Source organism: Pseudomonas akapageensis, assembly GCF_011355085.1.
GTDB lineage: Bacteria > Pseudomonadota > Gammaproteobacteria > Pseudomonadales > Pseudomonadaceae > Aquipseudomonas > Aquipseudomonas akapageensis.
Window position 1 is genome coordinate 167,100 of sequence record NZ_VXCP01000016.1, and the last position, 54,558, is coordinate 221,657.

The following is a 54,558-nucleotide window of genomic DNA, read 5'->3' on the forward strand; positions in this document are numbered from 1 at the left end:
CATCAGGTGCAGCATGGTCGGCGCGACGTCGGCCAGCACACCGCCTTCACGCACTTTCAGGGCACGCTTGCCGACGTAGATGAAGGGAACCGGCTCGGTGGTGTGGGCGGTGTGCGCTTGGCCGGTGCACTCGTCTTCCATCTGTTCGACGTTGCCGTGGTCAGCGGTGATCAGGGCTTCGCCGCCAACTTTCTCAAGTGCGGTGACGATGCGGCCAACACAGGTGTCGAGGCATTCCACGGCCTTGACCGCGGCTTCGAAGACGCCGCTGTGGCCGACCATGTCGCCGTTGGCGTAGTTGACCACGATCACGTCGTAACGCTGGTGCTCGATGGCGTCGACTATCTTGTCGGTGACTTCAGGCGCACTCATCTCTGGCTGCAAGTCGTAGGTGGCGACTTGCGGTGACGGGATCAGGATGCGTTCTTCACCGGCAAAGGGTTCTTCACGTCCGCCGGAGAAGAAGAAGGTGACGTGGGCATACTTCTCGGTTTCGGCGATGCGCAGCTGGGTCTTGCCGTTTTTCGCCAGGTATTCGCCCAATACGTTGTCCAGGCTGCCCGGTGCGAAGGCGGCTGGGGCCGGGATCTTGGCCGAGTACTGGGTCAGGCCGATGAAACCGGCCAGCTTCGGCTGGCGTGCACGCTCGAACTCGCTGAAGTTGTCTTCGACGAAAACGCGGGTCAGCTCGCGTGCACGGTCGGCGCGGAAGTTCATGAAGATCACGGCATCGCCATCTTCGACCTTGACCGCTTCACCGATACGGGTGGCCTTGACGAACTCGTCGCTCTCGCCACGGGCATAGGCCGCTTCCAGGCCTTCGACGGCATTGGCGGCGCTGAACTCGGCGGCGCTGTCGACGATCAGGTTGTAGGCGGTGGAAACGCGGTCCCAGCGGTTGTCACGGTCCATCGCGAAATAGCGGCCGATGATGCTCGCGATGCGGCCCTTGCCCAGTTTGGCGAAGGTGGCATCAAGCAGCTCCAGCGGGGCCTGGGCGCTTTTCGGTGGTGTGTCGCGGCCGTCGAGGAAGGCATGCAGGTAGATCTTCTCGGCGCCACGCTGGACGGCGAGTTCGGCCATGGCCACCAGGTGATCCTGGTGGCTGTGCACGCCACCGTCGGACAGCAGGCCGAGGATATGCACCGCCTTGCCGCCAGCCACTGCTTTGTCCACGGCGCCGCACAGGGTCGGGTTCTCGAAGAACTCGCCGTCGCGGATGGCCTTGGTCACGCGGGTGAAGTCCTGGTAAACCACGCGCCCGGCGCCCAGGTTCATATGGCCGACTTCGGAGTTGCCCATCTGGCCGTCGGGCAGGCCCACGTCCATGCCGGAGCCTGAAATCAAGCCATTGGGCTGTTCGGCACGCAGGCGATCGTAGACCGGCGTGTTGGCCGAATAGATGGCGTTGTACTCAGGGCTGTCGCTATGGCCGAAACCATCCAGGATGATCAGGACCAAGGGTTTTGGCGTGGCAGTCATAGATCCCACTCGAGGTTGTTCAGATGGAAAAGGGAAAAGAGCGCATTTTAGGTCATCTTGACCGTCAATGACGAATACCCTTTATCAATTTCCCTCGAAACGGCCTCTCAGGCACCCACAACGTCCTTGAGCCGGTACCAGAGCATGCCCAGCGCCAGCAGCGGCGAGCGCAACCGTTGCCCACCCGGGAAGGTCATGTGGGGCACGCGGGCGAACAGGTCGAAGCCGTGGCTGTGCTCGCGGTTGATCGCTTCGGCCAGCAGCCGGGCCGCCAGGTGGGTGGTATTGAGCCCGTGTCCGGCATAGGCCTGGGCATAGTAGACATTCGGATGCTCGTGCAACCGCCCGATCTGCGGTAACCGGTTGGCGCCGATGCCGATCATTCCGCTCCACTGAAAATCAATGCGCTTGTCGGCGAGCTGTGGGAATACCTTGAGCATCTTCGGACGCATGTAGCGGGCGACGTCGCTGGGGTCGCGGCCCGAGTAGCGACATGCGCCGCCGAACAACAGGCGCCGGTCTGCCGACAAGCGATAGTAATCGAGCCCCACACGCTGGTCGCACAACGCCCGGTTGGCCGGAATCAGTGACTCGGCCAGGTCCGCATCCAGGGGCTCGGTGGCGATGACATAGCTGCCCGCGGGCAAGACCTTGCCACTGAGCGCAGGTTCCAGGTTGCCCAGGTGGGCATTGCCGGCGAGCACGAGGGTCTTGGCCAGCACCTGCCCCTTGGCGGTGTGCACGCGGACCCGGCTGCCGTATTCGATGCGGGTGACCATGCTGTTTTCACAGATGCGGACCCCCAGTTCCTGGGCGACCGCTGCTTCGCCCAACGCCAGGTTGAGTGGGTGCAAATGCCCAGAACCGTTGTCGATCAAGCCGCCGACATAGCGATCGGAGCCCACCACCCGGGCCATGTCGTGCGGTTCGACCAGGCTGACCTCATGGGCATAACCCTGCTGCTCGAGCGCGTCGCGCTCGCGTATCAGACCGGCGTAATGCGCCGGCGTATTGGCCAGTTCGCAATGCCCCCAGCGCAGGTCGCAGTCGATGGCATGTCGCTGCACGCGCCGGCGAACGATCTCGACGGCTTCAAGGCCGAGACGCTCGAGGGTCTGGCAGCCGTCGCTGCCGATGTACTTCTTGAATTTCCCAAGGTCGTGTCCGAGCCCGCGGATCAGTTGCCCGCCGTTGCGCCCGCTGGCCGCCCAGGCGATCTGGCGCGCTTCGAGCAGGATGACCGAGTAACCGCGCTCGGCCAGCTCGATGGCCGTGTTCACACCGGTAAAGCCCGCGCCGACCACGCAAACGTCAGCCTGGGCCTGGCCTTCGAGCGGTGGGCAGTCGAGGCTGCGGTTGCGTGTTGCGAAATAATAGGTAGCAGGTGGAGTAGGGCTGGAAAACATAGGAGGGTACCTGTCGACGTCGGGCTGGCGCACCAGCCCGACAGGGCGGATTATTTGCCGGACTTCAGCTTGTTCCAGGAGCGGGTCTCCCAGCGCATGACATCCGGTGATACCTCCGTGGAGACGTAGAGCTTCTTCTGCACCGATGCCGGTGGATAGACCGACGGATCATTGCGGATCTGTTCGGTCATCAACGCTGTCGCCTGGGTATTGGCATTGGCGTAGCCGACATAGTCGCTGACATCGGCAATGGCCTGGGGCTTGAGCAGGTAATTGATGAACGCATGGGCCTGGTCGACATTCCTGGCATCGGCCGGGATGGTCAGCATGTCGAACCACAAGTTGCCGCCTTCTTTGGGTACGACGTAGGCGATCTTGACCCCGTTATTGGCTTCCTCGGCCCGTTTCATGGCCTGGAAGACATCGCCGGAGTAACCGAAGGCGATGCAGATATCGCCATTGGCCAGGTCGGTCACGTACTTGGAGGAGTGGAAGTAGGTGATGTAGGGCCGCAGTTGCGTGAGCTTTTTCTCGGCCTTCTTGTAGTCATCGATTTTTTGCGTGTTGGGGTCTAGTCCCATGTAGTTGAGCATGGACGGGAAAAGCTCATCGGCAGAGTCCATGAACGAGACGCCGCAGGCCTGGAGCTTTTTCAGGTTTTCCGGTTCGAACAGCACGCTCCAGGAGTCGATCTGCTCGGTACCCAGGACTTCCTTGATCTTCGCAACGTTGTAGCCGATGCCATTGGTGCCCCAGAGATAGGGCACTGCATACTGGTTCCCCGGGTCGTTGGCCTGCAGTCGCTTGAGCAGTTCCGGATCGAGGTTGCTGTAGTTGGGCAGCTTGCTCATGTCCAGCTTCTGGAAGGCACCGGTCTTGATCTGCCGGCCCAGGAAGTGGTTGCTCGGCACCACCACGTCATAACCGGAACGCCCCGCCAGCAACTTACCTTCCAGGGTCTCGTTGGAGTCGAACACGTCGTAGATCGGTTTGATGCCCGTGGCCTTCTGGAAGTCCGCCAGGGTGTTGGTGGCGATGTAATCGGTCCAGTTGTAGATGTTCACGACATCCTCTGCCCACGCCAGGCCGGGCAGGGCCAGGGCGCAGAGCAGGGCGGTGATGCGTGATTTTTTTATTATTTGCATGATCTTGTCCTGGGGCGATGGAAGAGAGTCACGAAAAACCGGTGTTTACACGCTCAGCAACAGGAACTCCCGTTCCCAGGAGCTGATCACTTGCTTGAAGTTCTCGTGCTCGACCCGCTTGACCGCGACATAGCCCTTGGTGAAGCGCTCGCCCAGGTATTCCTTGAGCATGACCGACAACTCCATGCGCTCCAGCGCTGCTTCCAGAGTCAGCGGCAGGGCCAGGTTGCGCCGCTCGTAGCCACGCCCCTGCACCGGCTGACTCGGCTCGACGCCTTCCAGCATGCCGACCAGGCCACACAGCAGGCTCGCCGCCAGCGCCAGGTAAGGGTTGGCATCGGCGCCGGGCAGGCGATTCTCGACCCGGCGGTTTTGCGGATCGGAATCCGGTACTCGCAGGCCCACGGTGCGGTTTTCTTCGCCCCACTCCACGTTCACCGGCGCAGAGGTGTCGGGCAGGAAGCGGCGGAACGAGTTCACGTTGGGGGCGAACAGCGGCAGCGTTTCGGGAATGTATTTCTGCAAGCCACCGATGTGGTGCAGGAACAGCTCGCTCATGCTGCCGTCGGCGTTGGAGAACACATTCTTGCCGGTGTTCAGGTCCACCACGCTCTGGTGCAGGTGCATGGCGCTGCCTGGCTCGCCGGTCATCGGCTTGGCCATGAAGGTGGCGCTGACGTTGTGCTTGAGGGCTGCCTCGCGCAGGGTCCGCTTGAACACGAAGATTTGGTCGGCCAGGTGCAGCGGGTCGCCGTGACGGAAGTTGATTTCCATCTGCGCGGTGCCTTCCTCATGGATCAGCGTATCGAGATCCAGCCCCTGGGCCTCGCTCCAGTTGTACATGTCCTCGAACAGCGGATCGAACTCGTTGGTGGCCTCGATCGAGTACGACTGGCGCCCGGTTTCCTGGCGCCCGGAGCGGCCGACCGGTGGCTTGAGCGGGTAGTCGGGGTCATCGCTGCGCTGGGTCAGGTAGAACTCCATTTCTGGCGCGATGATTGGCTTCCAGCCTTGCTCGGTATAGAGCCTGAGTACTTTCTTGAGGATATTGCGCGGAGACAGCTCGATCGGGTTGGTGCGCTTGTCGTAGGTGTCGTGGATTACCAGGGCTGTTGGCTCCAGGGCCCACGGCACCAGAAACACGGCGTCTTCATCGGGGCGACAGTGCATGTCGATGTCGGCCGGGTCGAGCAGCTCGTAATAGACCTCGTCTTCGACATAGTCGCCGGTGACGGTCTGCAGCAGAACGCTTTCGGGCAGGCGCATGCCTTGCTCATTCAGGAACTTGTTGGTGGGCGAGATCTTGCCCCGGGCAATGCCGCTCAAGTCCGAAATAAGACACTCGACCTCAGTGATCTTGTTGTCCTTCAACCAGTGGCTCAATCGATCCAGATTGCCTTTCATAACGCCTCATGAAGGTAAGTTTGCCAAAGCGTTCAAATGCCGCCCGGCTTCATTCGTCGTAGAAAGTGTGCAACCGGGACGCGGCCGGCCTCTATCCGCTTTGCGAACGATTCCGTGCCTCTTTTTGGTGCGTGGTGGCCGTTCAGGAACGGCGCAGGAGTGTGCTGCTGGGCAGCTCGTTGAACAGGCTGCGATAAGCCTCGGAGAAACGCCCCAGGTGCCAGAAGGACCAGCGCATGGCGATCTCGGCCACAGTGGTTTCACCGGGGCGGGCGCGCAGCAGATCGCGGTGGGCCGCGTTCAACCGGCGCAGCCGCAGCCAGTGGTTGGGCGCCACCCCGATGAATGCCGTGAAGCTTTTTTGCAGCTGACGTACGGAAACGCCGGCTGCCTTGGCCAACTCCAGGGCAGTGAAATTTTCATCGGGGAAGGCCGTCACCAGCTCCAGCACCTTGCGCACGATTTTCCGGTCCTGGGCCAGGCGCCGCAGGCCTGAGCCATCCAGCGTCGGTGTCGAGCACTCGAGCACATACAGGCAGTCATCCACCAGTTGCCTGGCCAGGCTTTCCTCGGCGAGCTGATCACCGGCCGCGAGCAAGCTGGCCAGGGTGCTGCTGAGCCATCTGCCGAATACCCGGCTTTGCTGGGAACCCAATGGCGTGAGGAATAGCCCGTCCAGAGCGCTCAGGTCCAGACAACCGAGCCCGCTGAGGTATTTTTGATCCAGCACCACGGCGACTTCCTTGTAGTTCTCCGGGGTGATCCAGGTGTTCTGGCTTTCGCCATTGAGCAGATAGAGCGAGCCGTCGTTGGTGTCGAAGCTGAATACCAGGGAGCTGGCCGGGGCATGGAAATACTGCTCGACCCGGGTATTCATCTGCTCTTCGTACACCGCCACGCCGCCCACTTCCATGTGCACGATCTGGCCGCGAAAGGCGCCAGGCGACATCTGCTGGTAATGCTGCTCCCAGCCGTCGATGACGGTCTGTTGCTCGTTCACATCGTGGGCGTTGTGGGCTTGAATCTGCATGACGACTCGCTTGTCCCATCTTTTTATTCTGTTGAAGGCTCGGTTCAGGCCTGTTGGGTACGTTCCGGCGGCAGGGCGCGGGCTGTGTTTCTGGCCACCAGGTAATAGTGAATACCGGGTACCAGCAGGCCGACGATCCAGGAAACATCGACACCACCCAGTTGCGCAACCATGGGCCCAGTGTAGAAGTGGGTGTCGACGAAAGGCAGCTGGATCAATACGCCGATGACGTAGACGCTGATCCCCTGCACGTTCCAGCGACCGTAGCGGCCATCGGGGTCCGACAGCGCCTGCACGTCATAGCGTCCCTTGTTGACGAAGTAATAGTCAACCAGGTTGATCGCGCTCCAGGGGGTGAAAAAGGTCAGCAGGAACAGAATGAAGAACTTGAAGGCCGTCAGGAACGAGTTCTGGCCGAGCAGGGCAATAGTGGTGGAGACAGCGACGATCACCAACACGAACAGCATGCGCTGCATGGCCGAGAACTGCAGACGACGGCCAAAGCCACTGATGATGGTGGCCATGCACATGAAGCTGCCGTAGGCGTTGAGGGTGGAGACTGTCACCTTGCCCAGCACCACACTCAGATATAGCAGGGCCGCCATTACGCCGGTACTGCCAAGGCCGACGATGGTCGCCACTTCATGACCACGAAAGTTCGCACCCGCCAATGCCGCCGCGAACACCCCCAGCACCATCGAAGCCTGGGCACCCAGCACCGTGCCGAGACCGACGGCGGCGAAGGTTTTCCAGGAAGAGGTCTTGCTCGGCAGGTAGCGGGAATAGTCGGCCACATAAGGGCCGAAGGCGATCTGCCAGGAAGCCGAAAGGGACACGGCCAGCAAAAAGGTACTCCAGCTGAAGTGGCGGTTTTCCAGCAGCAGGCCGATGTCGTTGAGCGTCATCAAGCGGGTGAACAGGTAGGCAAAGGCAAGGATGCCGAGCACACTGGTGACCTTGCCGACCAGGTGGATGACCCGGTAGCCGAACATGGTCAGAACTGCGATGCAGGTAGCGAAAATCAGGATGCCGGTGCTGTCACTGACGCTGATCAGTTGGGCGATGGCCTGCCCCGACAATACCGCGCCGGTGGCGCTGAAGCCGAAGTACATCAGGCACACCAGCACGATCGGAATGGCTGCACCGTAGACTCCGAATTGCACGCGGCTGGAAATCATCTGCGGCAGCCCGAGCTTCGGCCCTTGTGCAGCGTGCAGTGCCACCACCGCACCGCCGAACAATTGGCCGAGCAGCAGGCCGATCAGCGACCAGAACACATCGCCGTCCAGCACTACGGCCAGTGCGCCGGTGACAATCGCGGTGATCTGCAGGTTGGCGCCGAGCCACAGGGTGAACTGGCTGTACAGGCTGCCATGGCGCTCGGCCTCGGGAATGAAATCGATCGAGCGGGTCTCGATCAGGGGTGTTCGTGGGTTCTCGTTGACCGTCGTCATTACCGTGTTCTCTAGGTTTTTGTTTTTGTCATGTGTCGTTTAGAACGTCTTGCTGGCGCTGGCAACCACGGTCGCCGTGCACAGATCGCCATAACCGTACCAACTTGCGCACTCGCTTTGCGACAGGTCGGTATCGATATAGCTCAGGCCCCAGGTGACGCCGACGAAATCGCGGGTCAATTTGGCTTCCCACTCGCGGTAGGACGAACGGCTGCCGCCGTCGCCGGACACAAACGCCTGATCCTGGAAGTCGTTGCGACCGTAGCGCAACTCCAGGCCAACCTCGGCCGGTAGCGTGGTCTTGTAGCCCACATAGGTGTAGAGGGTGTCCTGGTTTTTGCCGAAGACGTTTTCCATGTCGTTGGAGTATTTGGCAGCGAGCTCAACGCCATAGGCTTCGAGGGTGGCGTAGACCTCGCTCTGGTTGAACTGGCTTTCCTTCGGGTAGGTGAATTTCAAATAGCCCAGGTCGAGGCTGATCTGGTCGCTCATCTGCCAGAAGTAGCCGGCGTAGTAGTCGACTTCCTGGCGGGTCTTGAAGCTGAATTCATTGCCTTCTTCGTCGATGGATTTGCCGAAATCGACATTCGAGGTCCAGGCGCCGGCATAGAGGCCGCTGCTATGGGCCAGGGTGAGACCGAACTGGGCGGCGGGGTCGCCGAGGGTCTGGCTGATGCCACGGCTGCGATAGTCACTGACGGCGGCCAGGTCGATTATCAGGGTGAAATCATCGCTCAGTACCAGCGCTTGAGCAGCCAGGGGTGCCAGCGCCAGGCTGGCAAGAACGATTGCTTTCAGAGCGGGCATGCAGGTTTTCCTTTTTATTATTTTTTGGTAGGCCACGGCTTCGCCACCCGTGCCGCAAATTGGAGAGCAAAGCCGTTCAGTAACAGTGGAGGCGGCTGTCAGGACGCGGGCGCGTATACCTGCTTGCCGGCGAAGAACGTGCGCAATACCCGGGTCTCGAATAACTCTTCGTCGCTGACCTTGAACACATCGCGGTCGAGAACGATCAGGTCGGCCTGTTTGCCGGGTGCCAGGGAGCCGATCTGCCGGTCCAGGCGCAACGCCTTGGCCGCATTGAGGGTATAGGCGTAGAACATGCTTTCGCGGTCCATGCTTTCGGCGCTGTTGAGCACGCCGAGCGGGCCTTTGCGGGTACTGGCCTGGGCGATGGCGTTCCACGGGTTGGGGCTCGATACCGGCCAGTCGCTGGCGCCGGCGATGGTCGCTCCGGCCTTGAGCAGCGAGTGCGCCGGGTACTGTCGCTGGTAGGCAGAGGTGCTGATGTAGGGTTTGACCAGCTCCTCGGTATAGCTCTCGGCAGTGGCCCAAAGCAGCTGCATGGAGGCAATCACGCCGAGCTGCTTGAAGCGCGCAAAGTCCGAGGGCTCGACCAGTTGCAGGTGGGTGAGGCTGTGGGCCACCGGGGTTGGATTGAGTTTGCGGGCGTACGCGATGCCATTCAGTGATTCGTGGACCGCGCGGTCGCCATCGGCATGCACGTGCACTATCCAGTCATGCTGCTCGGCCGCCACCACCAGCTTGCCGAAGCTCGCCGGGTCGATCAGCAGTTCTCCGCGCTTGTGGCTGTTCTTGTAGGGTTCGATGACCGCTGCGGTCTGACCCGGAAACTCCATGACACCGTCGGCGAACACCTTGATGCCGGGGAAGGTCAGGTTCGGTACACCCTGGAATTGCTGCATGACCTTGCCCAGCACTTCCAGGTCGGCCGGCTTGCTTTTCGGGTAGGCGATCAACAGGGCGGCGACGTGAGCGCTGAGTTCGCCGTTGTGCGCAAGTGTGCGGTAGAGCGGCAGCACGCCGAGGTCCTTGTCGGTGGGGCGCAACTCGAACAGCGAATCGCCGTTGCCGGCGTTGGCGGCGGCGTCCATCCAGGCGGTAACGCCATACTGATTGTTGATCTGCACAGCCTTGCGGGCAGCGTCGAGCATCATCGCTTCAGTGGGTTCGGGAAGCTGGGTGCGCACACGGTCCCAGCCATTTTCGGCCAGATAGCCGGTGGGCGTGAAATCGGCCTCGTGGCCGATATAGTTGCGCTCTTTCTCCGGCAAGCTTTTGACCAGGGCAGCGTCGATCTTGAGGCGCTTGAGCATGGTGTTGTTGGCCCAGCCGGTATGGCCGTCTATACCGCTCAGTACCACAGGTAGTACGGCCCAGTGGCCCTGGTTGAAGATCTTGCCGAGTTCGCGGCTTTGTTCCCAATAGGCCGAACTGACCCCGGCAATGCTGATCACATCGCCCCTGCGCGCACGGCCGGCCTGATCCTCGGCCAGAATCCACTGTTCGAGTTCGGCTAGCGGCTTTACTTCATCGAGCAGGTTGGAGCCCATGCTGTCGAAGGCTGCAACCACCGGATGGCTGTGACTGTCGATCATGCCCGGCATCAATACCTTGCCGCCCAGGTCGATCTGTTGAGTGGTGGCATCGGCAAGAGCCTTGATCTCTGCATCGCTGCCGACCTTGAGGATCTTGCCGTTTTCCACCGCCACCGCCTGGGCGAGCGGCTGCCCGGGCTCTGCGGTGAATACTTTGCCGTTGAACAGCACAAGGTCGGCGGCGGCCATGGCTTGCATCGAAGCGAACGCCATGGCGGCGGTCAGCAGTCCTGGAATGAATCGTGGCATATGCCTCACCTCTGTTTTTGTAGTTTTGGAAGCGGTCCGAAAAACTGTGCACAGCTCCGTGGCGTGCAGGCACACCCTATAGAGTGCAGGGGTTTTATGGACCTCCACAGATGAGGAGGGGTAAGGCGATGGGTTGGAATGTCGACGGGGCTATTTCAATGGCGGCGTGTTGCATCCGCTGGGGTACTCGAAGTACGCAGGACGGAACCGAGCTCCACCTTGCTCTTGACGCCGAGTTGCAGGTAGCAGTTGCGCAGATAAGTGCGCACGGTCGCGGGGCTCAAGGCCAGGATCTTGGCAATTTCCTTGTAGGAATGGCCGTCGGCGAACAGCATGGCGGCGGTCATTTCCCGTGGTGCAAGCGCTGAATGCAGCGAGGTTGTCTTGAGCGAAAGGATGACGTGCTCCCCATTGGGGGTCAGTGTCAAGGCCGTGCGGCCCAGGCGTATTGCGCAGGGCGCTTTGAGCAGGTGTGCAGCCAGGTGTTCCGGAAGCATCGAGCCATTCCAGCCGGGCAAATGGCGCTGAATTGTTGCGCACAGCCGGGCACCGACATACAGCAGACTGCCATCGAGGCGTGCCACGCCGATGTCTTTCGCGCTGTCGCCGGTGTCGGAGCGGATCATGTCCTGCACCTGGAAGCGCCATAGTTGCAGCAAGTGATCGCAGAAGGCTGAAAACAGACTGGCCTCGTCATCATCGAATGCCCGGTCGTTCACGCCACGGTAAAGGCAGACGAAAAACATCAGGCCGCTTTCGGGCAGCTCGAACGTAATGCACATCAGGTAGAAAAGGTCGTGGCGGCGGGCGAACGCGTTGACTTCGTCGCAGGGATCGTCAAAACCATGGTCGCGCACGATCTCGCCGGGTTGAGCCAGGGTGCGGTGGCAGAAGCTGTCACTGCCGGCAATGGCATTCCATTGGGTGGCGAACGAGTCAGCCAGGTCGATTCGTCCATGCATCCAGTTCTGCGGCGGTGTACTGTCGTGCAAAGGAGACATCTCGCCCCACCATGCCGAAGCAAAGGGTACGAGCTCACGAAATGATTGCAGGCCCTGGGTCATGAACTGCGACGCGCCACGCTCTCGGGCAAGGCGGCCCAGTTGCAGCACGCAGCGATTGAACTCATCCAGCACACCCATCGGCTTATTGGTGCCGTACTGCATCAGCAACATCTCCATGTAGTTCCGCTGCCATGTACAGCCGTGGGACCGCTTCGATCATGACGACTGCCGGGCGGGCTTTGGCCGACCTTGGGGGCTGTGTATACTGACCGACATTTTAACGCCCTGGAACCTGCTGATGGTTGCTCACCTGATTGAATTTGCCACTCACCACTATCTGCTCGTCGGCATCTTTGCCGTGCTGCTGGTTCTGTTGATCCTGTCGGAATTGAGCCGCGGCGGCCGTAGCCTGAGCACTCGGGAACTGACGACGCTGGTCAACAGCGACCAAGCCCTGGTCATCGACATCCGTGCCAGCAAGGAATACGCAGCCGGTCATATCGTCGGTGCGTTGAACATTCCTCAAGACAAGCTGGCCGCCCGCATCGGCGAGCTGGAAAAGCACAAGGCAAAGACCCTGATCGTGGTCGACAACATGGGCCAGCACGCCGGCACCAGCTGTCGCGAACTGCTCAAGGCCGGCTTCAATGCGGCCAAACTGTCTGGTGGCGTGTCCAGCTGGCGTGCCGATAACCTGCCATTGGTGAAGTAACATGGCCAACGTCGTCGTGTATTCCAGCGATTGGTGCCCCTATTGCATCCGCGCCAAAGGCTTGCTTGAGAGCAAGGGTATTGCCTTCGAAGAGATCAAGGTCGACGGCAAACCTCAGGTTCGTGCCGAAATGGCCAACAAGGCGGGCCGTACCTCGGTACCGCAAATCTGGATCGGCTCGGTGCATGTCGGTGGTTGCGACGACCTGTATGCCCTTGAACGTGCCGGTAAACTGGATAAATTGCTCCAGGCTTGAACCCTTATTCCTACAAGACCCTAAAAGTAAGAAGGATCTGTCATGACCGACGAACAGAACAACGGCGCCGCAGCAAACGACGAAGCGAACGCCCCGCAATTCTCTCTGCAGCGCATCTACGTGCGTGACCTGTCGTTCGAAGCGCCGAAGAGCCCGGCGATCTTCCGTCAGCAGTGGGAGCCGAGCGTTGCGCTGGACCTGAACACCCGCCAGAAAGCCCTGGAAGGTGACTTCCACGAAGTCGTGCTGACCCTTTCGGTCACCGTCAAGAATGGTGAGGAAGTGGCGTTCATCGCTGAAGTGCAGCAGGCTGGCATCTTCCTGATCAAGAACCTCGATGCAGGTTCGATGAGCCACACCCTGGGCGCGTTCTGCCCGAACATCCTGTTCCCGTACGCTCGTGAAGCGCTGGACAGCCTGGTGACCCGTGGTTCGTTCCCGGCACTGATGCTGTCGCCGGTCAACTTCGACGCCCTGTACGCGCAAGAGATGGCGCGCATGCAGGAAGCAGGTGAAGCGGCTCCTTCGCTGCAGTAATCAGCCGCAGTGACCAGAAAGCGCCCGGATGGGCGCTTTTTTGTGCCTCAGGCAAAACCTTGCTGGCGCCAGGCTTCGTAGACGGCAACGGCTACCGTGTTGGACAGATTCAGGCTGCGGCAGCCTTCACGCATGGGCAGACGCAGGCGGTGGTCGGCGGGCAGCGCGTCCAGCACTTCGGCCGGCAGGCCGCGGCTTTCGGGGCCGAACAGGAAGGCATCGCCCGGCAGGAAGCTGGCGTCGTGAAAGGGACGCGAGCCCTTGGTGGTAAAGGCGAACAGGCGCGGCCGGCCCAGACTTTCCAGGCAGCTCGCCAGGTCGCTGTGGCGTTGCAGGGTCGCATACTCATGATAATCGAGCCCGGCCCGACGCAGGCGCTTGTCGTCCAGCTCAAAACCGATAGGCTCAATCAAATGCAGGTGGCAACCGCTGTTGGCGCACAGGCGGATGATGTTGCCGGTATTGGGCGGAATTTCTGGCTGAAAAAGGATGACGTGAAACATGCACGGCTCCGAACGAAAAGACGGGCTGCATTCTACTCCTGAAGATGACTCCAGGCCGAATCTCTGGCCGCGTGTCATGTTTTCGCTGGCATTGTTCGGACTGATGGTCGGAATGATGATTGGTCGGCTGACCGAACCTGAGCCCCGCGTGCTGGAGCAAGTCGACGTGGTGCCCGGCGGGCTGCAGGTCTGGTTCAACGAGCAGCCGCAGACCCATGGCGAAACGGTTGATGGTGCGCTGGCACTCCTGTTCGAAGCGGACGGAAATGCACAGCGCGGCCGCTTGAAGCTCGACGGCAAGGACGTCAGCTGGCGGGTTCAGAAAACGGACAAGGGCTTGTTGTTGAGTCTGGTGGCAGCCCGTCCGTTGCACGGCGACTGGGTCGGTGCCACGGTAGACGGGCGCTGGAGGCTGGAGATCAGCCTCCGGGAGGAATAAAAGAGGGGAATCCCCGGCCTGCCTGTACCAAGGCCCCCAAAACTGGTGTTGATAGAGTCTATGCAGGGCGTGTGCCAGTTTTGTTGCAGGGGGTTTAAGATTTTGTGGAGGCCTTTGTTTTCGGGGGGTGTAGCGGTTTTTTTGGCTTTTTGAGTGGCACTTGCGCTGTGCCACGAAGGGGATACAAGCCGGGGCGCGCGCATTGCTGCGGTGCACGGGATTGGTCCGGTGCACAAAAGCGGCGTTTTTTTGAGGGGCCTGTCGGCCCCTATCGCGGGCAAGTCGAGAGGCCCTAAAGCTCCAGCGCCAAAGCCTCAAGCTGCTCCTGCCGCTCTGCCTGGCTCAACCGCGCCTGCGGATTGAGCGAAGACCACTGCGGATGCGCCCGGGCCTTGTTCAAGGCTTCGGGCAATTTCCCCTCGCGCCAGCTTTTATCCTGCGGTGTGGCCACCTTGATGCTGTCCATGGCGGCATGGCCGCGCACGTTCAGCGCCGCGAGCAATTGCCGTTGGCGCAGGGCGAGCAGGCGGAGCACGTTATCGTCCACCGTCAATTCTCGCTGGCCCTTGAGCTTGCCCAGCAGGCGCGAGCCATAGCTGCGTGCCGTTTGCAGTGCACCGCCGGCCAGTGCGCCAGCCAGCGCAGCCACACCCAGCGTCACGCCGCCCACCAGCAAGTCGACACCGGCCCCGGCCGCCGCGCCCGCTGCAATGCCACCACCGACCCGCACACCCAATTGCTTGAGGGTTTCAGGGTTGAACAGGTCATCGCCCCAACGGCCATCGAGCAAAGGCAGGTCATTGGCGGCAGCATCCTGCTGGCGGAATGCATAAAGTTTGAGCAGGGCTTCGACGCAGCGCTGCTCACGCTGACGAATGGCCTGGCGCAGTTCGGTGATTGCGGCCAATTCCTGGTCAGGATCGGCGACCACGCTGCGACGGCAGGCAGCACAATCGAGCAACAGTTCGGCAATCAGGCGGCGCGCACTCTGCAGGCGAGCCACACGCTGGGCCTGCTGGTCGTCGATCAAGCGTTGCAGGGCCGGGCGGGCGTTTTCCAGGAGCAAGGCCAGGCTTTCGTAGAGACGCCGCTCGCCATCTTCGGGCGGCGCCACGCTGTCGAAACGCACCAGCGCGTGCAACCCGAGGCGGGCCAGTGCTTCGCGCCAGTCGCCCTCACGGTGATCGTCGCTGGCGACAAAATTGAGGACCGGCAACAGCGGCTTGCCACAGCCGGCCAGTACTTCCAGTTCGTCACGGTACTTGGCCAGCACCGGCTCGCGGGCATCGATCACATACAGGCCAGCATCGGAAGCGAGCATTTGCCGCAGGACCTTGGCCTCCTGCTCGAACCGTTGGCGCGCCTCGCTGCCCTGGAGAAACCGCTCCAGCCGCGCGGGGCCATCCAGGCGTTCGCCAGGGCGCTCCAACCGTTCGAGATAGTCGAGCAGGGCGATGGCGTCTTCAAGACCGGGTGTGTCATAGAGTTCCAGTAAAGCCTGACCATCGACCGACAAGCGTGCACCTTCGACATGCCGGGTAGTGCTCGGTCGATGCGAGACCTCACCGAATCCGACATCGCGGGTCAGGGTGCGTAGCAGCGAAGTCTTGCCGACATTGGTGTGGCCCACGACCGCCAGTTTCAGAGGCTTAGTCATGACCGCTCTCCAGCCAGGTCAGGGGCGCCGTGTCGGCGAACTTCAGTTCCAGTTTTTGCAGCGCGTTGTGCCAGTCGCCGAGTCGCTCGGCGTCCAGCGCCTGGCCTACGGGCGCCTGCAACAGCCAGATGCGTGTGGCCCCGGCGTAGCGCGCAAGTTCGGCGAGCAGCGCCAGGCTGCCGCGATCGGGGGAGCGGCGCGGATCACAGGCAATCACCAGCCGCGCCGGTGGGAAGCGGGTCATTTGTTCGAGCAGTTTGTGTCGGGACTCGCGGCTGTCGAGCACGCCCGCGTTCATCACGCTGTCAGGCAGCCGTGGCGGCCAGGGTCGTTGATCGTCCAGCTCCAGGCCGACCAATAAGGCCCCGGCACGCTCACCCTCGGCAATGCTTGTAGTCACCTGGTGCAACAGTTCGGGCGCTTCATCGTTGACGCCAAGGCGCTCACTGCTGGGCATCAACTGTTCGCGCAGTTGGCTGTAGCCCGGCAGTTTCAAATCAAGGCCGAGCCTGGCGCGGCCACGTTGCCAGCACCAGAAACAAAAAGCGGCGAGCAGCAGGCGGGGCAGGATGCCATACACCACCAGCACGCCAACCAGCCATCCAGCCCAGGCCTGCCGGGCGTTTTCGATCGCCAGGACGCTGTCGCCGCTGGCGCGGATCATGCTCTCATCGGGCATGCTGAAACCGAGCAGGCCGGGCAGGGCGCCCAAGGCCTGGGTCAAGTGAACGAAAGTGTCGGCGCCGAGAATAGTGGTTTCCCAGACGAAGCCATAACGCCGGGTCGCCAGCAGCATCAACAGCACCACCAGCGCACTGCTCAAGGCCATCAGCCAAAGCCCATGCACCAGCGCCCCCAACAGCCAGCGATTGAGCTTTTGACGTTGCAACAGCAGGACCATGGCCGGCGCCAGATGCGCGGCCTGGGCATCGCGCGCGAGTTTCTCGCTGAGCCACAGCCACAGGCGCCCGAGGCTGGCGCCGTGTTCTCCAGCCATCAGCAGGCCCAGCACCCAGCCGAGCAACAGCAGCAGATTAAGTCCGAGCAGGCTGCCCAGAGCCCAGAACACATTGACCGGTTGGTTGCCCAGGGCGGCGAAGGCGAGCCCGGCGCCGCTGATCACCGCCACGACCAATAACACCAAGAGTGCCAGGCGGGCGCCTTGTTTCCAGTGGGTGAGCCCGTCGAGCAATCCGTCGCGCTCGGCCAGCCAGAGCGCACGGTTTTCGATGCGGGTCGTCAGGTCGCCGCCCAGGTTGCGGGCGCGGCGGTTGGCCTCAAGGTCTTCGAGGGGGCCGGCGTGTTCTTCGCGCAGGCGCACCGCTTCGGTCAGCCAGAGTTTCTCCAGGGCAGTCATTGCAGTCGCGAGCATCCATTGATCGAGTCAGCCAAGAGCATAACCCAGGCGCGGGCTGATCGAGAGCCGATGCTCTGGTATCCTCGCCGTCATGAAGACATCCCTGCCCCTGAGCCTGATCGCGGCACTCGCTGAAAACCGCGTGATCGGCATCGACAATCGCATGCCCTGGCACCTGCCGGGGGATTTCAAATACTTCAAGGCCACAACCCTTGGCAAGCCGATCATCATGGGTCGCAAGACCTGGGAATCGCTCGGCCGGCCGCTGCCGGGCCGCCTCAACCTGGTGGTCAGCCGCCAGCCGGGGTTGCAGCTCGAAGGCGCTGAAGTCTTTTCCTCGCTGGACGCAGCCATCGCCCGGGCCGAAGCCTGGGCGCGTGAGCAAGGTGTCGATGAAGTGATGCTGATCGGCGGCGCGCAGTTGTATGCGCAGGCGCTGGAACAGGCCGATCGCTTGTACCTGACCCGCGTGGGCCTGAGCCCGGAAGGCGATGCCTGGTTCCCCGAGTTCGACGCCAGCCAATGGAAGCTGACGTCGAACGTGGAAAACCCGGCGACCACCGAGACCCCGGCCTACAACTTCGAGGTCTGGCAGCGCGCGTAAATTTGAAGGCCCTCCGGGCCTTGGCGCAGCCTGCGGCAGCGGCTACATGGTCCGGCGTTACACGGTCGGCGTAGCCGCTGCCGCAGGCTGCGCTCGACCGCAAAGCGGTCGCCTACTGTCTCAGGCGTGAGCCAACTCCCCATGCTCATCCGCTTCGAGCAACGCTTTATCCGTCTGTCCAAGCAACTGACTGGTAATACTCCCCGCCGTCATCGATCCGCTGACGTTCAACGCCGTACGCCCCATGTCGATCAGCGGTTCCACCGAAATCAGCAACGCCACCAGCGAAACCGGCAAGCCCATGGCCGGCAGCACGATCAGCGCGGCGAAGGTCGCACCGCCACCCACCCCGGCGACTCCGGCTGAACTCAAAGTCACGATCGCCACCAGGGTCGCGATCCACAGCGGATCGAGCGGGTTGATACCCACGGTTGGTGCGACCATCACCGCGAGCATGGCCGGGTACAGGCCGGCACAGCCATTCTGGCCGATCGTCGCCCCGAACGACGCCGCGAAGCTGGCGATCGATTGCGGAGTACCCAAACGCCGGGTTTGCGCTTCGATGCTCAGCGGAATGCTGGCGGCACTGGAGCGGCTGGTGAAGGCGAAAGTCAGCACCGGCCAGACCTTGCGTACGTAGCGCAGCGGATTGATCCCCGCCAGCGCCAGCAGCAGGCCGTGCACGCCGAACATCAGCGCCAGGCCCATGTACGAAACCGCGACAAAACTGCCGAGCTTGAGGATGTCATCCAGGTTGGAGCTGGCCACCACCTTGGTCATCAGTGCCAGTACGCCATAGGGCGTAAGTTTCATCACCAGACGCACCAGACGCATGACCCAGGCTTGCAGGGTATCGATGGCGTTAATCACGCGGGTGCCTTTTTCCACGTCGTCCTTGAGCAGTTGCAGTGCTGCGACACCCAGAAAGGCGGCGAAAATCACCACGCTGATGATCGAGGTCGGCTTGGCCCGGGCCAGGTCGGCGACCGGGTTCTGCGGGACGAACGACAGCAGCAACTGCGGGATATTCAGGTCGGCGACCTTGCCGGCATAGTCGCTCTGGATGGTCTGCATCCGCGCCAGTTCCTGGGTACCGGCCACCAGGCCCTCGGCAGTGAGGCCGAACAGGTTGGTCAGGCCGATGCCGATCAGCGCGGCGATCATCGTGGTAAACAGCAGCGTGCCAATGGTCAGGAAGCTGATCTTGCCCAGCGAGGACGCGTTATGCAGCCGGGTGACCGCACTGAGGATGGACGCGAAGATCAGCGGCATGACGATCATCTGCAACAGTTGCACATAACCATTGCCGACCAGATCGAGCCAGCCGAAGGTGGCTTTCAGCGTGGCATCACCTGTGCCGTAGATCGCATGCAGAGCGCTGCCGAACAGCACGCCCAGGACCAAAGCGAACAACACCTTTTTGGCCAGACTCCATGTGGTTCGGTCAGTTTGAGCGATGCCCAGCAGCAACGCTGCGAACACCAGCACGTTAAGGGACAGCGGCAAATTCATTGAAGCTCCAGAAAAACGGCGGGGGCATTTCGTGTTTGTGCGCGTTTGCGAACAGAAATGCTAACAGCTTGAAAACTAATGAATTTATATCGAGATGGAATGGTATCCGTCGTTTTTGGAATAAGGCGCTGACGTTTTCAGCTAAATCGCTGCCGTAATCAGAACGGGGACGGTCGGCGGGAGAGCAGGACGTTCATCTGCATCTGCTAGTTTTTCCTGATCATTCAGGGAGGTATGTAGATGAAACTTGCTCCGAAATTGTTTACCGCGGCGCTGAGCCTGGCATTGGCCGGTCAAACCCTGGCCACCGAGTTGAAGAGCTGGCCGGCGCCTGCCGCCAAGCAGCTCGAGGCGATGATCGCGGCCAATGCCAACAAGGGTAACTACGCGGTGTTCGACATGGACAACACCAGTTACCGTTTCGATCTGGAAGAGTCGTTGTTGCCGTTCATGGAGAACAAGGGCCTGCTGACGCGGGAAAAACTCGATCCTTCGCTCAAGTTGATGCCCTTCAAGGACACCGCCACGCACAAGGAGAGCCTGTTCAGTTACTACTACCGGCTCTGCGAAGTCGATGACATGGTCTGCTACCCCTGGGTCGCCCAGGTGTTCTCCGGCTTCACCCTCAAGGAGCTCAAGGGTCACGTCGACGAGATGATGGCTTCTGGCAAGCCGATACCAAGTACCTACTACGAAGGCGATACGGTCAAGACAATCGATGTCGAGCCGCCTCGGGTTTTCAAGGGCCAGACCGAGCTGTACAACAAGCTGATGGAAAACGGCATCGAAGTCTATGTCATGACCGCCGCTTCCGAAGAGCTGGTGCGCATGGTCGCTTCGGACCCGAAATACGGCTACAACGTCAAACCACAGAACGTCATCGGTGTGAGCCTGTTGCTCAAGGATCGCAACAACGGCGAGCTGACCACGGCGCGCAAGCAGATCACCGCTGGCAAGTATGACGAGAAGGCCAACCTCGGCCTGGAACTGACCCCGTACCTGTGGACCCCGGCGACCTGGATGGCTGGCAAGCAGGCGGCGATCCTGACCTACATCGATCAGTGGAAGAAGCCAGTGCTGGTCGGCGGCGATACGCCGAGCAGCGATGGTTACATGCTGTTTCACAGTGTGGACGTGGCCAAGGGCGGGGTGCACCTGTGGGTCAACCGCAAGGCCAAATACATGGACCAGATCAACGGGATGATGGCCAAGAATGCGGCGGCCCAGGCCCAGGAAGGGCTGGCGGTGACGGCGGACAAGAATTGGGTGATTGTGAAACCTGAAGAAATTCAGTAACCGATCACCGCGATGGGCCTCAAAGAGGCCCCAACCCCCGCCCTTCCAGAAACACGTCCTAGGAACTATCCTGCGCAAGCTGTCGCCTCCGGATGATTGTCCGATCCACGTCACAGGGCTACCTTCGCTCAGTCGCTGAACCCAGCGGCCGGGCGTGAGAACCCGGTGAGAGTGTCGTGCAATAGCTCCGTTATGGCAGCTCTGCGCGGGCAGGCTTGCGCCTGGCCGGTTTCCACACTCATCGGTTCTCACCCCGCGCATGGCTGCCACCCAACCCCGTGAGAAGGAGGGTGGCACTGCCCATAACCGGAGAGTGTGTACATGAACAAAATCGTCCCCGACCCACCTTTCACCCTCGGCAAAACCACCACCACCCCATTCGGCACCTGCGACGCCGGCCACGCCCCGTTGTTCGCGGTGCGCGATGGCATTGCCGCTGAAGATGCGTTGGTCCATGCCTCGTTGTTGTTACGAGGCGTCTGCGACACCACCAGCGCGTGTTGCCAGCAGAGCAGCAGTTTTGAGCAAAACGGCCTGCTCTGGTCCAGCTTGCACAGCGCCGAAATGGCCAAGGCCTTGGTCGATGCCGTACTCGACGGCATGCACCTGTAGCCGCTGCCGCAGGCTGCGCTCGCCTGTGCAACAGGCGCAGGATCTCAAGATCGCCGGGGGCCTTCCGGCCCCAGCGCAGCCTTCGGCAGCGGCTACAGGGTTTGTCTGAAAGTTTCGGGAAGCATAAAAAAACCGGCGCCTGAGCGCCGGTTTTTCATTGCCACAACGGCTTACAGCCCGTCGAGCATCGCCTTGTCACGCACCGCACCCTTGTCGGCACTGGTCGCCAGCAGGGCGTAGGCCTTCAGCGCAGTAGTCACCTTGCGTGGACGCACTTCAACCGGCTTCCAACCCTTCTTGTCCTGCTCAACGCGGCGGGCGGCGAGCTCTTCGTCGCTGACCAGCAGGTTGATCGAGCGGTTCGGAATGTCGATCAGTACCTTGTCGCCATCCTGCACCAGGCCGATCGCGCCACCGGCAGCGGCTTCAGGCGAAGCGTGGCCGATGGACAGGCCCGAAGTACCGCCGGAGAAACGGCCGTCGGTCAGCAGGGCGCAAGCTTTGCCCAGGCCCTTGGACTTCAGGTACGACGTCGGATAGAGCATTTCCTGCATGCCCGGGCCGCCTTTCGGGCCTTCGTAGCGGATGATGACGATGTCGCCTTCCTTCACTTCGTCGGCGAGGATGCCGCGCACGGCGCTGTCCTGGCTTTCGAAGATCTTCGCGTTGCCTTCGAACACATGGATCGACTCGTCGACGCCGGCAGTTTTCACCACGCAACCGTCCAGGGCGATGTTGCCGTACAGCACGGCCAGGCCGCCTTCTTTCGAATAGGCGTGCTCGAAGCTGCGGATGCAGCCATTTTCACGGTCGTCGTCGAGGGTTTCCCAACGGGTCGACTGGCTGAATGCGGTCTGGGTCGGGATACCTGCCGGGCCTGCCTTGAAGAAGTGGTGTACCGCTTCGTCGTCGGTCTGGGTGATGTCCCACTTGGCGATGGCCTCTTCCATGCTGCGGCTGTGCACGGTCGGCAGGTCGGTGTGCAGCAGGCCGCCACGGGCCAGCGAACCGAGGATGCTGAAGATGCCGCCGGCGCGGTGCACGTCTTCCATGTGGTACTTCTGGATGTTCGGCGCGACCTTGCACAGTTGCGGCACCTTGCGCGACAGGCGATCGATGTCGCGCAGGTCGAACGCAATTTCGGCTTCCTGGGCGGCGGCCAGCAGGTGCAGGATGGTGTTGGTCGAACCGCCCATGGCGATGTCGAGCATCATGGCGTTCTCGAACGCCTTGAAGTTGGCGATGTTGCGTGGCAGTACCGACTCGTCGTTTTCGCCGTAGTAGCGTTTGCACAGCTCGACGATGGTGCGGCCGGCCTGCAGGAACAGCTGTTCGCGGTCGCTGTGGGTGGCCAGGGTCGAACCGTTGCCCGGCAGGGCCAGGCCCAGGGCTTCGGTCAGGCAGTTCATCGAGTTGGCGGTGAACATGCCGGAGCACGAACCGCAGGTCGGGCAGGCGCTGCGCTCGTACTCGGCGACTTTCTCGTCGGAAGCGCTGGAGTCGGCGGCGATGACCATGGCGTCGACCAGGTCCAGGCCGTGGCTGGCCAGTTTGGTCTTGCCGGCTTCCATCGGGCCGCCGGAAACGAAGATCACCGGGATGTTCAGGCGCAGGGCGGCCATCAGCATGCCGGGGGTGATCTTGTCGCAGTTGGAAATGCAGACGATCGCGTCGGCACAGTGGGCGTTGACCATGTATTCGACGGAGTCGGCGATGATCTCGCGGCTCGGCAGCGAATAGAGCATGCCGTCATGGCCCATGGCGATACCGTCGTCGACCGCGATGGTGTTGAATTCCTTGGCCACGCCACCGGCGCGTTCGATTTCGCGGGCAACCAGCTGGCCCAGGTCCTTGAGGTGGACGTGGCCGGGTACGAACTGGGTGAACGAGTTGGCGATGGCGATGATCGGCTTTTTGAAGTCGTCGTCTTTCATCCCGGTGGCACGCCACAGGGCGCGCGCGCCGGCCATATTGCGGCCGTGGGTCGACGTTTTCGAGCGGTAATCAGGCATGTAGCACTCCGGGCGGCTAATCAGTATTGGTAAGGGAGTGAGCTTCTCTTGTCCTTTGCACCGGCGGCATGTGGTCGCGGTGCGGATGAAGCCGGTGACGCTGCGGGATCGCCGCGCGCTCGGCCAGAGCTCATAAACCCGCCGGGGGATGATTGGCGATGAATAGGCCGATTCTACACCGCTGCAGGCAAGAAGGAATGGTATGGCCGATCAGGAGTAGATTTCTCTGCTTCTCGTTCCCACGCTCTGCGTGGGAATGCAGTTTCAGACGCGCAGCAAAGAGACGCGGAGCGTCAGGGGAGGCATTCCCACGCGGAGCGTGGGAACGAGCAGGAGACTTAGCTGTTAGGCAGCAGCCGGCAGGTAATGCTCTTGATGTAGCGGGTTTCCGGAATCGCCGGGTGCACCGGATGGTCCGGGCCCTGGCCGCCGCGTTCGAGCAGCTGGATGTTACGGTCCAGATGACGGGCGCTGGTCAACAGGATGTTCTGCAAGTCGTCTTCGGGCAGGTGCATCGAGCAGGATGCGCTGACCAGGATGCCATCCTTGGTCAGCAGGCGCATGGCCTGTTCGTTCAGGCGACGGTAGGCCGCCTCGCCGTTTTTCAGGTCTTTCTTGCGTTTGATGAAGGCGGGCGGGTCGGCGACGATGACGTCGAAGCGCTCTTCGCTGGCCTTGAGTTCTTTCAACGCTTCGAACACGTCACCTTCGATGCAGGTGACTTTCTCGGCGAAACCGTTGAGGGCCGCGTTGCGCTCCACGCCATCGAGGGCGAAGGCCGAGGCGTCAACGCAAAAGACTTCGCTGGCGCCGAAAGCGCCGGCCTGCACGCCCCAGCCTCCGATGTAGCTGAACAGGTCGAGTACACGCTTGCCTTTGACGTAGGGCGCCAGGCGCGCACGGTTCATGCGATGGTCGTAGAACCAGCCGGTCTTCTGGCCTTCCATGACCGGTGCTTCGAACTTCACGCCGTTCTCTTCCAGTGCCACCCATTCCGGCACCAGGCCGAAGGCGGTCTCGACGTAGCGATTGAGGCCTTCGGCATCGCGCGCGGCAGAATCGTTCTTGAACAGGATGCCGCTGGGCTTGAGCACCTGGATCAGGGCAGCCAGCACGTCATCACGGTGTTGTTCCATGGTGGCCGAGGCCAACTGCACCACGAGAATGTCGCCAAAACGGTCGACAACCAGGCCCGGCAACAGGTCGGAATCGCCATAGACCAGGCGGTAGTACGGCTTGTCGAACAGCCGCTCGCGCAACGAAAGGGCGACATTGAGGCGGTGCACCAGCAGCGACTTGTCCAGCGGCAGCTTGGCATCGCGCGACAGCAGGCGAGCGCAGATCAGGTTGTTCGGGCTCATGGCAACGATGCCCAGCGGCTTGCCGCCAGCGGCTTCGAGCACCGCCTGATCGCCAGCCTTGAAGCCATGCAACGGGGTGGCGGCTACGTCGATCTCGTTACTGTAGACCCACAGGTGACCGGCGCGCAGGCGGCGGTCGGCATTGGCTTTGAGGCGAAGGCTGGGCAGGGACATGAAGTCGCTCCGGAAAAAAGAGCGAGATTATAGCGCGTCAGCCGGGTTGCCGGTCTGGCTGACGACAAATAGCCGGTTCAGCCGCCCATGGCTTCGATCAGCTGCCTGCTGAAGGCGGGGAGGTCATCGGGTTCTCGACTGCTGATCAGGTTGCCATCGGTGACGACTTCTTTGTCGACCCAGCGCCCGCCCGCGTTGGTAATGTCGTCCTTGAGGCTCCTGTAGCTGGTCATGGTCTTGCCCTTGACCAGGCCTGCGGACACCAGCAACCAGCCACCATGACAGATTACCGCGATGGGCTTGCCTTCGGAGTTGTGGGCCTTGATCAGTTTCTGCGCAGCCGGGATGCAGCGGATCGTGTCGGAGTTCTGCACTCCGCCGGGCAGTACGATGGCGTCGTATTCATCGATATTGGTGGCTTCGAACGTCTTGTCGACCTTGAAGTCATCGGCCGGCTTGTCGTGATGCCAGCCTTTGACCTGGCCGGCATGCTGGGAAAGGATGTCGACTTTTACACCGCTGCGTTCCAGGGCCGACTTGGGCCCGGTCAATTCCACCTGTTCGAAACCATCTGTAACCAGAATGGCAACACGTTTGCCGTTCAATGGCCGGGTCATGGAGTTCTCCACATTTACAGGGCATCTGCATACTGGGACCCGGTAGATTGCGAAAGTTCCTTGAAGGTGTGGTAGTGGTTGTCCGATCAGCCCCTTGCAGGGTTAAAATCGCCGCTCAGTCCCGAGTGTGTACTTATGTCCCAAGAGCTTTCCGCCGAGCAGATCCAGCAGGTCCTGCAAGGTATCAGCGTGCCGCCCCAACCGCAGATCATGGTGGATCTGCAGATGGAGCAATACATGCCTGATCCGGATCTGGAAGCGATTGCCCGGTTGATTTCCCAGGACCCGGGGCTTTCCGGGGCGCTGCTGAAGATTATCAATTCACCGTATTACGGTCTGAGCCACAAGATCGCGTCGATCCAGCGCGCGGTGATCCTGTTGGGCAGCCGCTCGACCATCAACATGGTCAACGCCCAGTCGATCAAAGGCGAGATGAGTGACGAAACCATCCTGACCCTGAACCGTTTCTGGGACACGGCCCAGGATGTCGCGATGACCTGCATGACCCTGGCCAAGCGCATTGGCTATCAGGCTGTGGACGAAGCCTATGCGCTGGGACTGTTCCACGATTGCGGCATCCCGCTGATGCTCAAGCGGTTTCCGGATTACATGGGCGTGCTGGAGCGGGCCTATGCCGATGCCGGACCGAGCAAACGCATCGTGGATACGGAAAACGAGGCGTTCAATACCAATCATGCGGTCGTCGGCTACTACACGGCCAAGTCGTGGCGCTTGCCTGAGCACTTGAGCGAGGCCATTGCCAATCACCACAACGCCTTGGCAATTTTCAGCGACGAGTCCACGCGCAACAGCCAGCTCAAGAATCTGCTGGCAATCCTGAAGATGGCCGAGCACATTTGTTCCTCGTACCGGATACTGGGTAACCAGACCGAAGACCATGAATGGAACAGCATTGGTCATTTGGTGCTCGATTTCGTCGGTCTGTCGGATTACGACTTCGAGAACCTCAAGGAAACCATTCGCGAATTGAGTAGCCACTGATTCTCCATGCCTGAATTACCAGAAGTCGAAACCACCCGACGCGGCATTGCCCCTTATCTCGAAGGCCAGCGCGTCAATCGCGTGATCGTCCGCGACCGCCGCCTGCGCTGGCCTATTCCGGAAGACCTCGATGTGCGCCTGTCCGGGCAACGCATCGTCAGCGTCGAACGCCGGGCCAAATACTTGCTGATCAATGCCGAGGTCGGCACCTTGATCAGCCACCTGGGCATGTCAGGCAACTTGCGGATGGTCGAAGTGGGGTTGCCGGCGCTCAAGCATGAGCACGTGGATATCGAGCTGGAATCGGGTCTTGCCCTGCGGTACACCGATCCTCGGCGTTTTGGCGCGATGCTCTGGAGCCTTGACCCCCTGCATCATGAACTGCTGGTGCGACTGGGCCCGGAGCCGCTGACCGATCTGTTCGACGGTGACAGGTTGTTCCAGCAGTCGCGGGGGCGGGTGATGGCGGTCAAGCCGTTCATCATGGACAACGCGGTGGTGGTCGGTGTCGGTAACATCTATGCGACCGAAGCCTTGTTCGCCGCCGGAATAGACCCGCGGCGCGAGGCCGGCAGCATTTCCCGTGCGCGCTACCTGAAGCTGGCGATCGAGATCAAGCGCATTCTGGCCCATGCCATCGAGCGTGGCGGCACCACCTTGCGCGATTTCATCGGCGGCGATGGCAAGCCGGGCTACTTCCAGCAGGAGCTGTTCGTCTACGGGCGCGGCGAAGAATTGTGCAAGGTCTGCGGCAGTACCTTGCGTGAAATCAAGCTGGGCCAGCGGGCCAGTGTGTACTGCCCGCGGTGCCAGCGTTAGCCTTCACAGCCTTGATCGTGGTGGCAGGGCTTACACCTTGCCGGTGATCTTCAGGTATTTGGCCATCAACTCTTCCTGAGTCTCCGGATGGGCTTCATCCAGCGGGATGCAGTCGACCGGGCAGACTTGCTGGCATTGCGGCTCGTCGTAGTGGCCGACGCACTGGGTGCACAGGTTCGGGTCGATCACATAGATCTCTTCGCCCTGGGAGATGGCAGCGTTCGGGCACTCAGGTTCGCAGACGTCGCAGTTGATGCAATCGTCGGTGATGATCAGGGACATGGGGACTCCGGCCAGGGATCAGGGCCCAGGCATATGAAAACTAATGCGTACAATTGTGCCGCATTAACGCCCGCAGTGCACGCGGGCGCCGCTTTCATGCGTCGGTTGTCAGCGCTTGAAGCGCTCGGTCAGGGCATCGGCCACGATCGGGTGGACGAATTTACTGATATCGCCGCCCAATGCCGCGATTTCGCGGACCAGGGTCGAGGAGATGAACGAGTAGCGCTCCGAAGGCGTCAGGAACAGGCTTTCGACGTCCGGTGCCAGCTGGCGGTTCATGTTGGCCAGTTGAAACTCGTATTCGAAGTCGGAGACCGCACGCAGGCCACGCAGGAACACGTTGGCATTCTGCTCTTTGGCAAAATGTGCAAGCAGCGTGGAAAAACCCACCACTTCCACGTTGGGCAGGTGCTTGGTGACCTCGCGAGCGAGTTCTACCCGCTGTTCCAGGGGAAATAGCGGGTTTTTCCTGGGGCTGGCGGCGACTGCAATGATCACGTGGTCGAACAGGCGCGAGGCACGTTCGACCAGATCGCCATGGCCCTTGGTAATAGGGTCGAAGGTACCTGGGTACAACACTCGGTTCATCGCGTCGTCCTGGCAGGAGTGCTTTGGGGATTCGGATGGTATCGCAGCATGATCGGTCGGCCAAGTCGTGCGACACGCCAGAACGGACTATAGACAAGGCGAATAAACCTTGTCATCAGGCTGTGCGCAGTCTTTGTGCCAGGGCCGTGGCCAGTTGCGCACTCAAGCCATAGATCGACAACTGCGGGTTGGCACCGATACTGGTTGGAAACAGCGAGCCGTCATGGATCGACAGGTTCTGCAGCTGGTGATGGCGACCGAGGCTGTCGGTGACCGCCCGTTTCGGGTCTTCGCCCATCGCGCAGCCACCCATGACATGGGCGCTGCCCAGGCGCGTGCGGTATAGCTCAAGGCTCAGGCCGTCGATCATCTGCCGGGCCTCGGCCAGGGTTTTCACGTAGCGGGCGTCACTGTGCAGCGGCATTACCGCCTCGGCACCGGCGGCGAACTGAATTTCGGCCATGCTGTGGAACGCCCGGCGCAAGCCATCCCAGGTGTAAGCCGAGACCTGATAGTCGAGCACCGGCGTGCCATCGCCACGCAAATGCACGGAGCCGCCCGGGCTTTCAGGGTGAAAGCCGTCGCGCATCAATGCCAGCATCACGTGGGTATGCGGCAGCTGTTCCATTTGCAGGGCATTGTCCTTGCCGAAACCGCCGAGCAGCGTGGTCGCCAGCGCGGGCTGCAAGGGCGGGACTTCCAGTTTGTAGGACATCCGTCCGGTAGTGCCGTCGAGCCATTGGAAATGGTCGGAGTAAATCGACTGTGGCGCGCCGTAGAAGGGGTTGACCACCTCCTTGAAGTGCCCGGCAGACAAGTTGACCACGTGCAGGAAGGTCCGTTTGCCGAGCAGCTCATGCGGGTCCGGTGCATTCGAGCGCATCAGCAGGGCGGGGCTGTTGATACCGCCGCCAGCCAGCACGTAGTGGCGGGCCTTGACCGTGATGGTGCGCCCGTTCGGCGCCACGCAGCGCGGATCCATGGCCAGGCATTGCAGGCTGGAGATCTTGTCGCCGTCGAAGATGAACCGTTCGGCGCGGGCCAGGTAGAGCAGTTCGCCGCCCTTCTCCAGAGTGGCGGGGATGGTGGTCACCATCATCGACTGCTTGGCATTGACCGGGCAGCCCATGCCGCAATAGCCCAGGTTCCAGCAACCGCGAACGTTGCGCGGTATGACTTTCCAGTGGTAGCCGAGCTTCTCGCAACCGGTGCGGATCACCTCGTTGTTGGCATTGGGCGGCATGATCCAGGGGGCGACGCCGAGGCGTTGTTCCATCTGCTCGAACCAGGGCGCCATCTCTTCGCTGCTGTGGCCCTTGACCCCGTGCTCACGGGCCCAGTATTCCAGGGTCGGCGCCGGGGTGCGAAAGCTCGACGTCCAATTGATCAGCGTGGTGCCGCCTACCGCCCGCCCCTGCAGGATAGTGATGGCGCCATCCTTGGTCATGCGCCCGATGCCTTCCTGGTAGAGGCTGCTGTAGGCTTCTGCTTCCAGCATCTTGAAGTCGCTGCTTGTCTTGAGCGGGCCTTCTTCGATCAGCAGAACGCGGTAACCCGCTGCGCTGAGGATCTCGGCACTGGTTGCGCCACCGGCACCACTGCCGATGATGGCGACGTCCGCTTCCAGTGTCAGGTCTTGCTCCAGTCGGGAGCTATCATGGGTTTTCCAGCCGCGGGCAATGCCTTCGCGAAACGGGTCAGGTACGGGCATGGGGACACTCTTGTTGTTATGGGTTCAGATTTTCGGTGGGCCGGGATAGCCACAATGGGCCCAGGATTCCGCGCGGCTGTACCAGGCCATCATCACCAATTGCACCAGTGAGCTGTGGCCCATGCGCAGCAGGTCAAGGGAACTGTTTTGCCAGCGTGCGAGGAAGTGGCGGATCTGTTCGGCGCTGGCGTTTTCCCATGCCCCCCAGATGCCGGTCAGCGGGCCACGGGTGACCGGCATGGCCAGGACATCGAACAGTTGCCGGGTCAGCTTGAGCATTTCCGGGGACAGGTGATCGAGGCTGTAGTCCAGGCTTTGCAGGGTGCCAGCGACGGCATCCTGCATCTTGTCGGCACTCTGGCTGCCCGCGAGCAGGACCGCAATCAACGCCCGCAGCATGGGCAGGTCGCTGTCGCGCAGGGCCTTGTAGCCGCTTGCCGGGTGGCTGCTCGAGCAGCCACTGAGGCTGGCGCCAACCCCGGCGGTAGCAAGGAAAACGCTGGCGCCCAGGCTGAACTTCAATAGGCCGCGTCGGCTCAACGTGGCGGTTTCTGGCAGGCTTGTCGTCATTTTTATAAGGCCTGAGGTTGATTTTTGATCAGCGGATGAACAGCTTGAACACCAGCTTTTGCAGGGACTTCCCATAAGGCGGGTAGATCAGGCGGGCGGCATTGAAACGCTGTTTGATCAGTACGCTCTTGGCCTTGCTGAAGGTCAGGAAGCCTTCATGGCCGTGATAATGGCCCATCCCCGAGGGGCCGATGCCGCCGAAGGGCAGGTCGTCCTGGGCCACGTGCAGCAACGTATCGTTCATGCAGGCACCGCCGGAGTGGGTCTGGTCGAGAACCCGCTGCTGTTCGGCCTTGTTGTAGCCGAAGTAATACAGCGCCAGCGGTCGAGGGCGCTGGTTGATGTAGGCGAATGCCTCTTCGATAGTGCCGTATGGCACGATCGGCAATAGTGGACCGAAGATTTCGTCCTGCATGACCCGCATGCCGTCGTTCACATCGAGCAACAGGTGCGGATTCATTCTGCGGCCCAGGCGTTGCTCTTGCGGGTACAGGTCGATGATTTTTGCGCCTTTGCGGCGGGCGTCTTCCAGGTAGCCGTCGAGCCGGGTCAGCTGCCGCTCGTTGATGATGGCGGTGTAGTCGGGATTGTTGGTCAGCCTCGGATAGAAATCGTTCACTACCTGGCGATAGGTCTCGACGAAATCATTGACACGCTCTTGTGGCACCAGCACGTAATCCGGGGCGACACAGGTCTGGCCGGCATTGACGTTCTTGCCGAATGCAATGCGTTCGGCCGCATCCTTGAGCGGAACATCCGCTGAAACAATGGCGGGTGACTTGCCGCCCAGCTCCAGGGTGACCGGTGTCAGGTTTTCTGCGGCGGCACGCATGACATGCCGGCCGACGCTGGTGGCGCCAGTGAACAGCAGATGGTCGAACGGTAGTTTCGAGAAGGCCACGCCGACGTCGGCTTCACCCAGCACCACCGCGACCAGATCCTGTGGAAATACTCGCTCGAGCAGGGCTTTCATCAGTTGGCTGGCGGCCGGCGTCGCTTCACTGAGCTTGAGCATGACCCGGTTGCCCGCCGCCAGGGCGCCAGTCAAGGGGCCCATGGCCAGGAACAGTGGGTAGTTCCACGGCACGATGACCCCGACCACGCCCAGTGGCTGATACACCACCTTGGCCGCTGCGGGCTGGAACGCCAGGCCGACCTTGCGCCGCGAAGCCTTCATCCAGCGCTTGAGGTGCTTGCTGGCGTAGTGGATGCCCTGGACGCTGGGCATCAGTTCGGCGAGCAGGGTTTCATCGGCACTGCGGTTGCTGAAATCCTGACTGATGGCTTCGATCAGGGCCGATTGTTCGTTGATCAACAACTCACGCAAAGTCTTGAGCCACTGCTGGCGCTGCGCTGCGGGTGGCATGGGGTTCGCTGCAAAAGCCTGGCGCTGAGCTGCAAAGAGTTGCTCCAGTTCGCTGAGTGAGGATCGCGTTTCTTCAAGGCAAGCAACATCGACAGTCATGACAGGCTCCATGGCGAATGAATTAATAGAGCTTATACTCTAATTATTTGCGAGCGCGAGTCTTTTTACAAAAAAGGTCGATGCATTGGTCGGCGCATAAACCGTAAGATGACAGCATTGAATTCAAGCTCATGCCTGGAAAAGATCATGGCCCCGCGACTCAAAACCCGCGAGCGCATCGTGCAAAACAGCCTCGAACTGTTTAACCAGCAAGGTGAGCGCAGCGTCAGTACCAACCATATCGCCGCGCATATGGAAATCTCGCCCGGCAACCTCTATTACCATTTCGCCAACAAGCAAGAGATCATCGCCGTCCTGTTCAGCGAGTACGAAAACCTGGTCGACAGCTTTTTGCGCCCGCCCCAGGGGCGGCCCTCGACCGTCGACGACAAGCGCTTCTATCTCAAGGAGTTGCTGGCGGCGATGTGGAATTACCGGTTCCTGCACAGGGACCTGGAACACCTGCTCGACAGTGATGCGGAGCTGGCCGAACGTTACCGGCGCTTCTCGCAGCGTTGCCTGATCCAGGGGCAGGGGATCTACCGTGGCTTTGTCGATGCGGGCATCCTGCACATGGACAAGGTTCAGATCGAATCGATCACCCTCAATGCCTGGATCATCCTGACGTCCTGGGTGCGCTTTCTCTGCACCACGCGGGAAAATTCCGCGCACTTGAGCGAGGAGGCGATCAAACGCGGTGTCTATCAGGTAGTGATGCTGGAAATGGGCTATGTCACCGCCCAGGCCCGCAGTGCGGTCGATGCCTTGTGCCAGGAATTTTTTGTACCGCTGAACCGCGCTCTGGAGCAGTAAGAAAGGCGCGAGTGTTCAGCGTTCACTGATTGTCGTTCAACTCGGGAGGCTGCCATGCCCATTGCGCAACTGATAGAACCCCAGCAGCTCTATGCTCGTCTCCAGGAACCGGGGCTGGTCATTCTGGATTGTCGTTTTGCCCTGGAAGATTCCGAATACGGCCTGCGCAGCTATGCCGAAGGCCATATCGAGGGCGCTCATTTCGCTGACCTCGAGCGCGACCTCAGTGGGCATGTGGTCAAGGGCGTGACCGGTCGTCACCCGCTGCCACAGCCGGGGCGGCTGATCGAGCGCCTGCAGAATTGGGGCATCAATGCCAACAGTGAAGTGGTGCTGTATGACGATGGCCCCGGGGCTTTTGCCGCGCGTGCCTGGTGGTTGCTGGCCTGGCTGGGCAAGCGCAATGGCGTCTATCTGCTCAATGGCGGGCTCAAGGCCTGGCATGCAGCGGGTCTGCCGTTGAGCCTGGACCCGGCGCCTACAGAGGTTGGGCATTTCTCCGGCAAGCCGGATCAAAGCCTGCTGATCAGCGCGCAACACCTGCATGAGCGCTTGGGGAACCCGGCCCTGACCTTGCTCGATGCCCGCGCCCAGCCACGCTTTCGGGGCGAGGTAGAACCGATCGATCCGGTCGCCGGCCATATTCCTGGCGCACAGTGTGCCGCCTTCACTGAAAACCTCGGCGCCGATGGGCGCTTCCTGCCCGCCGATCAACTCAAGCAGCGTTTTGCCGCCAAGCTGGGCGAGCGCTCGCCCAGCAATGTCGTGTCCTATTGCGGCTCCGGGGTGACGGCGTGCCACAACCTGTTTGCCATGTGCCTGGCCGGCTACCCCCTGGCGCCGCTGTATGCGGGTTCCTGGAGCGAGTGGATCACCAACCCGCAGCGCGAGGTTGCCACGGGCGACTGATACACGATTGGGTCAGAGCGGCAGCTGACCCAGCATCCAGCGCAGCAGAAAGAAAACCAGCAAGCCGCCGCCGATGGTCGCCAGCAAATGGCGGGTAACGGCGGCAATGGCAATGGTCACCAGACCCGCCATCAGGTAGGCATTGTCCAGGCTCAAGGCCCAGTGCTCGCCGTCAGGCAACAGCATGCCGGGTACGACAATCGCGCTCAGCACCGCGGTTGGTACATAGTGCAGGCCTTGACGCACAACCGGGGCGAAACGCAGGTGTGGAAAGGCGAACAAGCTGTAGCGCAGGGTAAAGGTGATTGCGGCCATCCCCAGAATCAGCCACCAGTAACTCATGAGTGCACCTCGCGTGGCGATTTGTCGAGCTGGCGCTCCAGTACGACACCGATAGCGATGCCACTGAAGGCGGCCGCCATCAGTCCCAGCTTGTAGGGCAGGGCATGGGTAGCCAGGGCCACGGCGCCGGCCACCAGCGCGGCGGCGATCTGCGGGAAATTGCGCAACAAGGGCACGACGATACCGATGAATGTCGCCAGCATGGCGAATTCCAGCCCCCAGCTGGCCAGATCGGGAACTGCCTGGCCAAACAACACACCCACCAGCGAACTGGACACCCAGCACAGGTACAGTGAAGTCGTCACGCCCAGCCAGTACCAATGGGCCAGAGGCTTGTCGCCGTGGAACAAATAGAACCGCTGGACCACGGCAAAGGTTTCATCGGTCAACCAGAATGCCAGCAAAACCCGCCAGCGTTGCGGCAATTGGCTGACATGCGGTTGCAAGGTGGCGCTGTAGAGCACGTGGCGCAAGTTGACGATAAAGGTTGTCAGCAGAATCACCAGGGTGCTGGCGCCTGCACCGAACAGGCTGATCACGATGAACTGGGCGGACCCGGCGTAGACGAACAGCGACATGCCGACGGCTTGCCACAGCGACAAGTGGGCGGCACCGGCCAGGGTGCCAAAAATAAGTCCGAATGGAATGATGCCGACGGCCATCGCCGTGCTGTCGCGCACGCCTCGGGAATACAGTTGTTGACGGGACATGAGACTCTCCTTGAGAGGCGCATGTTAGAGCGTCGGCAAGCGACTGTCTTTATCGATTTGACAGTCTATCGATCACCCGCACCCAGCCATTGCGGGATACGTCGCTCCAGGTAATAACCCGGTTTGTTCAACGATCCTTCGACGAAGCCCACATGTCCGCCGCGCGTGTGCAGTTCCAGCTGGGTATTGGCGGGCAGCTCGTTCATGCCGGGGACGCTATGGGGGAACACGAACGGGTCGTCGGTCGACTGGATGATCAGGGTCGGCGTCTTGTTCTCGCCCAGGTAATAGCGGCTTGAAGAGCGACGATAATAATCGTGGGCATCGGTAAAGCCATTGAGCGGAGCGGTGACTCGTCCGTCGAACTCCCAGAAAGTGCGCATGTTTTCCAGCGGCCCGAGACGGCTCAGGGCAGCCAACCCTTCGCTATGCCCTTCGTGCTGGAAGCGTCTTTGTTTGTCTTTGACGTAAGCCAGCATTTCGCGCATGAAATGCGCCTGGTAGACCCGGGAAAAGCCCATGCCGATACGGTCGGCACATTGGTCCAGGCGAAAGGGGACCGAAACCGCGACGGCTGCCTGCAATTGGCTGGCCGAACCGACCTCACCCAAGTGCTTGAGCAGTACATTTCCTCCGAGCGAGTAGCCCACGGCGTACAGCGGCGCTTGCGGGCGTGTGGCGCGCAGGTGGTTGATGGTTTCGGCAAGGTCTTCGCTGGCGCCGGAGTGGTAGCTGCGCGGCAGCAGATTCGGTTCGCCCGAGCAGCCGCGCCAGTTCAAGGCCACACTGGCCCAGCCCTGACGCGACAGTGCCGCTTGCAAGCCGCTGACATAGTGCGAAGCAGAAGAACCGGTCAGCCCATGCAGCACCAGCACCAGCGGTGCGTCGGCCTGGTGCGGGCCATTCCAGTCGAGGTCGAGAAAGTCGCCGTCGGATAACCACATCCGTTCACGCTGATGCTGCAGGACGACTTTTTTTCGACACAGCGGCCCCCATAGCGTCTGCAGGTGAGGGTTGGTCAGCCCCCAGCCGGGCGTGAACACGGCAGGTGGGCTGGTGCGCCGAGCGCTGTAGGTGTCGTCGATGGCCATGATTCCGAGAGCAGGAGCAGTCTCATGAGAGTTTGGCCCGTGAGCTGACACTTGTCACTTCGACGGGCGGTAGTCCTGATGAGCTGAGGGTCCGGATTCAGCCGCGCTGCCAAAGGGCGTAATACACCTGGCCAGCTTTCTTCTCTCGATGCAGGCGCCAGTTGGATGGCAGTTGCAGACTCGATGGCGGCGTTTCGCTCTCGGTGTAGATCCAGGCCCCTTCGGCCAGCCACTGGCGCTCTTCGAGCAGCGCGCAGGTTTCCACCAACAGGTTCTGATGGAAGGGCGGGTCGAGGAACACCATGTCGAAGGCTGTGGTAGCAGGGTTCTGCAGGTAGCGCAGGGCATCGCTCTGCAAGACCTGGCCATTGGCACAGCGAAGTGTTTCCAGATTCTGCTTCAGGCTGGCGATGGCAACCGGGTTGCTGTCGAGCGCCACGGCCGTGGTCGCGCCGCGAGACAGCGCCTCCAGGTACAAGGCGCCGCTGCCGGCAAAGGCATCGAGCACCTTGGCCCCGGCGACGTAGGGCGCCAACCAGTTGAACAGCGTCTCGCGGACCCTGTCCGGGGTGGGACGCAATCCGGGGCCATCCGGGAAACTCAGGCGACGGCTACGCCATTCGCCGCCGATGATGCGCAGTTGGCCCTGGCCGCCGTGGGCCTTGTTCGGTTTTGCAGATGGACTGGCCATTAATGCTCCGGGACGCCGAGTGGCTGCTCGGCAGGTTTGTCTGTCGGTGGCGGCAACGGCTTTTGCGGGACGGTTGGCCCGGTCGTGACGATCACCAGTTTATCGGCAGCCAGGTGCTTGTTCATGGCGCTCTTGATTTGCTCTTTGGTCAGACTCTGGGACTGTTCCATAAAGTCTTCCAGATAGCTCAACGGCAGATTATAGAAGCCGATTGCCCCCAATTGGCCGACGATGCTCGCATTGCTGGCATTGGACAGCGGGAAACTGCCGGCCAGCTCGCGCTTGGCGTCGTCCAGTTCCTGCTGGGTAGGGCCGCTCTTGAGGTAATCGCGCAACAGGTCCTGGACCAGTTGCAGGGTGCCTTCGCTCAGTTCGGCGCGGGTCTGCAGGTTGATCATGAATGGGCCGCGCGCCTGCATGGGGCTGAAGCCAGAATAGATGCCGTAGGTCAGGCCGCGCTTTTCCCGTACTTCACTCATCAGGCGCGTACCGAAGCTGCCGCCGCCAAGGATCTGGTTACCCAGCGACAGTGCTGCGTAGTCCGGGTCGTCACGGTCGATGCCCAGTTGCGCGAGCATCAGGTGGGTCTGCTTGGACGGGAACTCGATATGCGTCACTCCGGGCTTGGGGTCGCTCGGTTCTGCGACCTTGGCCAGGGCCGGGCCCTTGGGCAGCGCGGCGGAAACCTGCGCGGCGATGCTTTCGGCCTCGCTGCGGGACAGGTCGCCGACCAAGGCAATTACGACGTTGCCGGCGGCGTAGGCCTTGTTGTGGAAGGCGCGCATCTGATCGACGGTAATGCCCGGGATGCTCTGCGCGTTGCCATCACTGGAATGTGCGTACGGATGTGTACCGTACAGCTGTTTGAACAGCTCAAGACCGGCCAGTTTGCCCGGGTTTTGCTTCTGGTATTCAAAACCGGCCAGCAACTGGTTCTTGATGCGGGCCAGCGAGTCGGTCGGGAAAGTCGGTTTGCCGACCACCTCGGCGAACAGCGCCAGGGCAGGCTCGCGCTTGTCTGCTGCACTCAGGCTGCGCAGGGAGGCCACGGCCATGTCGCGGTAGGCGCCGTTGCCGAAGTCTGCGCCCAGGCCTTCGAAACCCTCGGCGATCGCGCTGACATCCTTGCCGGCCACGCCTTCGTTGAGCATGGCGTTGGTCAGCGTGGCCACTCCTGGCACGTCCTGATCCTGGCTGCTGCCGGCGGCAAAGGTCAGGCGCAGGTCGAACATTGGCAGCTCGCGCGCTTCGACGAACAATACCTTGGCGCCTTCGGCGGTGTTCCAGGTCTGGATGTCCAGGTGTCGACGGGTCGGCGGCTTGGTGTCCAGTTCAGCCAGGGACTGCAAGGTGTTGGCCGGCCTTGCTGCGGTACTGGCGTCTGCCTTGGCTGCGTCGCCGGACTGTACCGGACGGGCGATGAATACGCCGAGCAGTACCACCAGCAACAGAATACCCAGGCCAATCAGGGCATAGCGGGGCGTATTACGCTCACTCATGAGCTGTTTCCTCGGGCAAAACATGGGCAACGCTGAGGCGTTCGCGGGTGAAATAGGTGCTGGCCGCCTTCTGGATGTCGGCTGGGGTCACGCTTTTCAGCTCGTCGAGTTCGCTGTCGATGAGTTTCCACGACAAGCCGACGGTTTCCAGTTGGCCGATGGTGGTCGCCTGGCTGCTGATCGAGTCGCGATCGTAAACCAGCCCGGCGATGACCTGGGCGCGAACCCGCTCCAGCTCTTCGGCCGAAGGTGGCGTTTTTTTCAGATCGTCGAGCAATTGCCAGAAGCCCTTCTCGACTTCGTCCAGGGTCTTGTTCTTCTGGGTATTGGGCGTTGCCGAGAGCGTGAACTGGCTATCGCCACGGGTGAACGGGTTGTAGCTGGCCGAAGCGCCGGACACCAGTTCCTGGTCGCGTTCCAGCTGTGTCGACAGACGGGCGCTGTAGCCGCCATCGAGCAGGGCCTCGATCAGGCGCAGGGCATGCACCTGGCGCGGATCCTTGGCAGTGGCAAGACCTGGCACGTTGAAGCCGAAGATCACGCTCGGCAGCTGCGTGCGCACATGCAGGGTCAATTGGCGCAGGCCGGGCTCTGCCAGTTCCAGCGGCAACTTCGCCGCGGGTGTCGGGCGCTTGGGGATGTCGCCGAAATAGCGCTGGGCCAGTGCTTTGACTTCATCCGGGGTGACATCGCCGACCACCACCAGGGTGGCATTGTTGGGCACGTACCAGGATTGATACCAGTGGCGCAGCTCTTCGACTTTCATCCGCTCGAGGTCGGCCATCCAGCCGATGGTCGGGGTGTGATAGCCGCTGGCCGGGTACGCCATGGCCTTGAACAGCTCGAACGCCTTGGAGCTGGGGTTGTCGTCCGTGCGCAGGCGACGCTCTTCCTTGATGACCTCGATTTCACGGGTGAACTCGTCGGCCGGCAGGCGCAGGCTGGCCATGCGGTCGGCCTCCAGCTCCAGGGCGACGCCCAGGCGGTCCCGGGCCAGCACCTGGTAATAAGCGGTGTAGTCGTCGCTGGTGAAGGCGTTTTCTTCGGCGCCAAGATCGCGAAGTATCCGCGAAGCTTCGCCTGGGCCGATTTTTTCACTGCCCTTGAACATCATGTGTTCCAGAGCGTGGGACAAACCGGTCTGGCCAGGCGTCTCGTAACTGGAACCAACCTTGTACCAGACCTGTGAAACCACCACCGGCGCGCGGTGATCTTCACGCACGACCACTTTCAGGCCATTGTCGAGGATGAACTCATGGGTGGGTTGCGAATCGGCGGCAAAGGCTGCGAACGGCAGACAAACTGTGCTGAGCAACAGGCCAGCGGCGCGGCGGGCTAGAGCATTCATTCGTTTTTTAACCTGTAGGACTGCCCGCGTGGTCTTAGCGTCTGCGGGCGAGGAGGTGCTAGGATACTGATCCGGTGAACTGGCGACCATGCCTGGTTGAGGAGAGCCCATTGGGTATCTCTACCAAATGTTACGTATGAACGAGCCGGACAAAAAATAGTCTGTTCTGCGTTATTAGAATTTTCTGAGGCGCCGCATTGGCGCGTCGCTACCTTGAGATAGCCGTCTTCCATGTTTGGTTCCAACGACGACAAAAAGACCCCGGCCCCGGCTGGAGAAAAGAAAAGCCTGTTCGGATGGTTGCGCAAAAAGCCGCAACAACCCGTTGCCGAACAGCCACAGACACCTGCGCCCGCAGAACTTGCGCCGACCACCCCGGTGGAAACGGCTGCGCCAGAAGCGCTCATTCCTGCCCCGGCCGAGACTACGCCTGAGGTTGCAGCGGCACCAGTGGTGCCGCCTGTCGGTTTGATATTGCCGGTACCCGAAGAACCGGTCGCGCTGGTTGCGGATCTTGAGCCCCATCAACCGCCGCCGATCCCTGTGCGCCCCGAAATCGTTCCGGAGCCGGTAGTTTGGGTAGCGCCGCAGCCGCAGCCGCAGCCGACGCCAGTCGTTACTCAGCCTGCCCCGGCACCGGTTGTACCTGCACCTGCGCCTGTGTTCGTTGCACCAACCCCTGCGCCCGTCGTGGAAGCTGCGGCACCTGCGCCTGCGCCTGTGTTCGTTGCGCCAACCCCTGCGCCTGTCGCGGAAACTGCTGCACCTGCACCTGCACCTGCACCTGCACCTGCACCTGCACAGGCCGCCGTACCTGCTGCACCGGCCCCTGCGCCCGTCGAGGTAGTTGCCCCCGTGCAAAGCGAAGAGGCCAAGGTCGGTTTCTTCGCCCGCCTCAAGCAGGGGCTGTCGAAAACCAGCGCCAGTATTGGCGAAGGCATGGCCAGCCTGTTCCTGGGCAAGAAGGTTATCGATGACGACCTGCTCGATGAAATCGAAACGCGCCTGCTGACCGCCGACGTGGGCGTCGACGCGACTTCAGTCATCGTTCAGAGCCTGACCCAGAAAGTTGCCCGCAAGCAGCTGGCCGACGCCGATGCGTTGTACAAGTCCCTGCAAGGCGAGCTGGCTGACATGCTCAAGCCGGTCGAGCGGCCGCTGAAGATTCACTCGCAGAACAAACCCTTCGTGATTCTGGTGGTTGGCGTCAACGGTGCCGGGAAAACCACCACCATCGGCAAACTGGCCAAGAAACTGCAGCTCGAAGGCAAGAAAGTCATGCTCGCGGCCGGCGACACCTTCCGTGCGGCGGCGGTCGAGCAGTTGCAGGTCTGGGGCGAGCGTAACCAGATTCCAGTGATCGCCCAGCACACCGGTGCCGACTCGGCTTCGGTCATCTTTGATGCCGTGCAGGCGGCCAAGGCCCGTGGCATCGATGTGTTGATCGCCGATACCGCTGGTCGGTTGCACACCAAAGACAATTTGATGGAAGAGCTGAAAAAAGTACGCCGGGTGATCGGCAAGCTCGATGCCGATGCGCCGCATGAAGTGCTGTTGGTGCTGGATGCCGGAACCGGGCAGAACGCCATCAACCAGGCCAAACAGTTCAACCAGACCGTCGAATTGACAGGCCTGGCCCTGACCAAACTCGACGGCACGGCCAAGGGCGGGGTAATTTTCGCCCTGGCCAAGCAGTTCAATCTGCCGATCCGCTACATTGGTGTGGGTGAAGGTATCGATGACCTGCGCACCTTTGAAGCTGAAAACTTCGTTAAAGCGCTATTTGCCGAGCGGGAGCGCCCATGATTCGATTCGAACAGGTCGGTAAACGCTATCCGAACGGACACGTCGGCTTGCATGAGCTGAGCTTTCGAGTGCGTCGGGGGGAGTTTCTGTTCGTGACCGGCCACTCCGGTGCCGGCAAAAGTACCTTGCTGCGCCTGCTGCTGGCGATGGAACGTCCGACCACCGGCAAGCTGCTGCTGGCTGGCCAGGACCTGGGGCAGATCAGCAATGCGCAGATTCCGTTCCTGCGCCGCCAGATCGGCGTTGTGTTCCAGAATCACCAGTTGCTGTTCGACCGCACGGTGTTCAACAACGTGGCCTTGCCGCTGCAGATTCTCGGTCTGTCCAAGCCCGAGATCGCCAAGCGCGTGGATTCGGCGCTCGAGCGGGTTGCCCTGTCGGACAAGGCCGACCTGTACCCGGGGGACCTGTCGACCGGTCAGCAACAACGCGTTGGCATTGCCCGGGCCATCGTGCACCGGCCGGCATTGCTGTTGGCCGATGAACCGACCGGTAACCTCGACCCGCGCCTGGCTGCGGAAATCATGGGTGTTTTCGAAGATATCAACCGCCTGGGTACCAGCGTTCTGATCGCCAGTCACGACCTGGCGCTGATCGCGCGCATGCGCCATCGCATGCTGACCCTGCAGCGCGGCCGCTTGATCGGCGACGGGGAGGCCGCACAATGAGTGCAACACGTAGTCCAAAGGTTTCTGATCGCGTAGCCCCTAATGCGGCCGATCCTCAGCCGGAAAAGAAAAAGAAGATTCGCGAGGAAGACGACGGTCCGGACTTCGGCACCCTGTTCCATGCCTGGCTGGAAAGCCATCGCTCGAGTCTGCTCGACAGTCTGCGGCGCCTGGGCAAGCAGCCGATCGGCAGTTTCTTTACCTGCCTGGTGATGGCGATCGCATTAAGCCTGCCGATGGGCTTGTCCTTGCTGCTCGGTAACGTCGAGCGCCTGGGTGGTTCCTGGCAGCGCGCCGCACAGATTTCGCTGTACCTGCAACTGGACACCAGCAGCCGTGATGGCGAGGCCCTACGCGATCAGGTCAAGGCGCTGCCGGGTGTGGCGGAGGCCGAATACGTCAGCCGCGAGCAGGCGCTCGATGAGTTCCAGAAGCAATCCGGACTGGGCGAGGCCCTGCGCGAGCTGCCGGAAAACCCGCTGCCCGGTGTCGTGGTAGTCACGCCCAAGGAAGTCGACAAGGCGGGGCTGGATGCCTTGCGTCAGCAGTTGGCCGAGTTGCCCAAGGTCGAACAGGCCCAGCTCGACCTGGTATGGGTCGAGCGTCTGGCGGCAATCCTGAAACTGGGTGATCGTTTTGTCTTCGGCCTTACCGTCTTGCTGGTCCTGGCTTTGTTGCTCGTAATTGGTAACACAATTCGCCTGCACATCGAGAACCGTCGTACGGAGATCGAAGTCATCAAGCTGGTAGGCGGGACTGATAGCTATGTGCGTAGGCCTTTTCTCTACATGGGCGCGCTTTATGGCATGGGCGCCGGCGTATTTTCGTGGGGCGTTCTGGCCTACGGGCTGAACTGGCTGAATGGCGCGGTTGTCGGGCTTGCCGGTTTGTATGGCAGTGACTTCTCTTTGGCAGGGGTGCCGATGGCCGATGGTCTGTCGCTCTTGCTTGGAGCGGTCCTGTTAGGGTATATCGGTGCTTGGATTGCGGTCGCCCGTCATTTGAGCGAGTTGGCACCGCGATAATGTCTTTTTGCTTGTATTGACCTTTTCATTTTTTAGGGAACTTGTTTTCCGGTTTCCGGTCAATGTCGCAGTGCTGAAAATGCACGAGTCTAGTGAGTCGGAGGTTTTTTCGTATGACCACTTCTTTGCAACCTGCGTATGCTCTGGTCCCGGGTGCGAACCTGGAGGCTTATGTGCACACGGTGAACAGCATTCCATTGCTGACGCCGGAGCAGGAGCGTGAACTGGCCGAGAGTCTCTACTATGAGCAGGATCTTGGGGCGGCTCGGCAGATGGTGCTCGCCCACCTGCGTTTTGTCGTGCATATCGCACGCAGCTATTCCGGCTATGGCCTGGCCCAGGCCGACCTGATCCAGGAAGGTAACGTCGGCCTGATGAAGGCCGTGAAGCGCTTCAACCCTGAAATGGGCGTGCGCCTGGTGTCGTTCGCCGTGCACTGGATCAAGGCAGAAATCCACGAATTCATTCTGCGCAACTGGCGCATCGTCAAGGTCGCCACAACCAAGGCCCAGCGCAAGCTGTTCTTCAACCTGCGCAGCCAGAAGAAGCGTCTGGCCTGGCTGAACAACGAAGAAGTCCACCGCGTGGCCGAAAGCCTGGGCGTGGAGCCGCGTGAAGTCCGCGAGATGGAAAGCCGTCTGACCGGCCAGGACATGGCTTTCGACCCAGCGGCCGAAGCCGATGACGACAGCGCCTTCCAGTCGCCGGCCAACTACCTGGAAGACCACCGTTACGACCCGGCGCGTCAATTGGAGGATGCGGACTGGAGCGACAACTCCAACAGCAACCTGCATGAGGCGCTGGAAGTGCTGGACGAGCGTAGCCGTGACATCCTCTACCAGCGCTGGCTGGCAGAAGAGAAGGCCACGCTGCATGACCTGGCGCAGAAGTACAATGTGTCGGCAGAGCGTATTCGCCAGTTGGAGAAGAACGCGATGAACAAGCTCAAGGTTTCGATTGCGGCCTGAGATTGATGCGCAGATAGCAAAAAGCCCCGATTTGATCGGGGCTTTTTTGTTTCAGGTGGATTATTTGTTGTCTGGTCGGGCCTAATCGCTGGCAAGTCGAGTCGTCGCACCGCAGCTCCCACAGGGAATATACAACGCCGACCCTGTGGGAGTTGGCTTGCCAGCGATAGGGCCCTCAAGGTCTTCACTGCGCCCAAGGCGACTTCCGCACCGAATCCATCTGCACCAGATAACTACTACCCCCCAACTGCCGCATCTGCTGGCGAATCCACCCCGCCCGCCGGGCAACATAGGGGCTCGGATGGCTGGCATCCCATTGCCGGGGATTGGGCAGCACTGCCGCCAGCAGACTTGCCTGCTGGCGCGACAGGCGCGCTGCGGTTACGTCGAAGTGATGTTGTGCCGCGGCTTCGGCGCCGAACACGCCTTTGTCCCATTCGGCGCTGTTGAGGTAGACCTCAAGAATGCGTTGTTTAGGCCAGAGCACTTCGATCAAGGCGGTGAACCAGGCCTCCAGACCTTTGCGCAGCCAGCTGCGGCCGGACCAGAGGAACAGGTTCTTCGAGACCTGCTGGCTGAGGGTGCTGGCACCGCGCAAGGTGCCGCCCCGTTCGTTATGGGCAAATGCGGCCTGAATCGCGCCAATGTCGAAGCCCCAATGTTCGGCAAACTTCTGGTCTTCGCCGGCGATCACGGCAACCTTGAGCTCGTCGGAGATTTCTTCCCAAGGGCGCCAGCTGCGTTGCAGGTCGATCGGCTCGCCATCGAACCAGGACTCGATCTTGCGTTCGACCATCAGGGCGGTGCCCGGTGGCGGGACCCAGCGAAAGATCAGCACCAGCAATACGCTGCCCGCTGCGAACCACAGCAGGGCTTTCGTGAAGTGGCGGAAGTATGAACGCAGCATAGATGGCTTGGCCGAACCGGTTGAGCGCGCCATTATACAGACCCTTTGCAACCAAACGCTTCTGACTGGAGTTCGCCCATGCTTCGTGGTTTTCTAATGCTGGCTGCTTTCTTCGGCTTTACCGGGGTAGGGCTCGGCGCATTTGCCGCCCATGGGTTGAAGAATCGGTTAAGCAGCGAGTATCTGGCGATCTTCCATACCGGTGTCAATTACCAACTGGTGCATACCCTGGCATTGCTGGCGGTTGCGGTGTTGGCCACGCAACTGCCCGGGCGCCTGGTCACCTGGGCCGGCGGTCTGTTCTGCGTGGGGATCGTGCTGTTCTCCGGTAGCCTGTACCTGTTGACCCTGACCGGCGTCAGCAAGCTGGGCATCATCACCCCCTTCGGTGGCCTGGCGTTTCTGGCCGGCTGGCTGTGCCTGGGGCTGGCCGCCTGGCGACTGACTTGACTCATGAGTCCAGGTTGAGACGAATGGCGCCGCTTTGCCTTGGTCATACCGACTGATCGGGCTAGAATGCTGGCCCCTAAAAATGATGGCTGCTGCCTGCATGCGCATTCAATTGAACGGTGACTCCTTTGAGCTGCCCGATGGCGAGACCGTCGCGGCATTATTGGCCCGGCTTGACCTGACCGGTCGCCGGGTCGCGGTCGAACTGAACCTGGATATCGTGCCGCGTAGCCAGCACGCTGCCACCGCGCTGAGCGAAGGCGACCAGGTTGAAGTCGTACACGCCATTGGCGGCGGTTGACGGTAACCGCGTTCTACCTGCAAGCACTTCAACCCTGAAGAGGATTTCCGATGAGCAACGTTCGTAGCGACAAGCCCTTCACGCTGGCCGGCCGTACCTTCCAGTCGCGCTTGCTGGTAGGCACCGGCAAGTACCGTGACATGGAAGAAACCCGCCTGGCCATCGAAGCCTCGGGTGCCGAGATCGTCACCGTTGCCGTGCGCCGCACCAACATCGGGCAGAACCCGGGCGAGCCGAACCTGCTCGATGTGCTGCCGCCGGACCGTTACACCATCCTGCCCAACACCGCCGGTTGCTACGATGCCGTCGAAGCCGTGCGCACCTGCCGCCTGGCCCGTGAACTGCTCGATGGCCACAACCTGGTCAAGCTGGAAGTCCTGGCTGACCAGAAGACCCTGTTCCCGAACGTGATCGAAACTCTCAAGGCCGCCGAAGTGCTGGTCAAGGACGGTTTCGACGTAATGGTCTACACCAGCGATGACCCTATCATCGCTCGCCAACTGGCCGAAGCCGGTTGCATCGCAGTCATGCCACTGGCTGGCCTGATCGGTACTGGCCTGGGTATCTGCAACCCCTACAACCTGCAGATCATCCTTGAAGAAGCCAAGGTACCCGTGTTGGTCGATGCTGGTGTCGGTACCGCGTCCGACGCCACCATTGCCATGGAACTGGGCTGTGAAGCGGTGCTGATGAACTCGGCCATCGCCCATGCACAGCAACCGATCATGATGGCCGAAGCCATGAAGCACGCCATCGTCGCCGGCCGTCTGGCGTACCTGGCCGGGCGCATGCCGAAAAAACTCTATGCCAGCGCATCGTCGCCGCTGGATGGTCTGATCAAGTAAGAGCCCCTGATGACTGAATCGCAAGAAACGCCGATTTCCGCTGACGGCGAAGAACGCCAGCACCGCCGCATCAAGAGTTTCGTGATGCGTGCCGGTCGCATGACTGAAGGCCAGCAGCGCGGCCTGGACCAGGGCGCGCCGCTGTTTGTGCTGCCCTTGAGCGAAAGCACGGTCGATTTCGACCAGGTCTTCGGCCGTAAAGCGCCACGTACCCTGGAAATCGGCTTCGGCATGGGGCACTCGCTGCTGGAGATGGCCGCTGCCGCGCCGGAGCAGGACTTCATCGGCGTCGAAGTGCACCGTCCAGGCGTGGGGGCACTGCTCAACGGCGTGCTCACCCAGGGGCTGAAGAACTTGCGGGTCTACGATTGCGATGCGATCGAAGTGCTCAACAAGTGTGTGGCCGACAACAGCCTGGATCGCCTGTTGCTGTTCTTCCCGGACCCATGGCACAAGAGCCGTCATCACAAGCGCCGCATCGTCCAGCCGGCGTTTGCCGAACTGGTACGCAGCAAGCTGAAGGTTGGCGGTATCCTGCATATGGCAACCGACTGGGAACAGTATGCCGAGCATATGCTGGAAGTGATGAATGTTGCGCCCGGTTACCGCAATCTGGCTGAAGATGGCCGCTGCGTGCCGCGCCCGGCCGAGCGCCCGATCACCAAGTTCGAACGCCGTGGCGAACGGCTTGGGCATGGGGTTTGGGATTTGAAGTTCGAAAAGTTGGCTTGAGATTTTGCGACCGCTTTGCGGTCGATCGCTGGCAAGCCCGCTCCCACAGGGAATGGCCGGGTCTCACCGATTGACGGTTCAATCTCAATCTCTGTGGGAGCTGGCTTGCCAGCGATAAGGGCCGAAGGCCCTTCAAGCTACCGCCGATCCGCCACAACCCCAATCAACACCAGCACCACCAACAACACCGGCGCCAGGCTGTAGTTGTTGAACTGACTCAACCCCTTCACTACCCACGGCGTGGCATAGATCAGCGCCGCACCGCTCCCCACCATGCATACCAGTGCCATGAACGGTACGCGCAAGGCGCCTGCAAGGCCGCCCAGGCGACCTTCGAGCCAACCTTTGATATCGGCGCCAAACAGCACTAGCGCACACCCTACAAGCGCCAGGGCGATTTCCGAGAGGTTGCTGCGGCTCCAGCGCGAGACGGTTGCGAGCAGATCGAGTACCAAATCCATTCAGAGTCCTTAGATCAAGAAATACTGCAGCAGGTCATTGAGGAACAATTGGCCGCGGGCGGTAGGGACCAGGCGCGAGGGTTCGACCTGTAAAAGCCCTTTTTGTTCGGCCTCGCGGCGGGCCTTGTCCAGCATCCCCAGGCTCAAGCCGGTGCGCTCGCTGAACAGGGTAGCTTCCACGCCGTCGGTCAGGCGCAAGGCATTCATCAGAAACTCGAAGGGTAGTTCTTCGGTAGTGAGCGGTTTCTCGCCTGCCTTGAAAGCCTTGGCCGGGTTCAGGTAGTCCTTCGGCAGGCGGGTCTTCCAGGTGCGCACGATGCGGCCGTCCGGGTGGCTCAATTTGCCGTGGGCACCGGCGCCGATGCCGATGAAGTCGCCGAAGCTCCAGTAATTCAGGTTATGGCGCGCTGCGCGGCCCGGCTGGGCGTAGGCCGATACTTCGTACTGGGCGTAGCCGTGGCTGGCCAACAGGGCCTGGCCGGCTTCCTGGATGTCCCAGAGAATGTCGTCTTCGGGCAGCAGGGGAGGCTGATTCCAGAACACCGTGTTGGGTTCCAGCGTCAGCTGGTACCAGGACAGGTGCGTCGGCGCCAGGGCAATGGCCTGGCGCAAGTCGCCCAGGGCGTCGTCCAGGGATTGGTCGGGCAAGCCGTGCATCAGGTCCAGGTTGAAGTTGTCGAAGCCGGCCTGGCGCGCCATGTCGGCGGCGCGGACCGCTTCGTTGCCCGTATGGATGCGGCCCAGGGCTGTCAGCTTGGCTTCCTGGAAGCTCTGGATGCCAATCGACAGGCGATTGATGCCCAATTGCCGGTAGACCTTGAATTTTTCCTGCTCGAAGGTTCCCGGGTTGGCTTCCAGGGTGATCTCGATGTCAGGGGCGAAGGGGATTCGCTGCTGTACGCCTGCCAGCAGGCGGCCGAGGGCTTGCGCACTGAACAGGCTGGGCGTGCCGCCGCCGAAGAAGATCGTGCTCAGCTCGCGGCCATAGACTGCCGGCAGGTCCAGGTCGAGGTCGGCCAGCAGTGCATCGACGTACTCCTGCTCCGGCAGCACGGGGCTGGCGGCATGGGAGTTGAAGTCGCAGTACGGGCATTTGCGCACGCACCAGGGGATATGGATATACAGCGACAGGGGCGGAAGCCGCGTCAGGCCCGCCCGAGGTGCTTCGGATGAAAAGCCAGCCTCGCCCAGGTGCAGCGGCTGTGCGGGCGCATGACTGGTCATGCCAGGCCCAGGCGTTGCCGCAGCAAGGCCACGGCGCGGGCGCGGTGGCTCAGTTGGTTTTTCTCGGCCGGGCCCAGTTCAGCGCTGGAGCAGTCGCGCTCCGGTACCCAGAACAGTGGGTCGTAGCCAAAGCCATGCTCACCGCGGGCCCCAGTGAGGATGCGACCGTGCCACAGGCCTTCACAGAGGATCGGCAGCGGGTCATCGGCATGCCGGACCAGCGCCAGCACGCAGACGAACTGTGCACCGCGCTGATCCTCTGGCACGTCCTTGAGTACGTCCAGCAGTTTGGCGTTGTTGGCCGCATCGCCCTGGCCCTCGGCATACCGTGCCGAATAGATGCCAGGTGCGCCGCCCAGGAAATCCACCGCCAGGCCTGAGTCGTCGGCGAGCGCCGGCAGGCCGGAAATCCTCGCCGCGTTGCGTGCCTTGAGGATGGCGTTTTCAACGAACGACAGGCCGGTTTCCTCCGGCTCCACGCTGCTGAATTCACCGATGGAGCGCAGGTGCACGGACTCGCCGAGCATGGCCTGGAATTCTTTGAGTTTGCCGGCGTTATGGCTGGCCAACACGATTTGCTTGAAATTCATCATTCGCCTGGAAAGACTTCCTGGTTGAAACTGAAACTGTTGGTTGCACCGCCTGCCTGTACCTTCAGATCGAAGGTAAAGGTTTCCTGCTGATCGACTGGGAACTGGGCAATGTAATACACGGCACCCTGCTCGGTGACTTGCTTGAAAGTCAGGGGTTTGGCGCGCCCGGTCAGATCCTTCACTGTGCCGCTGACATCCGCGGGCAAGGGTTTGCTGGCCTTGAGTACGGCGACATTCAATACGCCCTGGTTCTTGCTGCGCACCAGGCCGGCGGCTGCGGCAGCGTCTGGCTGCAGGAAGCTGGAGTTGAACGCATTGTAATGCACTGTTACATCACCGAAGACTTCCTTGCGTTCGAGCTTGGCCGGGTCGGCGGCCATGGCCGGTATCGCCAGGCACAGGCTGAACAGAAGCAGAGCTATGCGACGCATGATCGTTCTCCTCGAATTGACAGGGTTACACAGCGATCTGGTGATCTTGCAGGCCAGGACTGCTGACGCGGTAAATACCGATCTCCCCTAGAAGATTAGGCCATAGCTTGCTTGCCCACCCGTGCCGGTGCTCGTGATCGACGGCCAGCCGGTTGAGGACCTGGGCGCGGCGTTCACGGCATAACTCCTCGAAGTCCTCGAAGGTGCAGAAGTGAATGTTCGGCGTGTTGTACCAAGTGTACGGCAGGAACTCCGAGACGGGCATCCGGCCTTTGCTCGCAAGGTACCAGCGGCAGCGCCAGTGGCCGAAGTTGGGGAAGGTAATGATGCACTGACGGCCAACGCGCAGCATTTCATCGAGGATCCGGTCCGGATAGTCGACGGCCTGCAGCGCCTGGGTCATGACCACGATATCGAAGCTGTTGCTGGCAAAGTTGCCCAGGCCCTTGTCCAGGTCCTGCTCGATGACGTTGACGCCCTTGGCGACACATTCAGCAATATTGTCTGCATCGATTTCCAGGCCATAGCCGCTGACCTGCTTGTGGTCGCGCAGCCAGGCCAGTAATTCGCCGTTACCGCAGCCGAGGTCGAGCACTCGGCTGCCGGCAGGGATCCAGTCTTGGATGATTTCCAGGTCGGCTCTCATGGAGTCCTCAGAGTGCAATACGGTTCATGTAGCTGCTGAAGGCCTGCAAGTAACGCGGGATCGGAATCAGGAAGGCGTCGTGGCCTTGCGGTGCATCGATCTCCAGGTAGCAGACATTCTTTTTCGCAGCCATCAGGGCGTCGACCAGTTCCCGGGATCGGGCCGGGGAGAAGCGCCAGTCGGTGGTGAACGACATCACGCAAAAGTCGGCTGTGACGTGGGCCAGGGTCTTGGCCAGGTCATCGCCGCAGTTGGCGGCCGGGTCGAAGTAGTCCAGAGCCTTGGTCATCAGCAGGTAGGTGTTGGCGTCGAAACGACCGGAGAACTCCTCACCCTGGTAGCGCAGGTAGCTTTCGACCTGAAACTCGACGCTATGGAAGTCGTAGTTGAGCTTCTCGCTCTTGAGCCCGCGGCCGAATTTTTCGCCCATGGAGTCGTCCGACAGGTAGGTGATGTGACCGACCATCCGCGCCAGCATCAGGCCGCGCTTGGGGATCACGCCTTGTTCCTGGAAATAACCGCCGTGGAATTCCGGGTCGGAAAGAATTGCCTGACGGGCGACTTCGTTGAACGCGATGTTCTGTGCCGAGAGTTTGGGCGCCGAAGCGATGGCCAGGCAATGGCGGACCCGGTCGGGGTAGCTGATCGTCCATTGCAGGGCCTGCATGCCGCCCAGGCTGCCGCCGACCACAGCAGCCCATTGGCCGATGCCCAGGTGATCGGCCAGGCGGGCCTGGCTGTGCACCCAGTCTTCGACCGTCAGTACCGGGAACTCGGCGCCGAAGGCTTTGCCCGTGGCCGGGTTGATGCTGCTGGGGCCAGTCGAGCCATTGCAGCCGCCGAGGTTGTTCAGGCTGACTACGAAGAATTTGTTGGTATCGATCGGTTTGCCGGGGCCGATGCAGCTGTCCCACCAGCCGGGCTTGCGGTCATCGACGCTGTGATAACCCGCAGCGTGATGATGGCCGGACAGGGCGTGACAGATAAGCACGGCGTTGCTGGCGCTGCTGTTGAGCGTGCCATAGGTTTCGAAAACCAGATCGTAGGCCGCAATCGAACGGCCGCAGGCCAACGCCAGGGGCTCGCTGAAATGTGCCAGTTGCGGTGTGACCAGACCAACCGAATCGGGGGGAAAGACAGTGGACATCGACCCTGCTCTCGCTTAAATGAGGCGTAAGTCTAAAGAGGGCTGCCCCAAGCAGCAAGCAATGGTGCAGCCCCTGTAGGAGCTGCCGTAAGGCTGCGATAAGGGCCGTTGAAATGCTGCGACCGCTTCGCGCTCGATCGCAGCCTAACGGCAGCTCCTACAGGTTGTTTGGCGTCAGTTAAACCAGCATCCGCAGGATTTCAGGCATGCCAGTCATGGCCGCCAGATTGTTGATGACCAACATGTCCAGCAACTTGAGCACCATGAACGCGAGGATCGGCGAGATATCCAGGCCACCCAGGTTCGGCAGGATGCGCCGGAACGGCACCAGGGCCGGTTCGCAGATCTGGTTGACCAGCTCGGCACCGGGGTTGTGGCTGCCAGGCGCGACCCAGGAGAGGATGACGCTGATGATCAGGGCGAAGAAGAAAATCTTCAGGAACAGCGCGGTGACCCCGATGATCGACCAGACCAGCAGTTGCAGCGGGTTGCCGGTGGTGCCATAGGCCAGCAGCAGGGTCAGGCCCATTACCAGCATCTGGACGAGGATGGCCAGCAGCAACGAAGACATGTCCAGGCCGAACAGGCTCGGAATGATCCGGCGCAGTGGCTTGAGCAGAGGCTGGGTGGCACGCACGGCGAACTGGCTGAGCGGGTTGTAGAAGTCCGCGCGTACCAGTTGCAGGACGAAACGCAGAAGCACAATCAGCAGGAACAGGCTGCCGAGGGTTTGCAGTACATAGATTGCTGCGGTGCTGAGTCCAATCATTTTCGGCTCCTTATTTGCCCAGTTGCTCTGCCATCTCGGCCGACCGGTGTGCGGCAGCGCTGAGCGCTTTTTCCACCAATGCCTCGAAACCATCGGCCTGGAACGACTTGATGGCCGCTTCCGTGGTGCCTGCCGGCGAGGTCACCCGACGACGCAGCTCGGCGGCATCGACATCGCTGGAAACCGCCATGTGCGCGGCGCCCAGGGCGGTTTGCAGGGTCAGGCGGGCGGCGGTTTCGTGGGGCAGACCGAGTTTTACGCCAGCGGCGGTCATGGCCTCGATCAGCAGGAAGAAGTACGCAGGGCCGCTGCCGGACACAGCAGTGACTGCATCGAGTTGTTGCTCTTCATCAAGCCACAGGGAGATGCCGACGGCGGACAGCAGTTGCTCGGCCTGTTGGCGTTGGGCTGGCGACACCTGTTCGGTGGCGTACAGGCCGCTGACGCCTTGGCGCAGCAATGCCGGGGTATTGGGCATGCAACGCACGATCGGTTGTGCGCCGAGCCAATTGCTCATGCTTGCGCAGGTAATCCCGGCGGCGATGGAAACCACCAGTTGCTGCGGCTTGAGGCTGGGGCGCAGCGCTTCACAAACGGCTTTCATGGCTTGCGGTTTGACCGCCAGGACCACAACGTCGGCGCCTTCGACGGCCTGGGCATTGTCGGCGAACAGTTCGATGTCATGTTCGGCATGAACCTTGGCGCGCTGTTCGGCGCCAGGGTCGCTGGCACGGATCTGCGACGCTTCCATCCCTTGGGTGCGCAAGCCGCCGATCAGGCTGGCGGCCATGTTTCCTGCACCGATGAAGGCAATGCGAGTCTTGCTCATGAAAGATCCTTGATAAAGAGGCGGTGACGGTGCTCGGCTAGGGTTGGCCATAGTCGCGGGCACCAAACAGGGCTGTGCCGATCCGGACCCAGGTCGCACCTTGTGCGATCGCTGATTCCAGGTCGTGGCTCATGCCCATCGAAAGTGTGTCGAGCGGCAAATTGAGGCTGTCTTGCAGGGTTCTGACGGTCGCGAAGGCTGCGTCTTGTGCGGTGCGGTCTTCGGTCGGCTCGGGTATCGCCATCAAGCCTCGCAGTTTGAGACGCGGCAAGTTCGTGATTGCCGTGGCCAGAGCAGGCAGGTCGGCAGCGCTGCAACCGGATTTGCTCGCTTCGCCGCTGACATTGACCTGAATGCAGATATTGAGCGGCGGCAGGCCTTCGGGGCGCTGCTCTGACAGGCGTTGAGCAATTTTCAGGCGATCCACGGAGTGTACCCAGTCGAAGTTTTCCGCGATTGCGCGCGTCTTGTTCGACTGAATGGGGCCAATGAAGTGCCAACTCAAGGGCAGGTCGGTCAATTCGGTCTGCTTGCCCAGAGCTTCCTGCAAATAGTTTTCACCGAAGTCGCGGATGCCGGCGGCAAAGGCTTCACGCACGGCTTCGGCGGGTTTGGTCTTGGATACGGCGAGCAGGCCAATGCTCGATTCATCGCGTCCGGCGGCCCGTGCCGCAGCATTTATGCGGGAACTTACCGTCAAAACGTTGTCTGCTATGGTGGACATTGATGTGCGCCAGCGGGTCTTGGGTCTGCGGCATTCTACCTGCTTGTCTGTATTTGGGGAGACTCATGGACATTACCGAGCTGCTGACCTTCAGCGTCATGCAGGGCGCCTCCGACCTGCACCTTTCGGCAGGCTTGCCGCCGATGATCCGGGTAGACGGTGACATGCGTCCTATCGAGCTGCCGGCCCTGGATGCCAGGCAGGCGCATGAGTTGATCCATGGCCTCATGAGCGAGCAGCAGCGCAAGGATTTCGAAACATTTCTGGAAGCCGATTTTGCCTTCGAGGTTCCCGATCTGGCTCGTTTCCGGGTCAATGCCTTCAAGCAGAGCCGTGGTCCGGGGGCGGTATTGCGGACCATTGCGGCCAGGGTCTTGAGCATGGAGGCGCTTGGCATGGGGGAGGTGTTTCGCAAAATTACGGAAACGCCCCGGGGATTGGTGCTGGTCACCGGCCCCACGGGGTCGGGAAAGTCGACGACCCTTGCGGCCATGATCGACTACCTCAACAACAATACTCATCGGCATATCCTGACCATCGAAGACCCGATCGAGTTTGTGCACGAGCCGCGCAATTGTCTGATCAACCAGCGCGAAGTCCACCGCGACACCCTGGGGTTTGGCAATGCCCTGCGTTCGGCGCTGCGCGAGGACCCGGATGTGATCATGGTGGGTGAAATGCGCGACCTTGAAACCATCCGTCTGGCGTTGACCGCGGCAGAAACCGGGCATCTGGTCTTCGGCACCCTGCACACCACTTCGGCGGCGAAAACCATCGACCGGGTCGTGGATGTTTTCCCGGCCGAGGAAAAGCCCATGGCGCGGTCCATGTTGTCGGAGTCGCTACAGGCCGTTATTTCGCAAACCTTGCTCAAGAAGATCGGCGGCGGCCGGGTGGCGGCTCACGAAATAATGCTCGGCACGCCGGCGATTCGTAATTTGATTCGGGAAGACAAGGTGGCGCAGATGTA

General features: G+C 61.2%; 56 protein-coding genes and 1 pseudogene (2 of these 57 running past the window's edge). 20 read left to right on the top strand and 37 right to left on the bottom strand.

The window, feature by feature from the left end; all coding sequences use genetic code 11:
- The 9 genes from gpmI to F2S13_RS12785 form a co-directional block, all read right to left on the bottom strand.
- On the bottom strand, positions 1-1,482 hold the 5' portion of the coding sequence (gene gpmI, locus F2S13_RS12745) for a 2,3-bisphosphoglycerate-independent phosphoglycerate mutase (RefSeq protein WP_166361225.1). It extends 54 nt beyond the left edge of the window; 1,482 of the gene's 1,536 nt are visible here — the first part of the coding sequence; its start codon is at positions 1,480-1,482; the stop codon falls past the left edge of the window.
- Positions 1,483-1,589: 107 nt separating this feature from the next.
- Positions 1,590-2,888, bottom strand: a complete 1,299-nt coding sequence (locus tag F2S13_RS12750; protein WP_166361227.1) for an NAD(P)/FAD-dependent oxidoreductase — start codon at positions 2,886-2,888, stop codon at positions 1,590-1,592.
- 50 nt (positions 2,889-2,938) lie between these two features.
- Positions 2,939-4,033, bottom strand: a complete 1,095-nt coding sequence (locus F2S13_RS12755) for a polyamine ABC transporter substrate-binding protein (protein WP_166361229.1) — start codon at positions 4,031-4,033, stop codon at positions 2,939-2,941.
- A 45-nt stretch (positions 4,034-4,078) separates the two neighbouring features.
- Entirely contained in the window at positions 4,079-5,437 is a 1,359-nt protein-coding gene (locus F2S13_RS12760) for a glutamine synthetase family protein (protein ID WP_166361231.1), read from the bottom strand.
- A 142-nt stretch (positions 5,438-5,579) separates the two neighbouring features.
- Positions 5,580-6,467 (bottom strand): helix-turn-helix domain-containing protein, encoded by an 888-nt coding sequence (locus F2S13_RS12765; RefSeq protein ID WP_166361233.1) that lies wholly within the window; start codon positions 6,465-6,467, stop codon positions 5,580-5,582.
- Positions 6,468-6,511: 44 nt separating this feature from the next.
- Positions 6,512-7,921 (bottom strand): purine-cytosine permease family protein, encoded by a 1,410-nt coding sequence (locus F2S13_RS12770; RefSeq protein WP_166361235.1) that lies wholly within the window; start codon positions 7,919-7,921, stop codon positions 6,512-6,514.
- Between the two features lie 39 nt (positions 7,922-7,960).
- Positions 7,961-8,728: a TorF family putative porin gene (locus F2S13_RS12775; protein WP_166361237.1), complete on the bottom strand. Its 768-nt coding sequence runs from the start codon at positions 8,726-8,728 to the stop codon at positions 7,961-7,963.
- A 98-nt stretch (positions 8,729-8,826) separates the two neighbouring features.
- Entirely contained in the window at positions 8,827-10,569 is a 1,743-nt protein-coding gene (locus F2S13_RS12780; protein ID WP_166361239.1) for an amidohydrolase, read from the bottom strand.
- Positions 10,570-10,724: 155 nt separating this feature from the next.
- A complete protein-coding gene (locus F2S13_RS12785; RefSeq protein WP_246237886.1) occupies positions 10,725-11,744 on the bottom strand; it encodes a helix-turn-helix transcriptional regulator in 1,020 nt (339 codons plus the stop codon).
- A gap of 127 nt (positions 11,745-11,871) precedes the next feature.
- Here F2S13_RS12785 and F2S13_RS12790 point away from each other — a divergent pair, with 127 nt between their 5' ends.
- Genes F2S13_RS12790 through secB form a run of 3 tightly spaced genes read left to right on the top strand, consistent with a single transcriptional unit; the run spans position 11,872 to position 13,078 of the window.
- Positions 11,872-12,285, top strand: a complete 414-nt coding sequence (locus tag F2S13_RS12790; RefSeq protein WP_166361241.1) for a rhodanese-like domain-containing protein — start codon at positions 11,872-11,874, stop codon at positions 12,283-12,285.
- A gap of 1 nt (position 12,286) precedes the next feature.
- Positions 12,287-12,541, top strand: coding sequence for a glutaredoxin 3 (gene grxC / locus F2S13_RS12795; protein WP_166361243.1), 255 nt, complete (start codon positions 12,287-12,289; stop codon positions 12,539-12,541).
- 42 nt (positions 12,542-12,583) lie between these two features.
- Entirely contained in the window at positions 12,584-13,078 is a 495-nt protein-coding gene (gene secB / locus F2S13_RS12800) for a protein-export chaperone SecB (protein WP_166361245.1), read from the top strand.
- Between the two features lie 47 nt (positions 13,079-13,125).
- Here the strand turns inward: secB and F2S13_RS12805 are convergent, their stop codons facing one another.
- Entirely contained in the window at positions 13,126-13,581 is a 456-nt protein-coding gene (locus F2S13_RS12805) for a tRNA (cytidine(34)-2'-O)-methyltransferase (protein WP_166361247.1), read from the bottom strand.
- Between F2S13_RS12805 and F2S13_RS12810 the strand changes: the two genes are divergently transcribed.
- Entirely contained in the window at positions 13,580-14,020 is a 441-nt protein-coding gene (locus tag F2S13_RS12810; protein ID WP_166361249.1) for a hypothetical protein, read from the top strand. The two genes, F2S13_RS12805 and F2S13_RS12810, sit on opposite strands and share 2 nt — an antisense overlap.
- A 292-nt stretch (positions 14,021-14,312) precedes the next feature.
- Here F2S13_RS12810 and F2S13_RS12815 read toward each other — a convergent pair whose 3' ends face one another.
- Both F2S13_RS12815 and F2S13_RS12820 read right to left on the bottom strand, forming a co-directional pair.
- Positions 14,313-15,677: a DUF3482 domain-containing protein gene (locus F2S13_RS12815; protein ID WP_166361251.1), complete on the bottom strand. Its 1,365-nt coding sequence runs from the start codon at positions 15,675-15,677 to the stop codon at positions 14,313-14,315.
- The gene (locus tag F2S13_RS12820; RefSeq protein ID WP_166361536.1) at positions 15,670-17,034 is read right to left on the bottom strand and encodes a DUF2868 domain-containing protein; all 1,365 of its coding nucleotides are present in this window, start codon (positions 17,032-17,034) and stop codon (positions 15,670-15,672) included. The genes F2S13_RS12815 and F2S13_RS12820 overlap by 8 nt, the downstream gene beginning before the upstream one ends.
- A gap of 91 nt (positions 17,035-17,125) precedes the next feature.
- Between F2S13_RS12820 and F2S13_RS12825 the strand changes: the two genes are divergently transcribed.
- The gene (locus F2S13_RS12825; protein ID WP_166361253.1) at positions 17,126-17,638 is read left to right on the top strand and encodes a dihydrofolate reductase; all 513 of its coding nucleotides are present in this window, start codon (positions 17,126-17,128) and stop codon (positions 17,636-17,638) included.
- 120 nt (positions 17,639-17,758) lie between these two features.
- Here the strand turns inward: F2S13_RS12825 and F2S13_RS12830 are convergent, their stop codons facing one another.
- Positions 17,759-19,150, bottom strand: coding sequence for an L-cystine transporter (locus F2S13_RS12830; protein ID WP_166361255.1), 1,392 nt, complete (start codon positions 19,148-19,150; stop codon positions 17,759-17,761).
- Positions 19,151-19,390: 240 nt separating this feature from the next.
- Here F2S13_RS12830 and F2S13_RS12835 point away from each other — a divergent pair, with 240 nt between their 5' ends.
- A complete protein-coding gene (locus tag F2S13_RS12835) occupies positions 19,391-20,446 on the top strand; it encodes a haloacid dehalogenase-like hydrolase (protein WP_166361269.1) in 1,056 nt (351 codons plus the stop codon).
- Positions 20,447-20,767: 321 nt separating this feature from the next.
- The gene (locus F2S13_RS12840; RefSeq protein ID WP_166361271.1) at positions 20,768-21,058 is read left to right on the top strand and encodes a DUF3077 domain-containing protein; all 291 of its coding nucleotides are present in this window, start codon (positions 20,768-20,770) and stop codon (positions 21,056-21,058) included.
- Between the two features lie 170 nt (positions 21,059-21,228).
- Here the strand turns inward: F2S13_RS12840 and ilvD are convergent, their stop codons facing one another.
- The 3 genes from ilvD to F2S13_RS12855 form a co-directional block, all read right to left on the bottom strand.
- Positions 21,229-23,070 (bottom strand): dihydroxy-acid dehydratase, encoded by a 1,842-nt coding sequence (gene ilvD, locus F2S13_RS12845; protein ID WP_166361273.1) that lies wholly within the window; start codon positions 23,068-23,070, stop codon positions 21,229-21,231.
- A 338-nt stretch (positions 23,071-23,408) separates the two neighbouring features.
- Entirely contained in the window at positions 23,409-24,605 is a 1,197-nt protein-coding gene (locus F2S13_RS12850; RefSeq protein WP_166361275.1) for a class I SAM-dependent rRNA methyltransferase, read from the bottom strand.
- A gap of 77 nt (positions 24,606-24,682) precedes the next feature.
- Positions 24,683-25,222 (bottom strand): type 1 glutamine amidotransferase domain-containing protein, encoded by a 540-nt coding sequence (locus tag F2S13_RS12855; RefSeq protein ID WP_166361277.1) that lies wholly within the window; start codon positions 25,220-25,222, stop codon positions 24,683-24,685.
- Between the two features lie 189 nt (positions 25,223-25,411).
- Here F2S13_RS12855 and F2S13_RS12860 point away from each other — a divergent pair, with 189 nt between their 5' ends.
- Positions 25,412-26,224: an HDOD domain-containing protein gene (locus F2S13_RS12860; RefSeq protein ID WP_178119009.1), complete on the top strand. Its 813-nt coding sequence runs from the start codon at positions 25,412-25,414 to the stop codon at positions 26,222-26,224.
- A 6-nt stretch (positions 26,225-26,230) separates the two neighbouring features.
- A complete protein-coding gene (gene mutM / locus F2S13_RS12865) occupies positions 26,231-27,043 on the top strand; it encodes a bifunctional DNA-formamidopyrimidine glycosylase/DNA-(apurinic or apyrimidinic site) lyase (protein ID WP_166361281.1) in 813 nt (270 codons plus the stop codon).
- A 30-nt stretch (positions 27,044-27,073) separates the two neighbouring features.
- On the opposite strand, the gene F2S13_RS12870 is transcribed toward mutM, so the two are convergent.
- From F2S13_RS12870 to F2S13_RS12890, 5 genes are all read right to left on the bottom strand, one after another.
- Positions 27,074-27,325: a YfhL family 4Fe-4S dicluster ferredoxin gene (locus F2S13_RS12870; protein WP_166361283.1), complete on the bottom strand. Its 252-nt coding sequence runs from the start codon at positions 27,323-27,325 to the stop codon at positions 27,074-27,076.
- A gap of 108 nt (positions 27,326-27,433) precedes the next feature.
- Positions 27,434-27,913: a pantetheine-phosphate adenylyltransferase gene (gene coaD / locus F2S13_RS12875; protein ID WP_166361285.1), complete on the bottom strand. Its 480-nt coding sequence runs from the start codon at positions 27,911-27,913 to the stop codon at positions 27,434-27,436.
- A gap of 115 nt (positions 27,914-28,028) precedes the next feature.
- Positions 28,029-29,624, bottom strand: a complete 1,596-nt coding sequence (locus tag F2S13_RS12880) for a GMC family oxidoreductase (RefSeq protein WP_166361287.1) — start codon at positions 29,622-29,624, stop codon at positions 28,029-28,031.
- A 24-nt stretch (positions 29,625-29,648) separates the two neighbouring features.
- Positions 29,649-30,194, bottom strand: coding sequence for a twin-arginine translocation pathway signal protein (locus F2S13_RS12885; protein WP_166361289.1), 546 nt, complete (start codon positions 30,192-30,194; stop codon positions 29,649-29,651).
- 28 nt (positions 30,195-30,222) lie between these two features.
- Positions 30,223-31,659: a coniferyl aldehyde dehydrogenase gene (locus F2S13_RS12890; RefSeq protein ID WP_166361291.1), complete on the bottom strand. Its 1,437-nt coding sequence runs from the start codon at positions 31,657-31,659 to the stop codon at positions 30,223-30,225.
- A gap of 147 nt (positions 31,660-31,806) precedes the next feature.
- On the opposite strand from F2S13_RS12890, the gene F2S13_RS12895 reads away from it, so the two are divergent.
- Together F2S13_RS12895 and F2S13_RS12900 are read left to right on the top strand one after the other, a co-directional pair.
- Positions 31,807-32,472, top strand: coding sequence for a TetR/AcrR family transcriptional regulator (locus F2S13_RS12895; protein WP_166361293.1), 666 nt, complete (start codon positions 31,807-31,809; stop codon positions 32,470-32,472).
- A gap of 54 nt (positions 32,473-32,526) precedes the next feature.
- On the top strand, positions 32,527-33,381 hold the full coding sequence (locus F2S13_RS12900) for a sulfurtransferase (protein ID WP_166361295.1): 855 nt from the start codon (positions 32,527-32,529) through the stop codon (positions 33,379-33,381).
- 12 nt (positions 33,382-33,393) lie between these two features.
- Here the strand turns inward: F2S13_RS12900 and F2S13_RS12905 are convergent, their stop codons facing one another.
- From F2S13_RS12905 to F2S13_RS12930, 6 genes and pseudogenes are all read right to left on the bottom strand, one after another.
- Complete coding sequence (locus tag F2S13_RS12905; protein ID WP_166361297.1) at positions 33,394-33,723, bottom strand: AzlD domain-containing protein; 330 nt, start codon at positions 33,721-33,723, stop codon at positions 33,394-33,396.
- Positions 33,720-34,433, bottom strand: a complete 714-nt coding sequence (locus F2S13_RS12910; protein ID WP_166361299.1) for an AzlC family ABC transporter permease — start codon at positions 34,431-34,433, stop codon at positions 33,720-33,722. The genes F2S13_RS12905 and F2S13_RS12910 overlap by 4 nt, the downstream gene beginning before the upstream one ends.
- A gap of 65 nt (positions 34,434-34,498) precedes the next feature.
- Entirely contained in the window at positions 34,499-35,524 is a 1,026-nt protein-coding gene (locus tag F2S13_RS12915) for a hydrolase (RefSeq protein WP_166361301.1), read from the bottom strand.
- Positions 35,525-35,621: 97 nt separating this feature from the next.
- Positions 35,622-36,215, bottom strand: a complete 594-nt coding sequence (gene rsmD / locus F2S13_RS12920; RefSeq protein ID WP_166361303.1) for a 16S rRNA (guanine(966)-N(2))-methyltransferase RsmD — start codon at positions 36,213-36,215, stop codon at positions 35,622-35,624.
- Positions 36,215-37,567 (bottom strand): annotated as a pseudogene (locus tag F2S13_RS12925) (M16 family metallopeptidase); the annotation flags it as partial. The pseudogene F2S13_RS12925 and the gene rsmD, both read right to left, overlap by 1 nt.
- 139 nt (positions 37,568-37,706) lie before the next feature.
- Positions 37,707-39,062 (bottom strand): M16 family metallopeptidase, encoded by a 1,356-nt coding sequence (locus tag F2S13_RS12930; RefSeq protein WP_166361307.1) that lies wholly within the window; start codon positions 39,060-39,062, stop codon positions 37,707-37,709.
- 231 nt (positions 39,063-39,293) lie between these two features.
- On the opposite strand from F2S13_RS12930, the gene ftsY reads away from it, so the two are divergent.
- The 4 genes from ftsY (at position 39,294) to rpoH (ending at position 43,529) form a co-directional block, all read left to right on the top strand.
- Entirely contained in the window at positions 39,294-40,868 is a 1,575-nt protein-coding gene (gene ftsY, locus F2S13_RS12935) for a signal recognition particle-docking protein FtsY (RefSeq protein ID WP_166361309.1), read from the top strand.
- Complete coding sequence (gene ftsE, locus F2S13_RS12940; RefSeq protein WP_166361311.1) at positions 40,865-41,536, top strand: cell division ATP-binding protein FtsE; 672 nt, start codon at positions 40,865-40,867, stop codon at positions 41,534-41,536. The genes ftsY and ftsE overlap by 4 nt, the downstream gene beginning before the upstream one ends.
- Positions 41,533-42,561 carry a permease-like cell division protein FtsX gene (ftsX, locus tag F2S13_RS12945; protein WP_166361313.1) on the top strand — a complete coding sequence of 343 codons (1,029 nt, stop codon included), beginning with the start codon at positions 41,533-41,535 and terminating at the stop codon, positions 42,559-42,561. The genes ftsE and ftsX overlap by 4 nt, the downstream gene beginning before the upstream one ends.
- 113 nt (positions 42,562-42,674) lie before the next feature.
- A complete protein-coding gene (rpoH, locus tag F2S13_RS12950; protein WP_166361315.1) occupies positions 42,675-43,529 on the top strand; it encodes an RNA polymerase sigma factor RpoH in 855 nt (284 codons plus the stop codon).
- A 184-nt stretch (positions 43,530-43,713) separates the two neighbouring features.
- Here the strand turns inward: rpoH and mtgA are convergent, their stop codons facing one another.
- Entirely contained in the window at positions 43,714-44,436 is a 723-nt protein-coding gene (mtgA, locus tag F2S13_RS12955) for a monofunctional biosynthetic peptidoglycan transglycosylase (protein ID WP_178119010.1), read from the bottom strand.
- 78 nt (positions 44,437-44,514) lie between these two features.
- Between mtgA and F2S13_RS12960 the strand changes: the two genes are divergently transcribed.
- The 4 genes from F2S13_RS12960 to trmB all read left to right on the top strand — a co-directional run bounded on the left by F2S13_RS12960 (position 44,515) and on the right by trmB (position 46,764).
- Positions 44,515-44,886 (top strand): DUF423 domain-containing protein, encoded by a 372-nt coding sequence (locus tag F2S13_RS12960; protein ID WP_166361319.1) that lies wholly within the window; start codon positions 44,515-44,517, stop codon positions 44,884-44,886.
- 100 nt (positions 44,887-44,986) lie between these two features.
- Positions 44,987-45,187 (top strand): sulfur carrier protein ThiS, encoded by a 201-nt coding sequence (gene thiS, locus F2S13_RS12965; protein WP_166361321.1) that lies wholly within the window; start codon positions 44,987-44,989, stop codon positions 45,185-45,187.
- Between the two features lie 50 nt (positions 45,188-45,237).
- Positions 45,238-46,032, top strand: coding sequence for a thiazole synthase (locus F2S13_RS12970; RefSeq protein WP_065758185.1), 795 nt, complete (start codon positions 45,238-45,240; stop codon positions 46,030-46,032).
- Between the two features lie 9 nt (positions 46,033-46,041).
- The gene (gene trmB, locus F2S13_RS12975) at positions 46,042-46,764 is read left to right on the top strand and encodes a tRNA (guanosine(46)-N7)-methyltransferase TrmB (RefSeq protein WP_166361323.1); all 723 of its coding nucleotides are present in this window, start codon (positions 46,042-46,044) and stop codon (positions 46,762-46,764) included.
- Positions 46,765-46,901: 137 nt separating this feature from the next.
- Here trmB and F2S13_RS12980 read toward each other — a convergent pair whose 3' ends face one another.
- The 9 genes from F2S13_RS12980 to F2S13_RS13020 form a co-directional block, all read right to left on the bottom strand.
- A complete protein-coding gene (locus tag F2S13_RS12980) occupies positions 46,902-47,225 on the bottom strand; it encodes a DUF3392 domain-containing protein (protein ID WP_166361325.1) in 324 nt (107 codons plus the stop codon).
- 9 nt (positions 47,226-47,234) lie between these two features.
- The gene (gene hemW / locus F2S13_RS12985; protein WP_166361327.1) at positions 47,235-48,449 is read right to left on the bottom strand and encodes a radical SAM family heme chaperone HemW; all 1,215 of its coding nucleotides are present in this window, start codon (positions 48,447-48,449) and stop codon (positions 47,235-47,237) included.
- Positions 48,446-49,042 (bottom strand): RdgB/HAM1 family non-canonical purine NTP pyrophosphatase, encoded by a 597-nt coding sequence (rdgB, locus tag F2S13_RS12990; RefSeq protein ID WP_166361329.1) that lies wholly within the window; start codon positions 49,040-49,042, stop codon positions 48,446-48,448. The genes hemW and rdgB overlap by 4 nt, the downstream gene beginning before the upstream one ends.
- Positions 49,039-49,473, bottom strand: a complete 435-nt coding sequence (locus F2S13_RS12995; protein ID WP_166361331.1) for a DUF4426 domain-containing protein — start codon at positions 49,471-49,473, stop codon at positions 49,039-49,041. The genes rdgB and F2S13_RS12995 overlap by 4 nt, the downstream gene beginning before the upstream one ends.
- Positions 49,474-49,498: 25 nt before the next feature.
- The gene (gene metW / locus F2S13_RS13000) at positions 49,499-50,119 is read right to left on the bottom strand and encodes a methionine biosynthesis protein MetW (protein ID WP_166361333.1); all 621 of its coding nucleotides are present in this window, start codon (positions 50,117-50,119) and stop codon (positions 49,499-49,501) included.
- Positions 50,120-50,126: 7 nt separating this feature from the next.
- Positions 50,127-51,266 (bottom strand): homoserine O-succinyltransferase MetX, encoded by a 1,140-nt coding sequence (metX, locus tag F2S13_RS13005; protein ID WP_166361335.1) that lies wholly within the window; start codon positions 51,264-51,266, stop codon positions 50,127-50,129.
- Between the two features lie 178 nt (positions 51,267-51,444).
- Positions 51,445-52,035 carry a YggT family protein gene (locus tag F2S13_RS13010; protein ID WP_166361337.1) on the bottom strand — a complete coding sequence of 197 codons (591 nt, stop codon included), beginning with the start codon at positions 52,033-52,035 and terminating at the stop codon, positions 51,445-51,447.
- A gap of 10 nt (positions 52,036-52,045) precedes the next feature.
- The gene (proC, locus tag F2S13_RS13015) at positions 52,046-52,864 is read right to left on the bottom strand and encodes a pyrroline-5-carboxylate reductase (protein ID WP_166361339.1); all 819 of its coding nucleotides are present in this window, start codon (positions 52,862-52,864) and stop codon (positions 52,046-52,048) included.
- 37 nt (positions 52,865-52,901) lie between these two features.
- Positions 52,902-53,588 carry a YggS family pyridoxal phosphate-dependent enzyme gene (locus F2S13_RS13020; protein WP_166361341.1) on the bottom strand — a complete coding sequence of 229 codons (687 nt, stop codon included), beginning with the start codon at positions 53,586-53,588 and terminating at the stop codon, positions 52,902-52,904.
- Between the two features lie 65 nt (positions 53,589-53,653).
- On the opposite strand from F2S13_RS13020, the gene F2S13_RS13025 reads away from it, so the two are divergent.
- Positions 53,654-54,558, top strand: partial view of a type IV pilus twitching motility protein PilT gene (locus F2S13_RS13025; protein ID WP_166361343.1) — the 5' portion only. The gene runs 130 nt beyond the window's last position; the window shows 905 of its 1,035 coding nt (coding positions 1-905); its start codon is at positions 53,654-53,656; the stop codon falls past the right edge of the window.

Excerpts from the sequence above, each read along its gene's own strand:
- F2S13_RS12750 (WP_166361227.1), bottom strand. The coding sequence starts at position 2,888 with ATGTTTTCCAGCCCTACTCCACCTGCTACCTATTATTTCGCAACACGC.
- F2S13_RS12755 (WP_166361229.1), bottom strand. The coding sequence starts at position 4,033 with ATGCAAATAATAAAAAAATCACGCATCACCGCCCTGCTCTGCGCCCTG.
- F2S13_RS12760 (WP_166361231.1), bottom strand. The coding sequence starts at position 5,437 with ATGAAAGGCAATCTGGATCGATTGAGCCACTGGTTGAAGGACAACAAG.
- F2S13_RS12765 (WP_166361233.1), bottom strand. The coding sequence starts at position 6,467 with ATGCAGATTCAAGCCCACAACGCCCACGATGTGAACGAGCAACAGACC.
- F2S13_RS12770 (WP_166361235.1), bottom strand. The coding sequence starts at position 7,921 with ATGACGACGGTCAACGAGAACCCACGAACACCCCTGATCGAGACCCGC.
- F2S13_RS12775 (WP_166361237.1), bottom strand. The coding sequence starts at position 8,728 with ATGCCCGCTCTGAAAGCAATCGTTCTTGCCAGCCTGGCGCTGGCACCC.
- F2S13_RS12780 (WP_166361239.1), bottom strand. The coding sequence starts at position 10,569 with ATGCCACGATTCATTCCAGGACTGCTGACCGCCGCCATGGCGTTCGCT.
- F2S13_RS12785 (WP_246237886.1), bottom strand. The coding sequence starts at position 11,744 with ATGTTGCTGATGCAGTACGGCACCAATAAGCCGATGGGTGTGCTGGAT.
- F2S13_RS12790 (WP_166361241.1), top strand. The coding sequence starts at position 11,872 with ATGGTTGCTCACCTGATTGAATTTGCCACTCACCACTATCTGCTCGTC.
- grxC (WP_166361243.1), top strand. The coding sequence starts at position 12,287 with ATGGCCAACGTCGTCGTGTATTCCAGCGATTGGTGCCCCTATTGCATC.
- secB (WP_166361245.1), top strand. The coding sequence starts at position 12,584 with ATGACCGACGAACAGAACAACGGCGCCGCAGCAAACGACGAAGCGAAC.
- F2S13_RS12810 (WP_166361249.1), top strand. The coding sequence starts at position 13,580 with ATGCACGGCTCCGAACGAAAAGACGGGCTGCATTCTACTCCTGAAGAT.
- F2S13_RS12805 (WP_166361247.1), bottom strand. The coding sequence starts at position 13,581 with ATGTTTCACGTCATCCTTTTTCAGCCAGAAATTCCGCCCAATACCGGC.
- F2S13_RS12815 (WP_166361251.1), bottom strand. The coding sequence starts at position 15,677 with ATGACTAAGCCTCTGAAACTGGCGGTCGTGGGCCACACCAATGTCGGC.
- F2S13_RS12820 (WP_166361536.1), bottom strand. The coding sequence starts at position 17,034 with ATGACTGCCCTGGAGAAACTCTGGCTGACCGAAGCGGTGCGCCTGCGC.
- F2S13_RS12825 (WP_166361253.1), top strand. The coding sequence starts at position 17,126 with ATGAAGACATCCCTGCCCCTGAGCCTGATCGCGGCACTCGCTGAAAAC.
- F2S13_RS12830 (WP_166361255.1), bottom strand. The coding sequence starts at position 19,150 with ATGAATTTGCCGCTGTCCCTTAACGTGCTGGTGTTCGCAGCGTTGCTG.
- F2S13_RS12835 (WP_166361269.1), top strand. The coding sequence starts at position 19,391 with ATGAAACTTGCTCCGAAATTGTTTACCGCGGCGCTGAGCCTGGCATTG.
- F2S13_RS12840 (WP_166361271.1), top strand. The coding sequence starts at position 20,768 with ATGAACAAAATCGTCCCCGACCCACCTTTCACCCTCGGCAAAACCACC.
- ilvD (WP_166361273.1), bottom strand. The coding sequence starts at position 23,070 with ATGCCTGATTACCGCTCGAAAACGTCGACCCACGGCCGCAATATGGCC.
- F2S13_RS12850 (WP_166361275.1), bottom strand. The coding sequence starts at position 24,605 with ATGTCCCTGCCCAGCCTTCGCCTCAAAGCCAATGCCGACCGCCGCCTG.
- F2S13_RS12855 (WP_166361277.1), bottom strand. The coding sequence starts at position 25,222 with ATGACCCGGCCATTGAACGGCAAACGTGTTGCCATTCTGGTTACAGAT.
- mutM (WP_166361281.1), top strand. The coding sequence starts at position 26,231 with ATGCCTGAATTACCAGAAGTCGAAACCACCCGACGCGGCATTGCCCCT.
- F2S13_RS12870 (WP_166361283.1), bottom strand. The coding sequence starts at position 27,325 with ATGTCCCTGATCATCACCGACGATTGCATCAACTGCGACGTCTGCGAA.
- coaD (WP_166361285.1), bottom strand. The coding sequence starts at position 27,913 with ATGAACCGAGTGTTGTACCCAGGTACCTTCGACCCTATTACCAAGGGC.
- F2S13_RS12880 (WP_166361287.1), bottom strand. The coding sequence starts at position 29,624 with ATGCCCGTACCTGACCCGTTTCGCGAAGGCATTGCCCGCGGCTGGAAA.
- F2S13_RS12885 (WP_166361289.1), bottom strand. The coding sequence starts at position 30,194 with ATGACGACAAGCCTGCCAGAAACCGCCACGTTGAGCCGACGCGGCCTA.
- F2S13_RS12890 (WP_166361291.1), bottom strand. The coding sequence starts at position 31,659 with ATGACTGTCGATGTTGCTTGCCTTGAAGAAACGCGATCCTCACTCAGC.
- F2S13_RS12895 (WP_166361293.1), top strand. The coding sequence starts at position 31,807 with ATGGCCCCGCGACTCAAAACCCGCGAGCGCATCGTGCAAAACAGCCTC.
- F2S13_RS12900 (WP_166361295.1), top strand. The coding sequence starts at position 32,527 with ATGCCCATTGCGCAACTGATAGAACCCCAGCAGCTCTATGCTCGTCTC.
- F2S13_RS12905 (WP_166361297.1), bottom strand. The coding sequence starts at position 33,723 with ATGAGTTACTGGTGGCTGATTCTGGGGATGGCCGCAATCACCTTTACC.
- F2S13_RS12910 (WP_166361299.1), bottom strand. The coding sequence starts at position 34,433 with ATGTCCCGTCAACAACTGTATTCCCGAGGCGTGCGCGACAGCACGGCG.
- F2S13_RS12915 (WP_166361301.1), bottom strand. The coding sequence starts at position 35,524 with ATGGCCATCGACGACACCTACAGCGCTCGGCGCACCAGCCCACCTGCC.
- rsmD (WP_166361303.1), bottom strand. The coding sequence starts at position 36,215 with ATGGCCAGTCCATCTGCAAAACCGAACAAGGCCCACGGCGGCCAGGGC.
- F2S13_RS12930 (WP_166361307.1), bottom strand. The coding sequence starts at position 39,062 with ATGAATGCTCTAGCCCGCCGCGCCGCTGGCCTGTTGCTCAGCACAGTT.
- ftsY (WP_166361309.1), top strand. The coding sequence starts at position 39,294 with ATGTTTGGTTCCAACGACGACAAAAAGACCCCGGCCCCGGCTGGAGAA.
- ftsE (WP_166361311.1), top strand. The coding sequence starts at position 40,865 with ATGATTCGATTCGAACAGGTCGGTAAACGCTATCCGAACGGACACGTC.
- ftsX (WP_166361313.1), top strand. The coding sequence starts at position 41,533 with ATGAGTGCAACACGTAGTCCAAAGGTTTCTGATCGCGTAGCCCCTAAT.
- rpoH (WP_166361315.1), top strand. The coding sequence starts at position 42,675 with ATGACCACTTCTTTGCAACCTGCGTATGCTCTGGTCCCGGGTGCGAAC.
- mtgA (WP_178119010.1), bottom strand. The coding sequence starts at position 44,436 with ATGCTGCGTTCATACTTCCGCCACTTCACGAAAGCCCTGCTGTGGTTC.
- F2S13_RS12960 (WP_166361319.1), top strand. The coding sequence starts at position 44,515 with ATGCTTCGTGGTTTTCTAATGCTGGCTGCTTTCTTCGGCTTTACCGGG.
- thiS (WP_166361321.1), top strand. The coding sequence starts at position 44,987 with ATGCGCATTCAATTGAACGGTGACTCCTTTGAGCTGCCCGATGGCGAG.
- F2S13_RS12970 (WP_065758185.1), top strand. The coding sequence starts at position 45,238 with ATGAGCAACGTTCGTAGCGACAAGCCCTTCACGCTGGCCGGCCGTACC.
- trmB (WP_166361323.1), top strand. The coding sequence starts at position 46,042 with ATGACTGAATCGCAAGAAACGCCGATTTCCGCTGACGGCGAAGAACGC.
- F2S13_RS12980 (WP_166361325.1), bottom strand. The coding sequence starts at position 47,225 with ATGGATTTGGTACTCGATCTGCTCGCAACCGTCTCGCGCTGGAGCCGC.
- hemW (WP_166361327.1), bottom strand. The coding sequence starts at position 48,449 with ATGACCAGTCATGCGCCCGCACAGCCGCTGCACCTGGGCGAGGCTGGC.
- rdgB (WP_166361329.1), bottom strand. The coding sequence starts at position 49,042 with ATGATGAATTTCAAGCAAATCGTGTTGGCCAGCCATAACGCCGGCAAA.
- F2S13_RS12995 (WP_166361331.1), bottom strand. The coding sequence starts at position 49,473 with ATGCGTCGCATAGCTCTGCTTCTGTTCAGCCTGTGCCTGGCGATACCG.
- metW (WP_166361333.1), bottom strand. The coding sequence starts at position 50,119 with ATGAGAGCCGACCTGGAAATCATCCAAGACTGGATCCCTGCCGGCAGC.
- metX (WP_166361335.1), bottom strand. The coding sequence starts at position 51,266 with ATGTCCACTGTCTTTCCCCCCGATTCGGTTGGTCTGGTCACACCGCAA.
- F2S13_RS13010 (WP_166361337.1), bottom strand. The coding sequence starts at position 52,035 with ATGATTGGACTCAGCACCGCAGCAATCTATGTACTGCAAACCCTCGGC.
- proC (WP_166361339.1), bottom strand. The coding sequence starts at position 52,864 with ATGAGCAAGACTCGCATTGCCTTCATCGGTGCAGGAAACATGGCCGCC.
- F2S13_RS13020 (WP_166361341.1), bottom strand. The coding sequence starts at position 53,588 with ATGTCCACCATAGCAGACAACGTTTTGACGGTAAGTTCCCGCATAAAT.